The 53,935-nt window shown below is 67.7% G+C and carries 59 protein-coding genes and 1 riboswitch (1 of these 60 cut by a window edge); of the genes, 33 read left to right on the top strand and 26 right to left on the bottom strand.

The features are described from left to right. The 6 genes in view from ODR01_RS06425 to ODR01_RS06400 are tightly spaced (at most 10 nt apart) and all read left to right on the top strand, a layout consistent with a single transcriptional unit that may run on beyond the window. Nucleotides 1–26, top strand: the 3' end of a protein-coding gene (locus ODR01_RS06425) for a type II and III secretion system protein family protein (protein ID WP_316976782.1). The gene continues 1,369 nt to the left of window position 1, outside the view; the window shows 26 of its 1,395 coding nt (coding positions 1,370–1,395); the start codon falls outside the window, past its left edge; it ends in the stop codon at nt 24–26. 10 nt (nt 27–36) lie between these two features. Continuing rightward, on the top strand, nt 37–744 hold the full coding sequence (locus ODR01_RS06420) for a CpaD family pilus assembly lipoprotein (RefSeq protein ID WP_316976781.1): 708 nt from the start codon (nt 37–39) through the stop codon (nt 742–744). Further along, the gene (locus ODR01_RS06415; RefSeq protein ID WP_316976780.1) at nt 741–1,967 is read left to right on the top strand and encodes an AAA family ATPase; all 1,227 of its coding nucleotides are present in this window, start codon (nt 741–743) and stop codon (nt 1,965–1,967) included. Before ODR01_RS06420 ends, ODR01_RS06415 begins: the two co-directional genes overlap by 4 nt. After that, a complete protein-coding gene (locus tag ODR01_RS06410; RefSeq protein ID WP_316976779.1) occupies nt 1,967–3,643 on the top strand; it encodes a CpaF family protein in 1,677 nt (558 codons plus the stop codon). The genes ODR01_RS06415 and ODR01_RS06410 overlap by 1 nt, the downstream gene beginning before the upstream one ends. Continuing rightward, a complete protein-coding gene (locus tag ODR01_RS06405; protein ID WP_316976778.1) occupies nt 3,640–4,635 on the top strand; it encodes a type II secretion system F family protein in 996 nt (331 codons plus the stop codon). The genes ODR01_RS06410 and ODR01_RS06405 overlap by 4 nt, the downstream gene beginning before the upstream one ends. Further along, nucleotides 4,632–5,609, top strand: a complete 978-nt coding sequence (locus ODR01_RS06400; RefSeq protein WP_316976777.1) for a type II secretion system F family protein — start codon at nt 4,632–4,634, stop codon at nt 5,607–5,609. The genes ODR01_RS06405 and ODR01_RS06400 overlap by 4 nt, the downstream gene beginning before the upstream one ends. Nucleotides 5,610–5,740: 131 nt before the next feature. On the opposite strand, the gene ODR01_RS06395 is transcribed toward ODR01_RS06400, so the two are convergent. Continuing rightward, nucleotides 5,741–6,580, bottom strand: coding sequence for a tetratricopeptide repeat protein (locus tag ODR01_RS06395; RefSeq protein ID WP_316976776.1), 840 nt, complete (start codon nt 6,578–6,580; stop codon nt 5,741–5,743). Between the two features lie 173 nt (nt 6,581–6,753). Here ODR01_RS06395 and ODR01_RS06390 point away from each other — a divergent pair, with 173 nt between their 5' ends. Then, the gene (locus ODR01_RS06390; protein ID WP_316976775.1) at nt 6,754–7,215 is read left to right on the top strand and encodes a MarR family winged helix-turn-helix transcriptional regulator; all 462 of its coding nucleotides are present in this window, start codon (nt 6,754–6,756) and stop codon (nt 7,213–7,215) included. 37 nt (nt 7,216–7,252) lie between these two features. On the opposite strand, the gene ODR01_RS06385 is transcribed toward ODR01_RS06390, so the two are convergent. The 3 genes from ODR01_RS06385 to ODR01_RS06375 are packed head-to-tail and all read right to left on the bottom strand — an operon-like array spanning nt 7,253 to nt 9,139. Further along, nucleotides 7,253–7,924 (bottom strand): D-glycero-alpha-D-manno-heptose-1,7-bisphosphate 7-phosphatase, encoded by a 672-nt coding sequence (locus ODR01_RS06385; RefSeq protein WP_316976774.1) that lies wholly within the window; start codon nt 7,922–7,924, stop codon nt 7,253–7,255. Beyond that, nucleotides 7,921–8,769: a mechanosensitive ion channel family protein gene (locus ODR01_RS06380; RefSeq protein WP_316976773.1), complete on the bottom strand. Its 849-nt coding sequence runs from the start codon at nt 8,767–8,769 to the stop codon at nt 7,921–7,923. The genes ODR01_RS06385 and ODR01_RS06380 overlap by 4 nt, the downstream gene beginning before the upstream one ends. Before the next feature lie 37 nt (nt 8,770–8,806). Beyond that, nucleotides 8,807–9,139 (bottom strand): DMT family transporter, encoded by a 333-nt coding sequence (locus tag ODR01_RS06375; protein ID WP_316976772.1) that lies wholly within the window; start codon nt 9,137–9,139, stop codon nt 8,807–8,809. Nucleotides 9,140–9,459: 320 nt separating this feature from the next. Between ODR01_RS06375 and ODR01_RS06370 the strand changes: the two genes are divergently transcribed. The 4 genes from ODR01_RS06370 (at nt 9,460) to ODR01_RS06355 (ending at nt 14,209) form a co-directional block, all read left to right on the top strand. After that, a complete protein-coding gene (locus tag ODR01_RS06370; protein WP_316976771.1) occupies nt 9,460–10,668 on the top strand; it encodes an ABC transporter substrate-binding protein in 1,209 nt (402 codons plus the stop codon). A 237-nt stretch (nt 10,669–10,905) separates the two neighbouring features. Next, a complete protein-coding gene (locus ODR01_RS06365) occupies nt 10,906–12,750 on the top strand; it encodes an ABC transporter permease (RefSeq protein WP_316976770.1) in 1,845 nt (614 codons plus the stop codon). Continuing rightward, entirely contained in the window at nt 12,747–13,514 is a 768-nt protein-coding gene (locus tag ODR01_RS06360) for an ABC transporter ATP-binding protein (protein ID WP_316976769.1), read from the top strand. The genes ODR01_RS06365 and ODR01_RS06360 overlap by 4 nt, the downstream gene beginning before the upstream one ends. Then, a complete protein-coding gene (locus ODR01_RS06355; RefSeq protein ID WP_316976768.1) occupies nt 13,508–14,209 on the top strand; it encodes an ABC transporter ATP-binding protein in 702 nt (233 codons plus the stop codon). Before ODR01_RS06360 ends, ODR01_RS06355 begins: the two co-directional genes overlap by 7 nt. A gap of 641 nt (nt 14,210–14,850) precedes the next feature. Here the strand turns inward: ODR01_RS06355 and ODR01_RS06350 are convergent. Continuing rightward, entirely contained in the window at nt 14,851–15,279 is a 429-nt protein-coding gene (locus ODR01_RS06350) for a VOC family protein (protein WP_316976767.1), read from the bottom strand. Between the two features lie 131 nt (nt 15,280–15,410). Here ODR01_RS06350 and ODR01_RS06345 point away from each other — a divergent pair, with 131 nt between their 5' ends. Together ODR01_RS06345 and ODR01_RS06340 are read left to right on the top strand one after the other, a co-directional pair. Next, complete coding sequence (locus tag ODR01_RS06345) at nt 15,411–15,824, top strand: MarR family winged helix-turn-helix transcriptional regulator (RefSeq protein WP_316976766.1); 414 nt, start codon at nt 15,411–15,413, stop codon at nt 15,822–15,824. Between the two features lie 84 nt (nt 15,825–15,908). Further along, a complete protein-coding gene (locus ODR01_RS06340) occupies nt 15,909–16,625 on the top strand; it encodes a hypothetical protein (RefSeq protein ID WP_316976765.1) in 717 nt (238 codons plus the stop codon). Nucleotides 16,626–16,629: 4 nt separating this feature from the next. On the opposite strand, the gene ODR01_RS06335 is transcribed toward ODR01_RS06340, so the two are convergent. Then, the gene (locus ODR01_RS06335; protein WP_316976764.1) at nt 16,630–17,079 is read right to left on the bottom strand and encodes a DUF2214 family protein; all 450 of its coding nucleotides are present in this window, start codon (nt 17,077–17,079) and stop codon (nt 16,630–16,632) included. Between the two features lie 346 nt (nt 17,080–17,425). Between ODR01_RS06335 and ODR01_RS06330 the strand changes: the two genes are divergently transcribed. The 3 genes from ODR01_RS06330 to ODR01_RS06320 all read left to right on the top strand — a co-directional run bounded on the left by ODR01_RS06330 (nt 17,426) and on the right by ODR01_RS06320 (nt 19,592). Next, a complete protein-coding gene (locus tag ODR01_RS06330; protein WP_316976763.1) occupies nt 17,426–18,046 on the top strand; it encodes an RT0821/Lpp0805 family surface protein in 621 nt (206 codons plus the stop codon). A gap of 241 nt (nt 18,047–18,287) precedes the next feature. Further along, the gene (locus ODR01_RS06325) at nt 18,288–19,082 is read left to right on the top strand and encodes an SDR family oxidoreductase (protein ID WP_316976762.1); all 795 of its coding nucleotides are present in this window, start codon (nt 18,288–18,290) and stop codon (nt 19,080–19,082) included. 177 nt (nt 19,083–19,259) lie between these two features. After that, on the top strand, nt 19,260–19,592 hold the full coding sequence (locus ODR01_RS06320; RefSeq protein WP_316976761.1) for an endonuclease domain-containing protein: 333 nt from the start codon (nt 19,260–19,262) through the stop codon (nt 19,590–19,592). Nucleotides 19,593–19,719: 127 nt separating this feature from the next. On the opposite strand, the gene ODR01_RS06315 is transcribed toward ODR01_RS06320, so the two are convergent. Continuing rightward, on the bottom strand, nt 19,720–20,523 hold the full coding sequence (locus ODR01_RS06315) for an inositol monophosphatase family protein (protein WP_316976760.1): 804 nt from the start codon (nt 20,521–20,523) through the stop codon (nt 19,720–19,722). Nucleotides 20,524–20,697: 174 nt separating this feature from the next. On the opposite strand from ODR01_RS06315, the gene ODR01_RS06310 reads away from it, so the two are divergent. From ODR01_RS06310 to ODR01_RS06290, 5 genes are all read left to right on the top strand, one after another. Then, nucleotides 20,698–21,732, top strand: coding sequence for an ABC transporter substrate-binding protein (locus tag ODR01_RS06310; protein WP_316976759.1), 1,035 nt, complete (start codon nt 20,698–20,700; stop codon nt 21,730–21,732). A gap of 10 nt (nt 21,733–21,742) precedes the next feature. Continuing rightward, complete coding sequence (locus ODR01_RS06305) at nt 21,743–23,968, top strand: ABC transporter permease (RefSeq protein WP_316976758.1); 2,226 nt, start codon at nt 21,743–21,745, stop codon at nt 23,966–23,968. After that, nucleotides 23,965–25,038 carry an ABC transporter ATP-binding protein gene (locus tag ODR01_RS06300; RefSeq protein WP_316976757.1) on the top strand — a complete coding sequence of 358 codons (1,074 nt, stop codon included), beginning with the start codon at nt 23,965–23,967 and terminating at the stop codon, nt 25,036–25,038. The genes ODR01_RS06305 and ODR01_RS06300 overlap by 4 nt, the downstream gene beginning before the upstream one ends. Before the next feature lie 81 nt (nt 25,039–25,119). After that, nucleotides 25,120–26,238 carry an alanine dehydrogenase gene (gene ald, locus ODR01_RS06295; RefSeq protein WP_316976756.1) on the top strand — a complete coding sequence of 373 codons (1,119 nt, stop codon included), beginning with the start codon at nt 25,120–25,122 and terminating at the stop codon, nt 26,236–26,238. A gap of 126 nt (nt 26,239–26,364) precedes the next feature. After that, nucleotides 26,365–27,519, top strand: a complete 1,155-nt coding sequence (locus ODR01_RS06290) for a M20 aminoacylase family protein (RefSeq protein WP_316976755.1) — start codon at nt 26,365–26,367, stop codon at nt 27,517–27,519. A gap of 372 nt (nt 27,520–27,891) precedes the next feature. On the opposite strand, the gene ODR01_RS06285 is transcribed toward ODR01_RS06290, so the two are convergent. Beyond that, complete coding sequence (locus ODR01_RS06285) at nt 27,892–28,641, bottom strand: MBL fold metallo-hydrolase (RefSeq protein WP_316976754.1); 750 nt, start codon at nt 28,639–28,641, stop codon at nt 27,892–27,894. A 61-nt stretch (nt 28,642–28,702) separates the two neighbouring features. Continuing rightward, nucleotides 28,703–29,635, bottom strand: coding sequence for a radical SAM protein (locus tag ODR01_RS06280; RefSeq protein WP_316976753.1), 933 nt, complete (start codon nt 29,633–29,635; stop codon nt 28,703–28,705). Between the two features lie 342 nt (nt 29,636–29,977). On the opposite strand from ODR01_RS06280, the gene ODR01_RS06275 reads away from it, so the two are divergent. Further along, nucleotides 29,978–30,223 carry a YfhL family 4Fe-4S dicluster ferredoxin gene (locus ODR01_RS06275; protein ID WP_316976752.1) on the top strand — a complete coding sequence of 82 codons (246 nt, stop codon included), beginning with the start codon at nt 29,978–29,980 and terminating at the stop codon, nt 30,221–30,223. 72 nt (nt 30,224–30,295) lie between these two features. Here the strand turns inward: ODR01_RS06275 and ODR01_RS06270 are convergent, their stop codons facing one another. Both ODR01_RS06270 and ODR01_RS06265 read right to left on the bottom strand, forming a co-directional pair. Then, the gene (locus ODR01_RS06270; protein ID WP_316976751.1) at nt 30,296–30,643 is read right to left on the bottom strand and encodes a hypothetical protein; all 348 of its coding nucleotides are present in this window, start codon (nt 30,641–30,643) and stop codon (nt 30,296–30,298) included. 208 nt (nt 30,644–30,851) lie between these two features. Then, nucleotides 30,852–32,174 (bottom strand): phenylacetate--CoA ligase family protein, encoded by a 1,323-nt coding sequence (locus tag ODR01_RS06265; protein WP_316976750.1) that lies wholly within the window; start codon nt 32,172–32,174, stop codon nt 30,852–30,854. A 267-nt stretch (nt 32,175–32,441) separates the two neighbouring features. Between ODR01_RS06265 and ODR01_RS06260 the strand changes: the two genes are divergently transcribed. The 7 genes from ODR01_RS06260 to ODR01_RS06230 all read left to right on the top strand — a co-directional run bounded on the left by ODR01_RS06260 (nt 32,442) and on the right by ODR01_RS06230 (nt 38,973). Then, nucleotides 32,442–33,605, top strand: coding sequence for an ABC transporter substrate-binding protein (locus ODR01_RS06260; RefSeq protein ID WP_316976749.1), 1,164 nt, complete (start codon nt 32,442–32,444; stop codon nt 33,603–33,605). A gap of 162 nt (nt 33,606–33,767) precedes the next feature. Beyond that, nucleotides 33,768–34,919, top strand: a complete 1,152-nt coding sequence (locus tag ODR01_RS06255; protein ID WP_316976748.1) for an ABC transporter substrate-binding protein — start codon at nt 33,768–33,770, stop codon at nt 34,917–34,919. A 160-nt stretch (nt 34,920–35,079) separates the two neighbouring features. Then, nucleotides 35,080–35,955 carry a branched-chain amino acid ABC transporter permease gene (locus ODR01_RS06250; protein ID WP_316976747.1) on the top strand — a complete coding sequence of 292 codons (876 nt, stop codon included), beginning with the start codon at nt 35,080–35,082 and terminating at the stop codon, nt 35,953–35,955. Next, nucleotides 35,952–36,923 (top strand): branched-chain amino acid ABC transporter permease, encoded by a 972-nt coding sequence (locus ODR01_RS06245; RefSeq protein WP_316976746.1) that lies wholly within the window; start codon nt 35,952–35,954, stop codon nt 36,921–36,923. Before ODR01_RS06250 ends, ODR01_RS06245 begins: the two co-directional genes overlap by 4 nt. Then, nucleotides 36,920–37,705: an ABC transporter ATP-binding protein gene (locus tag ODR01_RS06240; protein ID WP_316976745.1), complete on the top strand. Its 786-nt coding sequence runs from the start codon at nt 36,920–36,922 to the stop codon at nt 37,703–37,705. The genes ODR01_RS06245 and ODR01_RS06240 overlap by 4 nt, the downstream gene beginning before the upstream one ends. Beyond that, nucleotides 37,692–38,435, top strand: a complete 744-nt coding sequence (locus ODR01_RS06235; RefSeq protein WP_316976744.1) for an ABC transporter ATP-binding protein — start codon at nt 37,692–37,694, stop codon at nt 38,433–38,435. The genes ODR01_RS06240 and ODR01_RS06235 overlap by 14 nt, the downstream gene beginning before the upstream one ends. Nucleotides 38,436–38,454: 19 nt before the next feature. Then, on the top strand, nt 38,455–38,973 hold the full coding sequence (locus tag ODR01_RS06230; protein WP_316976743.1) for a KdsC family phosphatase: 519 nt from the start codon (nt 38,455–38,457) through the stop codon (nt 38,971–38,973). A gap of 10 nt (nt 38,974–38,983) precedes the next feature. Here ODR01_RS06230 and ODR01_RS06225 read toward each other — a convergent pair whose 3' ends face one another. Together ODR01_RS06225 and ODR01_RS06220 are read right to left on the bottom strand one after the other, a co-directional pair. Then, nucleotides 38,984–39,490 carry a DUF305 domain-containing protein gene (locus tag ODR01_RS06225; protein WP_316976742.1) on the bottom strand — a complete coding sequence of 169 codons (507 nt, stop codon included), beginning with the start codon at nt 39,488–39,490 and terminating at the stop codon, nt 38,984–38,986. A gap of 100 nt (nt 39,491–39,590) precedes the next feature. Continuing rightward, nucleotides 39,591–40,106, bottom strand: coding sequence for a GNAT family N-acetyltransferase (locus ODR01_RS06220; protein ID WP_316976741.1), 516 nt, complete (start codon nt 40,104–40,106; stop codon nt 39,591–39,593). A 331-nt stretch (nt 40,107–40,437) separates the two neighbouring features. Between ODR01_RS06220 and ODR01_RS06215 the strand changes: the two genes are divergently transcribed. Then, complete coding sequence (locus ODR01_RS06215; RefSeq protein WP_316976740.1) at nt 40,438–40,797, top strand: hypothetical protein; 360 nt, start codon at nt 40,438–40,440, stop codon at nt 40,795–40,797. Here ODR01_RS06215 and ODR01_RS06210 read toward each other — a convergent pair. Continuing rightward, complete coding sequence (locus tag ODR01_RS06210) at nt 40,709–41,266, bottom strand: DUF5615 family PIN-like protein (RefSeq protein ID WP_316976739.1); 558 nt, start codon at nt 41,264–41,266, stop codon at nt 40,709–40,711. The two genes, ODR01_RS06215 and ODR01_RS06210, sit on opposite strands and share 89 nt — an antisense overlap. Before the next feature lie 71 nt (nt 41,267–41,337). Between ODR01_RS06210 and ODR01_RS06205 the strand changes: the two genes are divergently transcribed. From ODR01_RS06205 to ODR01_RS06195, 3 genes are all read left to right on the top strand, one after another. After that, nucleotides 41,338–42,207 (top strand): alpha/beta hydrolase, encoded by an 870-nt coding sequence (locus tag ODR01_RS06205; protein ID WP_316976738.1) that lies wholly within the window; start codon nt 41,338–41,340, stop codon nt 42,205–42,207. A gap of 142 nt (nt 42,208–42,349) precedes the next feature. Further along, nucleotides 42,350–42,757, top strand: a complete 408-nt coding sequence (locus tag ODR01_RS06200) for a hypothetical protein (protein ID WP_316976737.1) — start codon at nt 42,350–42,352, stop codon at nt 42,755–42,757. Between the two features lie 169 nt (nt 42,758–42,926). Next, a complete protein-coding gene (locus ODR01_RS06195; protein ID WP_316976736.1) occupies nt 42,927–43,475 on the top strand; it encodes a Panacea domain-containing protein in 549 nt (182 codons plus the stop codon). A 177-nt stretch (nt 43,476–43,652) separates the two neighbouring features. Here the strand turns inward: ODR01_RS06195 and ODR01_RS06190 are convergent, their stop codons facing one another. The 12 genes from ODR01_RS06190 to ODR01_RS06135 all read right to left on the bottom strand — a co-directional run bounded on the left by ODR01_RS06190 (nt 43,653) and on the right by ODR01_RS06135 (nt 53,832). Then, complete coding sequence (locus tag ODR01_RS06190) at nt 43,653–45,347, bottom strand: Na(+)/H(+) antiporter subunit D (protein ID WP_316976735.1); 1,695 nt, start codon at nt 45,345–45,347, stop codon at nt 43,653–43,655. Beyond that, a complete protein-coding gene (locus tag ODR01_RS06185; protein ID WP_316976734.1) occupies nt 45,337–45,591 on the bottom strand; it encodes a hypothetical protein in 255 nt (84 codons plus the stop codon). Before ODR01_RS06185 ends, ODR01_RS06190 begins: the two co-directional genes overlap by 11 nt. 10 nt (nt 45,592–45,601) lie before the next feature. Beyond that, nucleotides 45,602–47,068 carry a monovalent cation/H+ antiporter subunit D family protein gene (locus ODR01_RS06180; RefSeq protein WP_316976733.1) on the bottom strand — a complete coding sequence of 489 codons (1,467 nt, stop codon included), beginning with the start codon at nt 47,066–47,068 and terminating at the stop codon, nt 45,602–45,604. Next, complete coding sequence (locus tag ODR01_RS06175) at nt 47,065–48,549, bottom strand: monovalent cation/H+ antiporter subunit D family protein (protein ID WP_316976732.1); 1,485 nt, start codon at nt 48,547–48,549, stop codon at nt 47,065–47,067. The genes ODR01_RS06180 and ODR01_RS06175 overlap by 4 nt, the downstream gene beginning before the upstream one ends. Continuing rightward, the gene (locus ODR01_RS06170) at nt 48,546–48,899 is read right to left on the bottom strand and encodes a cation:proton antiporter subunit C (RefSeq protein WP_316976731.1); all 354 of its coding nucleotides are present in this window, start codon (nt 48,897–48,899) and stop codon (nt 48,546–48,548) included. The genes ODR01_RS06175 and ODR01_RS06170 overlap by 4 nt, the downstream gene beginning before the upstream one ends. A gap of 4 nt (nt 48,900–48,903) precedes the next feature. Continuing rightward, nucleotides 48,904–49,857, bottom strand: coding sequence for a Na(+)/H(+) antiporter subunit B (locus tag ODR01_RS06165; RefSeq protein ID WP_316976847.1), 954 nt, complete (start codon nt 49,855–49,857; stop codon nt 48,904–48,906). Between the two features lie 23 nt (nt 49,858–49,880). Further along, nucleotides 49,881–50,234, bottom strand: coding sequence for a monovalent cation/H(+) antiporter subunit G (mnhG, locus tag ODR01_RS06160; RefSeq protein WP_316976730.1), 354 nt, complete (start codon nt 50,232–50,234; stop codon nt 49,881–49,883). Continuing rightward, nucleotides 50,234–50,521, bottom strand: coding sequence for a monovalent cation/H+ antiporter complex subunit F (locus ODR01_RS06155; RefSeq protein ID WP_316976729.1), 288 nt, complete (start codon nt 50,519–50,521; stop codon nt 50,234–50,236). The genes mnhG and ODR01_RS06155 overlap by 1 nt, the downstream gene beginning before the upstream one ends. Beyond that, nucleotides 50,518–51,042 carry a Na+/H+ antiporter subunit E gene (locus ODR01_RS06150; protein ID WP_316976728.1) on the bottom strand — a complete coding sequence of 175 codons (525 nt, stop codon included), beginning with the start codon at nt 51,040–51,042 and terminating at the stop codon, nt 50,518–50,520. Before ODR01_RS06150 ends, ODR01_RS06155 begins: the two co-directional genes overlap by 4 nt. A 312-nt stretch (nt 51,043–51,354) precedes the next feature. After that, nucleotides 51,355–52,251: an ABC transporter substrate-binding protein gene (locus tag ODR01_RS06145; RefSeq protein WP_316976727.1), complete on the bottom strand. Its 897-nt coding sequence runs from the start codon at nt 52,249–52,251 to the stop codon at nt 51,355–51,357. Nucleotides 52,252–52,315: 64 nt separating this feature from the next. Next, the gene (locus tag ODR01_RS06140) at nt 52,316–53,071 is read right to left on the bottom strand and encodes an ABC transporter permease (RefSeq protein WP_316976726.1); all 756 of its coding nucleotides are present in this window, start codon (nt 53,069–53,071) and stop codon (nt 52,316–52,318) included. Next, nucleotides 53,068–53,832 carry an ABC transporter ATP-binding protein gene (locus ODR01_RS06135; protein ID WP_316976725.1) on the bottom strand — a complete coding sequence of 255 codons (765 nt, stop codon included), beginning with the start codon at nt 53,830–53,832 and terminating at the stop codon, nt 53,068–53,070. Before ODR01_RS06135 ends, ODR01_RS06140 begins: the two co-directional genes overlap by 4 nt. Then, nucleotides 53,826–53,935: riboswitch (TPP riboswitch) on the bottom strand. (Overlaps the previous gene by 7 nt.)

Genomic DNA, 53,935 nt, shown 5'->3' with positions numbered 1-53,935 from the left:
GCCCCGTCGGCTTCCAGTTGGACTGAGGAGGCGACCTTGACCCCCCGGACCCCGCTTTTCCGCCCCCTGCTGACCGCCCTCGGCGTCGCCTCGGCCCTGGCCCTGACCGGCGGCTGCGAGGCCACCTTCTACGAGGACTGGTCCGCCATCCCGGCCGCGAAGGAGGCCAAGGTGGCCCCCGTGCGCTATGCCCACGCCATCCGCTTCGCGCCCGAATCGGCGCGCCTGGAAGGGCTCGAACGCGACCGCCTGGACGAATTCCTGGCCCGCGTGCAGGCCGGCCCGGCCGACACCGTGCTGGTCACCGGGGCCGGCGGCGGTCCGTTGGCCGGCCGCCGGCTAGAGACGGTGTCGGCCTATCTGGTCCATCTGGCAATGCGGCCGCGCACCGCCGGCGAGGGCGCGCAGGCCGCCGGGCCGGACGCGGTGTCGGTCGCCGTCGAGCGCTACACCGTCACCCTGCCGGCCTGCCCGGACTGGAGCGACAGGCCCGGCCGCTCCTGGAACAACACGGTCAGCCGCAACTGGGGATGCGCCACCGCCACCAACCTGGGGCTGATGGTGGCCGAACCCGGCGATCTGGCCACCGGCCGCGATCCCGGCCCGACGGACGGTGCGTTCGCCACGCTGGCCATTCAGCGCTACCGGGCCGGCAAGACGCGGCCGCTGGACTCGGAAGGCGGCGGCTCCAGCGAAACCAGCGGTTCCGGCGGTGGGACGACGGGCGGCGGAGCCGGCCAATGAACGCCATGTCCGCCGCCCAGCCCCACTCCGCCGCCGCCCTGCGTGAGCGCGATCCCTTTGCCGCCTTCGTCGCCGACGAGGTGACCCGCGCCGCCCTGATGCGCATCGCCGCCGAGCGGGGCTGGCCGGATTCCCACGTCCTGCGCGGCGGCGCCCTCGAAGCGGTGGAGATCCTGTCGCGCATGCCGACGCCGCGCCTCATCGTGCTCGATCTTTCCGACTCGGTGGACCCGGTCCTCGACGTCACCCAGATGGCCAACGTCTGCGAGCAGGAAACGCGGCTCGTCGCCCTGGGCCGGACCAACGACATCGGCCTTTTCCGCGACTTGATCGAACTCGGCGTCGACGACTACCTGCTGAAGCCGATCTCGGCCGAACTTCTTGCCGCCGCCGTCGACAAGGTGGCCAAGCCCGCCGCCCAGGCGGACGGCGCGCCGCGTCTCGGCCGCCTGATCTGCGTGACCGGCGCCCGGGGCGGGGCGGGGGCCACCTCGATCGCCGTCAACACGGCCTGGCTGATCGCCAACGAGCAGGACAAGCGGGTGGCCCTGGTCGATTTCGACCTGCACTTCGGCACCGCGGCCCTGACGCTCGATGTCGAGCCGGGCAAGGGCTTCGCCGACGCCTTGGAAAACCCCGAGCGCATCGACGGTCTTTTCATGGAACGCACCATGGTGCGCGCCGGCGACAACCTGTTCGTGCTGGCCGCCGACCATGCGCTGGATCGCGATTGCGCCCTTGGCGCCTCGGCGGTCAACCCGCTGCTGGCCCGCCTGCGGGCCGACTTCGACTGCGTCGTCGTCGACCTGCCGCGCCGCACCGCGCTCGATGTGCCGGAAATCGTCGCCGCCGCCGACGCCGTGGTGATCGCCACCGACCTGACCCTGGCCGGCATGCGCGACGCCCTGCGCCTGGTCGACTTCGTCAAGACGCAGAAGGCCGGCGTCGACGTCCGCGTGGTCGTCAACCGGGTCGGCCAGAGCAAGAAGGCCGAGATGACGGCCGCCGATTTCGAGCGCAGCGTCGAGGCCCGGCTTGCGCTCTCCCTGCCGTTCGATCCGGCCCCGGCCGCCAAGAGCGCCCGCCTGGGACGCCCGCTGGCGGCGGTGGCGCCGAAATGCCGCTTCGTCGCCGGGTTGCGCGGCCTCGCCCGCCAGTTGTCGGGTTATCAGCCGGCCGGCAAGGCGCCGCTGTGGCGCCGCCTGATGAGGCGGAGCGCCTGATGCTCGGACAGCGCCAAGCCCTGGCCCACCTCGCGCCGGCGCCCAAGGCCCGCGGCGGCGGCGCCCTGGCCGATTGGGCGCCCGTCACCCGGCTGGACGCCGCCGCCGGCAACGAGGCGTCCGACAGCCGGACCATCGAACGGATCCTCGACGTCGCGACCCCGCTGGTCGAAGAGCGCATCGAAGACGTCGCCGGCTTCACCATGGAGCGGTCCGAACTGGCCGACACCATGGGCCGCCTCGTCGACGAGGTGGTGCGCGGCGAGGGCCTGTTCCTCGAGGATCACGACCGCCGCGACGCCATCACCGCGCTTCTCAACGGTTTCCTGGAGAAGGCGGCGAAGCGCCACCCGGAACTGCGCTCGATCGCGCCGCGCCGGCGCGGCGCCGCCTCCAACCGCGGCAGCGTGCTCGCCGCCAAGGAAACGGTGCAGCCGATCCTCATGGCGCGCATCGACATGGCCAAGGCCTCGGCCTTGGCGCGCCCCGAACTGGCCCGCCAGATCGGCGACATGGTCGGTGACATCCTGGCCGAGGAACGCACGCAGCTCAACCAGACCGAACAGCGCGACCTGGTGACGACGCTGCTCAACGACATGCTGGGGCTGGGCCCGCTGGAGCCGCTGCTGGCCGACGAGGCGGTCACCGACATCATGGTCAACGGCCCCAAGCAGGTCTACGTCGAGCGCAAGGGCAAGCTGGAGCTTTCCGGCGTCACCTTCGCCGACGACGCCCATGTCATGAACATCGCGACGCGCATCGTCACCCAGATCGGCCGCCGGGTCGACGAATCGACGCCGCTGGTCGACGCCCGCCTGGCCGACGGCTCGCGCGTCAACATCATCATCCCGCCGCTCGCCATCGACGGCCCCACCATCTCGATCCGCAAGTTCTCCAAGAAGAAGATCACGCTCGACGTCATGGAGCGCCAGAAGAACCTGTCGCCGGCCATGGGCACCGTGCTCAAGATCGCCTCGCGCTGCCGCCTCAACATCCTGATTTCGGGCGGCACCGGCTCGGGCAAGACGACGCTGCTCAACGCCATGTCGCGCATGATCGACCACGGCGAGCGCATCGTCACCATCGAGGACGCCGCCGAATTGCAGCTTCAGCAGCCCCACGTGGTACGCCTGGAAACCCGGCCGCCGAACCTGGAAGGCGGCGGCGAGATCACCCAGCGCGAGCTGGTCAAGAACACGCTGCGCATGCGCCCCGACCGCATCATCCTGGGCGAAATCCGCGCCGGCGAGGCGCTGGACATGCTGCAGGCGATGAACACCGGCCACGACGGCTCGATGTGCACCATCCACGCCAACCGCCCGCGCGAGGCCTTGACCCGGCTGGAGAACATGGTCGCCATGGCCGGCGTCAAGCTGCCCAACGAGGCGGTGCGCGCCCAGATTGCCGGCGCCATCAACCTGATCGTCCAGATCGCGCGCATGCGCGACGGCGTCAGGCGCATCACCCAGATCTCCGAAGTGGTCGGCATGGAGGGCGAGATGGTCACCATGCAGGACCTGTTCACCTTCGAGTACGAGGGCGAGGATACCGACGGCAAGCTGTTCGGCACCTTCCGCCCGTCGGGCCTGCGGCCGCATTTCCTGTCGCGCGCCCAGTACTTCGGCCTCGACCGCGCCCTGTTGGAGGCGGTGGCCATGGGCGCGGAGGGCCGATGATGGCGATCGATGGCAGCCTCCTGATCCTGGCGGCCGGCGTGCTGGTGCTGGTGATCTGTCTGGGGATGCTCGTCTCCGGGTCCTCCAGCGCGCCGCGCGGCCCGCTGGCCCGCCGCGCCGAGACCGTGCGCCGCCGGCTCCGGCCCACCGGTACCGGCGAAGCGTCCGCCCCCAACCTGCGCGTCGACGGCATGGACCGCCCGACCTCGGGCTTCGAGCGGCTGGCCCGCCGCCTGCTGCCGCGCCAGGCCGTCCTGCGCCAGCGCCTGGCTCGCACCGGGCGGAAGATCACCATCGGTTCCTACGCGGCAACCGGCGTGGTGCTGGCCGTCGGCACCACGGTGGTCCTTTTCCTGATCGCCCGCCAGCCGCTGGCCCTCGCCGTCGCCCTCGGCCTCCTGGTCGGCATCGGCGGCCCGCACCTCGCCGTCAACCGCATGATTAGGAAGCGGCTCGACCGCTTCATCGCGCTTTTTCCCGACGCCATCGACCTCATCGTGCGCGGGCTCAAATCGGGGTTGCCGGTCATCGAATCGGTCGCCGCGGCGGGCCGCGAGATGGCCGATCCGGTGGGCATCGAATTCCGCCGCATCGCCGATGCCGTCAAGTTCGGCCAGACCCTCGAGGACGCCATGTGGGAGACCGCGGCCCGCCTGGACACCCCGGAATTCAAGTTCTTCGTCATCAGCCTCGCCGTGCAGCGCGAAACCGGCGGCAACCTCGGCGAGACCCTGGGCAATCTGTCCGACGTCCTGCGCCGGCGGCGCCAGATGCGGCTCAAGATCAAGGCGATGTCGTCGGAGGCGCGGGCCAGCGCCATGATCCTGGGCTCGCTGCCGTTCATCATGTTCGGGCTCATCTTCCTCGTGAATCCCGACTACGAAGCCATGATGTTCACGGACCCGCGCGGCCGTATGGCGCTGATCGCCGGTCTCGTCGTCCTGGGGATGGGAGTCGCCGTCATGCGCAAGATGGTGAGGTTCGAGATATGAACCCGCTGGATTTCCTCGACGACCGCCTGTCCCCCGAACTGGCCATCACGCTGCTGGCCGCCGCCGCCGCCCTGGCCGCCGTCGCCGCGGTATGGAGCGCCGCCCTGGCGCGCGATCCGATGCGCGGCCGCGCCCAGGCCCTCAAGCGCCAGCGCGACACCTTGCGGGCCGACCTGATGACGCCGCAACGCAACCGCCATCGCAAGCAGGCCGCCCTCGGCCTGGTCAACCAGGTCATCACCCGCCTCAACCTGATGCGCAGCGAACACGCCGCCAAGACGGCGTTGCGCCTGGCCCGCGCCGGGTGGCGCTCCAAGGAAGCGGTGTCGGTCTTCCTGTTTCTCAAGCTGTGCCTGCCGTTCGCCTTCGGCGGCCTGGCGGCCTTCATGGTCTATGGCGGCGGTGCCTTTCAGTTGCCGCCGATGGGCCAGCTTCTGGTGGCCATGGGCGCCGTCGTCGTCGGCGCCTACATGCCCGAGATCTACGTCAAGAACGCCACCGACAAGCGCCGGGCCGCCCTTCAGAAGGGTCTGCCGGACACCCTCGACCTCCTGGTCATCTGCGCCGAGGCCGGGCTGGCGCTCGATGCGGCATTGAGCCGCGTGGCCGGCGAGATGACCCGCTCGTGCCCCGAGATCGCCGACGAACTCGGCCTGACCTCGATCGAGCTGGGATTCCTGCCGGTCCGCCGCACGGCCCTGGAAAACCTCGCCCGGCGGGTCGACACGCCAGCCATCCGGGGCGTCGTCAACACCCTGTTGCAGACCGAGAAGTACGGAACGCCGCTGGCCCAGTCCCTGCGTGTGCTGGCCATCGAATTCCGCGAGGAACGCATGCTCAAGGCCGAGGAGAAGGCGGCCAAGCTGCCGGCCACCATGACGGTGCCGCTGATCGTCTTCATCCTGCCGACCCTGTTCATCGTCCTGTTGGGACCGGCTGTCCTGCGTACCATTGACGGGCTGGGGGGCCTGTAGATCACTGGTACGTCAATGACACCGGCTCTCAGCCCCGGCCGTCTCACTCGGGGTCGAACGGCGGGGCCGCGCCGGGCGAGGGGGGAAACCCTTTCGCCCGGCACGTCATTTCCGGCCGGATCGCAGGCTGATCAGGGCGCCTTCGCGGGACGGGAATCGCGCAGGCGGAGAAGCTCGGCGGTGCGTTCGCCAGCGGCCAGCCGGCGCAGGCGCTCATAGGCCGCGAGGTTGTTCCTCACCTCCGCCTCGCCCAAGTCCTGTCCCGCCGTTGTCGCCGCTTTTGCCGTATCTCCGGCAAGGCCGTAAGCCAGCGCCAGGTTCTGGCGGTTGCGCGCGGTGGCTTGGGGCAGGCTGGCAATCCGTTCGAAGCCGGCAACGGCACCGGCGACGTCGCCGGCGAGCAGCATCGAGAACGCCAGATTGTTTTCCAGGCCGGGATGGTCGGGAACGGCCTTCAGGCCGTCCCTGTAGGCCTGCTGGGCGGCGGCGTGATCGCCCGCCTGATCCAGCGCGACACCCAGTCCGTTGAAGGCGCGGCCGTCCTTGGGGGCCGCCGCGATCGCCGCACGAAACTGCTCGGCGGCCTCGTGCGGCCGGTTCAGGGCCATCAGCGTCCGGCCGTAGCCATACCGCAGATCGGCGTTGGCCGGTTCGCGCTCGATGGCCAGGGCATAGGCCTGCGCGGCATCGGAAAACGAGCCGAGGGCCGCCAACGTATCGCCCAACGCAATCAGCGGCGCCCCCCGCTCGGGCGCCATGTCGTGGGCGCGGCGATAAAGGCCGGCCGCCGAGACCAGGTCGCCGCCGCGCCGCGTGGTTTCGGCGATGCGCAGGATCTGGGCAACCTGGCTGTCACGATTCTCCTCGGCGATCTCGCCTGCGGTCGGCGGCATGCCGGCACATCCCGCCAGCCCCGCCCATATGCCGGCAACCATTCCCGCCAGCACGATCCGGCGGACTCGCTGGGCCATCCCGGTTCCTCCCGATGTTCGGCCGAATCTGGCATGCGACCCGCCATCACGCCAGTCAAAACGACTCCCCGGGGCCGCTTCTGTGACGATCATCATGGATTTGCACGTAAATATTTGCCAACGTCCGTTGAATCCGGGCAAACTGCGGTCGCTTCCAGTACGGGGAGGAATGGATGACTACGAATAACGAATATCTGGAACTGACTCGCCTGATCGAACGCCTGCACCGGCGCTTTCTCGACGTGATCCGCACCGAACTGACGCGGTTGGGATTCAAGAACATCAATGGCGTCCAGGCGTTGCTGCTGGCCAACATCGGCGATGAGGAAATCGTCATCCGCGACCTCGTCGACCGCGGCTACTACCAGGGCTCCAACGTTTCCTACAACATCAAGAAGCTGGTCGAGATGGGCTATCTCGAACAGGAGCGTTCCGCCCACGACCGCCGCTCGGTCAGCATCCGCCTGACCGCCGAGGCCCGCGAAATCGTCAAGGCCGTCCGCGATCTCGAGGAGCGGCAGGCCGCCGCCCTGGTCAACCACGACCTCGGCCAGGAAGAGGTGGAGGGGGTTTGCCGCTCGCTCCGCCGCCTGGAACGCACGTGGACCGACTACATCCACTACGGCCGGCTCTGATCGCTCCGGCCAGCCTCCCGATCCGTTCAGCGAAAGCTCACGCCCGGTAGAGCGGAAGCACACGCAGGGCCCCGACGATGGAGGTTCCGGTCAGCACCCGGAACCCGTCGTCGGCAAAGGCCAGCGCGCTCTCGCGCTGGCCGTCCTCGCCGCCGTGGCCGCTCAGCACATGCATGCCGCCGGCCAGCCCCGCATTCTTGGCGGCCTCGATGTCGCGGGCGTGGTCGCCGACGATCCACGAGCGGGCGAGGTCGATGGCCAGCCAATCGGCGGCGGCCAGCAGCATGCCCGGATTGGGCTTGCGCGACGGGTGGCTGGGATGGGCGTAGGGCCCGGTGGCCCGCGGGTGATAGGGGCTGGCGAAAACGCCGTCGACATGGGCGCCCTTGGCGGCCAGCAGTTCGAGCAGGCGGTCCTGCACGGCGGCGAATTCGGCCCACCCGAAATAGCCGAGGCCGATGCCCCCCTGGTTGGTGACGACGACGACCGGAAAGCCGAGCCGGTTGGCGCCGGCGATGGCTTCCGCCGCACCCGGCACCAAGCGCACGTCCTCGGTGTGGTGCAGATAGCCGACATCCTCGTTGATCACGCCGTCGCGATCGAGGAAAAGGGCGGGGCGCGGCTTCTGCCCCCGGTCGACCGGACACATGATCTGGGACCACACGCCGTCGGCGCGCACGAACGGTCCGAACGCGGTCGCGAAGTTCACGATGGACGAGCCTCCATATCTGACGATAACGACGGTGCCGTCAGGGCGAGCGGGCCGGCGGGCGACAGCGATATCTCCGCCGTCTTCAAGGCCGCCAGGGCCGCGCCGTTGACGGCGTATCGAACCTGAAAATACTTGCGGCTGGGAATCCATGCCCGAAGGCCGACGACAACGCCGCCGTAGGCGAAGTCCTGGACACCGACCTGCGGGGCCGGGTCCTGGCGCACGTCGGCGAAGCCGCCAAGCACGCCGCGCAGGATGCCGATCGCCGTCTCGGCGTCCTCGGCCTTCACGAACAGCCGGCTTTCCAGCACCCGCGAGACGTCGGAATTGACGATGACCTGGCCGACGATGTCCTTGTTGGGGATGGTGATCCGCTCGCCGTCCTCGCCGATCAGGATGGTCGCCGCCAGCTTGACCTCCTCGACCACGCCGAAGGTGCCCTGCACGGTGATGGTGTTGCCGACGACGAACGGCCGGCTGAGGATAATCGACAGGCCGGCGCCGTAGTTGGAGAGCGGCCCTTGGAGGGCCATGGTCGCCCCGAACGCCGAGGCGCCGGCCAAGGCGATCAGCGGCGCGATGGTGATGCCGAAATTGCCGAGCGTGATGATGACGAGCATCACCACCAGCAGAATTTTGACCGCGCTGCCCAGGAACCGCGCCAGGGTAAGGTCGATCTTGCGGGCCTGGGCCAAGCGGGACACCTGGCCGCCCACCCAGCCGGCGGCGAGGAGGCCGACCGCCAGGAACGCCAGCGCGCCCAGGATCTGGAACCCGTAGGCGACGACGAACGCCATGATGTCGTCGGCCAGTCTGGTTACCGTCTGGATTTCTTTTTCCATGTCCATCCCCCCCGTTTCACCCCGATACCGTCACCGCTCACAGGGCCGTCGACAGGCGGTCGCCCACGTGCAGGCCGACCACGCCGACGACGATCAGAACCAGCGAAGCCACCTTGAGAACGCCGACCGGCTCGCGGAAAAAGGCGATGCCGATGACGGCGACCAGCCCGGTACCGACCGCCGCCCAGATGGCGTAGGCGGTGCTGACCGGAATGGTCTTCAGCGCCAGGGTCAGCAGGGCCAGGCTGGACAGGTAAAGCGGCGCGATGGCCAGCGACGGCCCCAACTGGCTGAAGCCCTCGGAAAGCTTGAGGCAGATGGTGCCGGTGACTTCCAGCAGGATGGCGGCGCCGAGAATGAGCCATTCCATGGCGGTTCTCCCCACGATCAACGTTTCTGCTAGGCCATTGCCAGCGAAAAGACAAGGCCCGCCCGGCCGCATGGACGCCATTGCCGACAATTTTGCCGGGCCGCGAAAAAGCCCTGCCACAAGACTTTTTCCCGATTGCCACACCACGGCCGTCGTCTTTATATGGCTCTTGACCGGCGGTGCCGCGCGGGGAGGGCCCCTTGCGACGACGGCACCATCAACAACAGCAACCGCGTCCACGACCATTGATCTCTGTCCGCCCGGCGGCATGGATGCGCCATCGCGCCCCTGCCCAGGGGCCACTTGAAGGGGAGACCCGGATGATCGACCGCAGGACTTTCGTGACCGCCGTGGCCGCCATGGCCGCCATCGCCGCCGCCGTTCCCGCGCGGGCCGCCGGAGAGCCCATCCGCATCGGCGAAATGAACAGCTATACCCGGCTGCCGGCCTTCACGCTGCCGTACCGTAGCGGCTGGGAACTGGCGCTCGAGGAGATCAACGCGGCGGGCGGCGTGCTCGGCCGCCAAATCGAGGTCATCTCCAAGGACGACGGCGGCGAGCCGGGCACGGCGGTGACCATGGCCAACGACCTGCTGGCCCGCGAGAAGGTGTCGCTGATCTTCGGCGCGCTGCTGTCGAACGTCGGCCTGGCGCTGGCCGACTTCGCCAAGCAGAAGCAGATCCCCTTCATCGCCGCCGAGCCCCTGACCGACACCATCGCCTGGTCGCAGGGCAACGCCTATACCTTCCGCCTGCGCCCCGGCACCTACGTGCAGGCCGCCATGCTGGCCGAGGAGGCCGCGAAGCTGCCGGCCAGGCGCTGGGCCGTGGTCGCGCCCAATTACGAATACGGCAAGTCGGCGGTCGAGGCCTTCAAGGCGCTGCTGTCGGCCCGGCGTCCCGACGTCGAATGGGTGGGCGAGCAGTGGCCGGCGCTCTTCAAGATCGATGCCGGCGCCACCGTGCAGGCCTTGGCCCGCACCAATCCCGAGGCCATCTACAACGTCACCTTCGGGGCCGACCTCATCAAGTTCGTGCGCGAAGGCAAGCTGCGCGGCCTGTTCGAGGGGCGCACCGTGGCCAGCATCCTGGGCGGCGAGCCCGACTGGATCGACCCCCTGAAGGACGAGGCCCCCGAGGGCTGGATCGTCACCGGCTATCCCTGGTACGCGCTGGAAACCCCCGAGCACGTGACGTTCCGCGAGGCCTACCGCAAGCGCTTCAACGACTATCCGCGCCTGGGCTCGGTGGTCGGCTACGCGGCGATGAAGACCATCGCGGCGGCCATCGCCAAGGCCGGCTCGACCGAGCCCAAGGCCATTACCGCCGCGCTGCGTGGCCTGACCCTGGAATCGCCGCTGGGCCCCATCACCTACCGCGCCGCCGACCAGCAGAGCACCATGGGCACCTTCGTCGGCCGGCTGACCGTCAAGGACGGCATGCCGCGCATGGTCGACTGGCGCTACGGCGACGGCGCGAAGTACCTGCCCTCCGAGGTCGAGGCGGCCAAGATGCGGCCGGCCGAGTAGCCGCGTGTTCCCTCTCCGCCCTTTCAGGGGGGAGAGGGAGGGGCCCGCGCCTTGAGGCGCGGGAGGGTGAGGTGGGCCTTGCCGCCGCCGGAGAATCCCCCACCTCTCCCCGACCCTCTCCCCCCCAATGGGGCGGAGAGGGAGGACTAATGAGCGCCGCCCCGCCATTTTCCGGTTCCCCCGGCGGCGGCCATCGGCTACACGGACGGGCATCAGGGAGAGGGCGGCGGCATCACCGTGAGCTTCTATGGGGTGCAGTTTCTGACCGGGCTGGCGAGCGCGTCCTCGCTGTTTCTCGTCGCCTCGGGGCTGTCGATCATCTTCGGGGTCAGCCGGGTGGTCAATTTCGCCCACGGCTCGTTCTACATGCTGGGTGCCTACATCGCCTATTCCCTGACCCTGCGGCTGGGCGGCGGCGCCCTCGGCTTCTGGGCGGGGATCGGGTTGGCCGCCGTCGCCGTCGGGCTGATCGGCGCCGCCATGGAAATGGTCCTGCTGCGCCGCCTCTACCGCTCGCCCGAGCTGTTCCAGCTGGTCGCCACCTTCGGCGTCGTGCTGGTGGTGCAGGACCTGGCGCTGGCCGTGTGGGGGCCGGACGACCTGCTGGGGCCGCGAGCCCCCGGGCTGGCCGGCGCCATTTCCATCCTCGGCCACCGGGTGCCGCAATACGATCTGGCGCTGATCGTCATCGGCCCGGCCGTGCTGGTCATCCTGTGGGGGCTGTTGAACCGCACCCGCTGGGGCATCCTGGTGCGCGCCGCCACCCAGGACCCGGAAATGGCCGGGGCGCTCGGCATCAACCAGAAGTGGCTGCTGACCGGCGTCTTCTTCCTGGGCTCGCTGCTGGCCGGCCTCGGCGGCGCCCTGCAATTGCCGCGGGAACCGGCCAACCTCTTGATGGACATGGGCATCATCGCCGAGGCCTTCGTGGTGGTGGTGATCGGCGGCATGGGCAGCATCGGCGGCGCCTTTCTGGCCGCCGTCGTCATCGGCGAGTTGCAGGCCTTCGGCATCCTGATCTTCCCCGAGATCACGCTGGTGCTGCTGTTCCTGGTCATGGCCGTGGTGCTGGTCGTCCGCCCGTGGGGGCTGCTGGGCCGGCCCGAGGCGCTGGTTCCCAAGGCGGCGGCCCGCGACGTCGGCAGGCCGTTCCGGCCGGTGAAGGCGGCGTGGCGGCGGGCCGGGTGGGGCCTTCTCGCGCTCCTCGTCCTGCTGCCCCTGATCGCCGGCGACTACGCGCTGCAGGTGGCGAGCGAGGTTCTGATCTTCACGCTGTTCGCCGCCAGCCTGCATTTCCTGATGGGCATCGGCGGCATGATCTCCTTCGGCCACGCCGCCTATCTGGGCTTCGGCGCCTATGGCGCCGCCCTGGCGGTGCACCACCTGGGGGCACCGATGGAGGCGGCCCTGATCGCCGCGCCGCTGCTGGGCGGCCTCGGCGCCCTCGTCTTCGGGTGGTTTTGCGTGCGCCTGTCGGGCGTCTACCTCGCCATGCTGACCCTGGCCTTCGCCCAGATCGCCTGGTCGGGGGTCTTCCAGTGGACCGGCTTCACCGGCGGCGACAACGGGCTGATCGGCATCTGGCCGGCCCCCTGGGCGGCCGGCGCCGCCGGCTATTACTACCTGACGCTGGCCCTGGCGGTGGCCGCCCTCGCGGGCCTCAGGCGCGCCGTCTTTGCGCCCTTCGGCTTCGCGCTGCGGGCGGGGCGGGATTCGCGGCTGCGCGCCGAGGCGCTGGGCATCGACGTCAAGCGCGTGCAGTGGCTGGCCTTCGCGCTGGCCGGCGCCGCCGCCGGGCTGGCCGGCGGCCTTTACGCGTTTCTCAAGGGCAGCGTCTTTCCCACCGTCATGGCGATTCCGGTTTCGGTCGACGGCCTGGTCATGGTGCTGCTGGGCGGCGTGCATACCGTACTGGGCCCGCTTATCGGCGCCGTGGCCTTCACCGGGCTCAAGATCGGCATCGCCGCGGAGACGCATTTCTGGCGCATCCTGCTGGGCGGCCTTATCCTGGCCACCGTGCTGGCCTTTCCCAAGGGCATCGCCGGTTTCCTGAAAGACCGCCTGATGAGGCCGGAGCGATGAGCCCGCTGCTTTCCATCCGCAACCTGTCCAAGGCCTTCGGCGGCGTCGAGGCGGTGCGCGGCGTTTCCTTCGCCGTCCATCCCGGCGAGGCGGTGGCCCTGATCGGCCCCAACGGCGCCGGCAAGACCACCTGCTTCAACCTGATCGGCGGCCAGCTTCGCCCCGACGCCGGCGGCGTCGAATTCCGCGGCCGCGACATCGCCGGCTGGCCGCCGCACAGGGTGTGGCGCCTGGGCATCGGGCGCACCTTCCAGGTGGCCGCCATCTTCCCCTCGATGACGGTGGCAGAGAACGTGCAGATGGCGCTGGCCTCGCACGCCGGGAAGGGGCTGGCCCTGCTGGCGCCGCTGGCCCGCCTGGGCGCGCGCCAAGCCGACGCGCTGCTGGCGCGGGTCGGGCTGGCGGCGCAGGCCGGGCGCGCCTGCGGGCTTTTGGCCTATGGCGACCTCAAACGCCTGGAACTGGCCCTGGCCTTGGCCAACGATCCGGCCCTGCTGCTGATGGACGAGCCGATGGCCGGGGTGGCGCGGGGCGAGCGCGCCGAGCTGATGGCCCTCATCGGCCGCGTGGTGGCCGAGGAGGGGGTGAGCGTGCTGTTCACCGAGCACGACATGGAGGTGGTGTTCGGCCACGCCTCGCGCATCGTCGTGCTGCACCGCGGAGAAGTGGTGGCCGACGGCGTCCCCGAGGCGGTGCGGGCCGACGCGCGGGTGCGCGAGGTCTATCTCGGTACCGAAGCGGGGCAGGGGGCGGCGCCATGCTGAAGGTGACGGGCCTCGACGCCTTCTACGGCCGCGCCCAGGTGCTGTTCGGCCTCGACATCGCGGTGGCGCGCGGCGAGGCGGTGGCCCTGATGGGGCGCAACGGCGCCGGCAAGTCGACCGCGCTCAAATGCCTCATCGGCCTGGTGCCGCACGCGGCGGGCGAGATGACGCTCGACGGCACCGACATCTCGCGCCTCGATGCCTTCCGCATCGCCCGCCTGGGATTGGGCTATGTGCCCGAGGAGCGGCGCATCTTCACCGACCTGACGGTGGCCGAGAACCTGGAGGCCGGCCGCCGGCCGCCGCGCGAGGGCTTCCCCGAATGGACGGCCGAGCGGCTGTTCGCCCTTTTCCCCAACCTCGCCGACTCGCGCCGCCGGCGGGCCGCCCACATCTCGGGCGGCGAGCAGCAGATGCTCTCCATCGCCCGCACGCTGATGGGCAACCCGGCGCTGCTGCTCTTGGACGAACCCTCCGAGGGCCTGGCCCCGAAGATCCTCGACCAGATCGCCGCCACCGTGGCGGCGCTCAAGGCCGAGGGGCTGACCATCCTCTTGGCCGAACAAAGCCTGCGCTTCGCCGGGGCGATTGCCGAGCGCGTCGCCGTCATCGAAACCGGCCACATCCGCTGGCAGGGCCCGATGGCGGAGTTCGCCGCCGACACCGAGGCGCAGGCGCGGTACCTGCTGGCGTAGGGGCGGGGACGGAAAGGGGGCCGGTGCCGCGAAATGACGATTATTCGGTTTGGCTGATATGAATTAACGTATTGAAATATCGGATGAATCGGCGGATTCAGGAAAAAAAACATCGTCATTTCTCGTCATTTTGCCATTTCATCTCTTTATTTCAACGCGTTACCCCCCTTCCATGGCAAGAGGAGCAAAGACCGGGCGGTCTGCCGTGCCGACGTTCCGTCGCTCGTTCCCATCGTCATTCCCGCGAACGCGGGAATCCAGGAAAGCCGCCGCGTTCTGGATTCCGGCTCTCCGCTTCGCTCCGGCCGGAATGACGATGTAAGTGCAATGCTGCACCTGCGTGCCCGGCCTTTTGCCCCGGTTACCCTTCGATACACTCCCGATCCCTCTTGCTGCCGGAGAGCCGGCCCCACCCGGAAGGACAACGGATCTTCCGACCCTCCCGTCGCTTGCCATCGATAAGGGATAGGATCATATACCATTTTCTAGGAATTTTCAACTAGAATCGCGAGGCCAGTTCCGCAGCGATGAATCGGCGTACGCGCTGGCGGGCCTTGGCGGCGGAGCGGCGCGACCGCCTTGCGCCACCTGATCAGCGTCAGGGTGGGAACGGCAGAAAAGACAGCGACGGCACCGGCGGGTCACGGCGTCGGCGGGTAACGCTTCCAGAAGCCGGCTGCCGGATCGATCTGTTCGACGACATCGACCCACAGCCCGGAAGGATCGGTGAAGCCGAAGCGGCGCTGGCCGAAGGGTTCGTCCCTGAGGATCAGGCCTACCGGACCGCCCGTACGCTGGAACTCGGCGAAGGCGGCGGCCGCGTCCTCGACCTGCAACTCGAAGCACATGCCGACGCCGGGGAAGATCTCCGGCCCCGGCGGCGCCGACGGATGATCGGGATGCATGAAGGCGATGGTCGCGCTGGCCCCCTCGGCCTGAAGCAGAACAAACCAGCTTGCCTCGAACGCCACGTCGAATCCCAGGTGCCTTTCCCAGAAGTCTCCGCACGCGCCGAGGTGGGGCGTTACGATAATCGGGTAGCGGTCGATAAAGCGCATGCTTTTCGACATGGGAATCCGCAAACGGATTCCAACAGTTCTTCCAAAATATCCTGTCCCAGCCCATGCATCCTGGGGCCTGTCGCGGGAACGGTCGAGGATCGCTCTTTACCGAGGGGTTATGTGCATATACACTTATCATCATGACCACCGACACCCCCCTCGACCTCTCCCTCTGCCTGCAATGCCGCTGCCTGGCGGCGCGGCGGCGGGCGCGGGAATTGACCCGGCTTTACGAGGCCCGGCTGCGGCCGCATGGGTTGCGGGCCACCCAGTTTTCGGTGCTGGTCGCCCTGGCGGCGGCCGGGCCGGCGCCCATCGGCGCCCTGGCCGGGGCGCTGGGGATGGAGCGCACGACGCTGACGCGCGGCGCCACGTTGTTGGAGCGCAACGGCTGGGTCGAGGCCGTGGGCGCCGAGGATGGGCGGGAGCGGCATCTGCGGCTGACGCCGGCCGGCCGCGCCAAGCTGGAGGCCGCCTATCCGGCCTGGAAGGCGGCCCAGGACGCCGCCGAAAGGATGCCGCGCGCCGCGCCGTCCCCCTCGGCCAAACGCTAGACCCCGGCCCCCGGCGCCGGTGCGCGCGGGGTTTTTCGTCGTCCCATAGGTGCATATACACGTATAACCGCATGGAGGCCTGTCATGATCGATCAAATCGGCGCCATCCTTCTCACGGCGGCCGGTGCCGCCCTTGTCGGCGTGCCGGTCGCGCTGGCCCCGGCCGGCCCGCGGGCCAAGGGCCTGGCCCTCGCCGCTGCGGCGGGGTGGGGCGGGCTCGTCCTCGCCGCCGCCGCCACCGGCGGCTTCGCGCCCGGCGTCTTCGGGCCGGTGCCCGGCCCCGGCGTCGCCTTTCTGGGGCTGCTCGCCCTGCTGCTGGCCGGCTGGCGGGTCCTGCCCAGCTTTCGCGAGGCGCTGATGGCGGTGCCGCTGGCGGCGCTGATCGCGCTCAACGCGGCCCGCGTGTTCGGCGCCTTCTTCCTGCTGCTGGCCGCCCAGGGCCGACTGTCGGACCCCTTCGCGGCCAGCGCCGGCTGGGGAGACGTCGCCACCGGCCTGGCGGCCGTGCCGCTGGCCGTCCTGGCCTGGCGCCGCGCCGGACGTCCCGGCGGGCTCATCGCCGCCTGGAACGCCTTCGGGGCGCTGGACCTGTTTGCCGCCATCGCCTTGGGCGTGCTGTCGGCGCCGGGCACGCCGTTCCAGGTCTTCGCCGGCGGGCCCGGCACCGGCCCCATGGGCGAACTGCCGTGGGCCGTCGTGCCGGCGATGCTGGTTCCCCTCTATCTGCTGGTCCACCTGACCATCGCCGCCAAGCTGCGGGCGGCGCCCCGCCCGGCCGGCCGCGTCGCGACGGCGGGCTAGCGCCTCAGAAGGTGCCGTAGCGGGCCATCGCCGCCGCAAAGACCAGCACCGCCGGCACCAGGGCCAGTTCGGCGGCGACGAAGCGCCGCACCCGCAGGCGGGCCTCGGCGGTGGGGGCGAAGGCGGGATCGGCGGCGGCGGCCTTGCGCCATTTGACGAGCGTCAGGGTAGGTACGGCGGAAAGGCCGCCGATGGCGGCAAACGCCGCCATCTTGGCCCAGAACCAGGGGTCCGCAAGGTAATAGTCGGCGCCCCGGGCGCCCCAGGCGAGGCGGGCGATGCCCACTGCGATGAGGGCCGCCGCCGTGGCGCCGTAGGCGGCGTCCAGCCGGGCCAGGCGGGCGAGCTGCGGGCCGGCCAGCGGCGGGCGGACGAGGGCGAACTGGGCGGCCAGGATGGCCACCAGGCCGAAGGCCAGCAGGTGATGGAGGATGGCCAGGAAAAGATCGGTCATGGTCGGCCGGCTCTGTTAAGGGCGGGTTCCGGTTATCTGGGGCGGCGGGTGGCCAGGGGGAAGGGGCGGTATGGGAGGAAGGAAGGGAAACCACAGAGAACACGGAGAACGCAGAGGAGGCACAGAGGAAGACGATGGTGCGGGCTCCGCCCGCGCTTTCGATTCTTCCCTTCGCTGTGACCCTCTGTGAAACCTCTGTGTTCTCTGTGTTTCATTCTTCCCCTGAATCGGCGGGGATTGTGAATCACATTCAGTTACAAAAAACCCGGTTTCCGGACATCGGCCGGTTACAAAAGGGCGGTTAACTCCGCGTCGTGGAATTTTTCGCCCACGAGAGGAGCCCACCATGAACCGCATGTCCCGCAGCCTGATCGCCATCCTCGCCCTGGGGGCCGTCGTCTTCGCCACGGCCGCCCAGGCCGAGCCGCGCGCCGTCGCCCAATCCCATCGCCACGCCGCCATCCAGCGGGTCGACGACCGCCGCGGACCGGGGCCCGACGCCCACGCCGGCCCTGGCTGGCAGGGGCCGGTGCAGCGCGGGGCCGGTCCCGCCGTCGCCGTGCCCGCCCACCGGATGCACCAGTTCCGCAACGTCGTCGTGGTGCGCCCGTACGGCCACTGGTATCCCGGCTACGGCCATTTCGCGGCCGACGACGCCGCCTACAAGTGGCTGTCCTTCACCGCCATCACGCTCAAGGCCCTCGACCTGCTGAACGAGGCCCAGGAGCGGGCGCACGAGGCGGCCCAGGTGCGCGCCACCACCGCCCCCGTCGGCGAGACCATCGTGTGGAACCAGGGCGGCGCCACCGGCAGCGTGACCGCCGTGCGCGAGGGCACCAGCACCGCCGGACGCACCTGCCGCGAGTTCCAGCAGACCGTCACCATCGGCGGCAAGTCCGAGCAGGCCTACGGCACCGCCTGCCTGCAGGCCGACGGCGCCTGGGAAGTGGTCGCCACCAACAACTGACGTTGGGAAGGGAACCACAGAGAACGCAGAGAACACAGAGGGTCACAGAGAAGAGAAGATCGAAAGCGCGGGCGGTGCCCGCGCAACCTTCCTCCTCTGTGGGTCTCTGTGTTCTCGGTGTTCTCCGTGTTTCATCTTCCCTTCTTGCCCTTGACCCCACCCCCGAACGGGTGTGCAGTGAGAAGACGACCGCCGGGGCAACCGGCGGCGCATTCCGGGGAGCAGGGAGAGGAGTGTGGCCATGACGACGGCGACGCGGGCGTTTTTTTCCGAGCGCGCCTATGTGGTGACCGGCGGCACCCAGGGCATCGGCGAGGCCGTCGCGATGGCGCTGGCCCGTGACGGCGCCAAGGGCATCGCGATTTCCGGGCGCAACGCGGAAAACGGCAGGCGGGTGGCGGCGGCGCTGGAAAAGGCCGGGGCGGGGACGGCGCTGTTCGTCGCCGCCGATCTCGAAAAGCCCGAGGACTGCCGCCGCGTGGTCGCCGAGTGCGACAAGCGCTTCGGGCGCGTCGACGGGCTGGTCAACGCGGCCGGCATCACCGATCGCGGCACCATCGCCGACACCACGGTCGAACTGTGGGACCGCATCTTCGCCGTCAACGCGCGGGCGCCGTTCCTGTTGATGCAGGCGGCCATCGCGGCGATGCGCCGCGAGGGGCGGGGCGGGGCCATCGTCAACGTCATCACCATGTCGAGCCACGGCGGCCAGCCGTTCATCACCGCCTATTCGGCCTCCAAGGGGGCGCTGGCGACGCTGACCAAGAACGTCGCCCACGCCGTGCGCTTCGATCGCATCCGGGTCAACGGCATCAACATGGGCTGGGCCGACACGCCGGGCGAGCACCGCATCAAGGCCCTCGAAGGCCAGCCGGCCGACTGGCTCGCCCAGGGCGAGGCGGCGCAGCCCTTCGGCCGCCTGATCAAGCCCGAGGACGTCGCCAACCTGGCCCGCTTCCTGCTGGGCCCCGAATCGGGCGTGATGACCGGCGCCGTCATCGACCACGACCAGAACGTCATGGGCGCCTACGACTGAGGGGGACGGAAAGCGCGGCGACCCCCTCCCTGTCCCTCCCCCGCAAGGGGGGAGGGGACGCCGACACGGTATCCACATGCTCTCCCGCTCCTCTCGCGGGGAGGGGACGCCGACACGGCACCCACGCGCGCTCCCTCCCCCCTTGCGGGGGAGGGTTGGGGTGGGGGATTTTAGCGCATGGCATCGACCCACGCCCGCCGGTTGCGCCGGAACCTCACCGAAGCCGAAGCCCGGCTTTGGTTCCACTTGCGCCGCAAGCAACTCGAAGGCCACCGCTTCCGGCGGCAAGTCCCCATCGGGCCCTATATCATCGACTTCGTCTGTCTGGCCGAGCGTCTCCTTATTGAAGTGGACGGAGGGCAGCACGTCGAGGCGCGGAAGCGGGATCAGCGGCGCACGCAATGGCTCGAATCGCAGGGCTTCCGTGTGCTTCGATTCTGGAATCACGACGTCCTCGGAAATACGGATGGGGTCGTCGAGACGATCCGTCTGGCGCTTCGAAAAGACTGAGGTTCTCGACAGCGGCGGCCCCCACCCTGTCCCTCCCCCGCAAGGGGGGAGGGGACGCCGACACGGTATCCACACGCTCTCCCGCCTCCCTTGCGGGGGAGGGTTGGGGTGGGGGGCCTTCTGCCCTCTAATCCAGCCCCGTCAGGCGGCGCATGGCGTCTTCGAGGCCGGGGGCGGCGGCGGCCAGGGCGTTGCCGGAATGCAGGCCGTCGCCGGCCAGGAAGTCGCTGGTCCAGCCGCCCGCCTCGCGCACCAGGGCGACGCCGGCCAGGCAGTCCCAGGCATTGATGTGGGCCTCGTAGTAGCCGATGTAGCGGCCCGAGGCGACATAGGCGATCATCAGGGCGCCGGAGCCGGTGCGCTGGTACATGCCCTGCGCCGCCAACAGCCCGGCGAAGACCTTGAGCGTCGGCTCGGGCGGCCGGCGCAGCGAATAGCCCATGCCGACGATGCCGTCCCTGAACCCGCCCACCCGGCGGGGTTTCAAGGGAACGCCGTTCAGCGTGGCGCCGATGCCACGCCTGGCCAAGTAGAGCTCGCCGGCCAGCGGATCGCAGATGACGCCGATCTCGACCTCGCGGCCGACCACGAAGGCGATGGAGACGCACCAACCGGCGATGCCGCGCACGAAATTGTCGGTGCCGTCGATGGGATCGACCACCCACACGCCGGCCGCCGGGTCGGCGCCGTCGCCGCGCCCGCTTTCCTCGCCGAAAAAGGCGTCGCCGGGAAACTGGGCGGCGAGGCGGCCGCGCACGAGGGCCTCGATGTCGCGGTCGGCGTTGCTGACGACGTCCTGCACCCCCTTGGCGGTGACGGCCAGGCTGGCGCCGTCGCGGAAATAGCGCAGCCCCAGGGCGGCCGCCTCTTCGGCGATGCGGCAGGCCGCCTTCACGCGGCCCTCGAGATCCTGTGCGGTCGGCATCGCCATTCCTTTCTCTCCCGGGATTGAAAATTAATTTCTAATTTTTGCCAGAATAGAATACATTTTCTGAAAGGCAACGGAGATAATAGCAATTCGCACGCGCGACAAGAGCCGGAACCGGCCGTTCCCCGCGTGACGACGACGAAGCGCATACAGGGTGAGACAACAGGAGGACGGGAGATGAAGGGAAGATTCCATCTTGCAGGAACCGCCGCCTTGATCGCGGCGGCCATGATGCCGACGACGCAAGCCGGCGCCGCCGGCAAGCTGACGCTCTATTGCAGCCCGCAGATCGAATGGTGCCAGCTGGTCATCGAGGAGTTCCAGAAAGCCACCGGCATCGAAGTGGCGATGACCCGCAAGAGTTCGGGCGAGACCTTCGCCCAGGTCAAGGCGGAGAAGGACAATCCGAAGGGCGACGTGTGGTGGGGCGGCACCGGCGATCCGCACCTGCAGGCGGCCGAGGAAGGGCTGACGCTGGAATACAAGTCGCCGATGCTGGAAAAGCTGCACCCGTGGGCCCGCCAGCAGGCCGAGCAGGCCAAGTACCGGACCGTGGGCGTCTACATGGGCGCCCTGGGATTCGGCTATGACCCGGCGTTCCTGGCCAAGAAGAAGCTGTCCGAGCCCAAGTGCTGGGCCGACCTGACCAAGCCGGAATACAAGGGCGAAGTGCAGATCGCCAATCCCCATTCCTCGGGCACGTCCTACACCACGCTGGCCACCCTGGTGCAGATCTGGGGCGAAGCGAAGGCGTTCGACTACTTGAAGGCCCTGCACAAGAACATCAACCAGTACACCAAGTCGGGCTCCGCCCCCATCAAGGCGGCGGCACACGGCGAGACGGCCATCGGCATCACCTTCCTGCACGACGTGGTGACGCAGGCGGTCGAGGGCTTCCCGGTCAAGGCGGTGGCCCCCTGCGAGGGCACCGGCTTCGAGATCGGCTCGATGAGCATCATCAAGGGCGCCCGCAATCTGGAATCGGCCAAGAAGTTCTACGATTGGGCGCTGGGCCCCGAATCGCAGAAGCTGATGACCAAGGCCAAGGCCTATCAGGTGCCGTCGAACGCCAGCGTGACGCCGCCGCCGCAGGCGCCGAAGATGGAGCAGATCAAGCTCATCAACTACGACTTCGCCAAGTACGGCTCGTCGGAGGAGCGCAAGCGGCTGCTCGCCAAGTGGGACGCCGAGGTCAAGGACCTGCCGCGGTAAGGCCCCGATCTTGATCCCAAAGGCCAACAGACCCGTCGTCCTATGGCTTGCCGTGGGCTGGGCCGGCTTCGCCGTGCTGCCCTGGTACGCCATAGACGACGGGTTCTGGAGTTTCGCCTGGCTCGACGGCTACATTTTCGACGTCGGCTACGCCCCGGCGCTGTTCGCCGGCCTGCTGGCCGATCGGCCATGGCTGCTGCCGATCGGCCTTTTCCTGCTGGCGCCCGCCGCCATCCTCACGCGCCGCAAGACCGATCCGCTCTATGCCGCCGTCCTGCTGGCGGCCGGCGGCCTGGGATTGGCCTACGCCCTGATGCAGGGCTTCGCCGTCGGACTCCACGGCTGGAGTTGGAGTTTCATGGAGGCCGGGTTCGGCCCCATCGAGGTGCGCCAGTTCGGCATGGGCTATGGGGCGCTCTTCGTTTCCGCCGCCTTCCTGTTCCTGCTGTCGCAGGGCATCGCCGCCAAGGGCGCCGTCAACGGCGACGTCTTCGTGGTCGGCTCGATCGCGCTGATCGTCGCCCTGGTCGTCGCCTTCATCTTCTTCCCGGTGTCGCGCATCCTGATCAGCGCCGTCCAGGACAACGAGGGCGCCTTCGCCCCGGCGTCGTTCGTCACCAAGCTGCTGTCGCGCGACCTGTGGGGGGTCGGCTGCCTGACCGCCAGCGTCAATTGCGGCATCGCCTGGAACTCGCTGGGGCTGGCCATCATGGTCGGGGTGGGCACCGCCGTCCTCGGGCTGGCCTTCGCGCTGGCGGTGACGCGCACCGGCATCCCGGCCAAGGGGATGCTGCGCATCCTCACCATCCTGCCGATCATCACGCCGCCCTTCGTCATCGGGCTTGCCATCATCCTTCTCTTCGGCCGCGCCGGGGCGCTCAGCGTGTTCATGGAGTGGGCCTTCGGCATCGAGCCCAGCCGCTGGGTCTACGGCCTGGTCGGGGTGTGGGTGGCGCAGATGCTGGCCTTCACGCCGATCGCCTTCCTGGTGCTGATCGGCGTCGTCGAGGGGGTGAGCCCGGCCATGGAAGAGGCGGCCCAGACGCTGCGGGCCAGCCGCTGGCGGACCTTCACCACGGTGACGCTGCCGCTGATCCGCCCCGGGCTGGCCAACGCCTTCCTGCTGGGCTTCATCGAAAGCCTGGCCGACTTCGGCAACCCGATGGTGCTGGGCGGCGATTTCGAAGTGCTGTCGACGTCCACCTTCTACGCCATCGTCGGCGCCCAGAACGACCAGGCCCGGGCCGCCGTGCTGGCCATCGTGCTGCTCGGTTTCACGCTGTCGGCCTTCTACGCGCAACGCCGCTGGCTCGGCCGCAAATCCTATACAACCCTGACCGGCAAGGGCGATTCGGGTGTCCACCCGACGCTGCCGCGCAACCTGACCTGGATGGTCTACGGGACCGTCGTGCCGTGGGCGGCGCTGACCTTCGTCATCTACGCGATGATCATGTTCGGCGGCTTCGTCAAGCTGTGGGGGTTCGATCACAGCTTCACGCTGGATCACTACATCGAGGCCTTCGGCATTGCCTGGGGCCAGCACGGCATCGTGTGGGCCGGGGCCGCCTGGAACTCGTTCTCGACGACGCTCATGGTGTCGGCCGTCTCGACGGTGCCGACCGCCATCATCGGGCTCTTGACCGCGTACCTGCTGGTCCGCCAGCGCTTCCACGGCCAGGACGCCTTCGAGTTCGGGACCATGCTGAGCTTCGCCATTCCCGGCACCGTCATCGGCATTTCCTACATCCTGGCCTTCAACGTGCCGCCCATCGAGCTGACCGGGACCGGGGCGATCCTGGTCATCTGCTTCGTCTTCCGCAACATGCCGGTCGGCGTGCGCGCCGGCATCGCCGCCATGAGCCAGATCGACAAGAGCCTGGACGAGTCGTCCCTCACGCTGGGGGCCAACAGCTTCACCACCCTGCGCCGCGTGGTGCTGCCGCTGCTGCGCCCGGCCATCGTCGCCGCCATCGTGTTCAGCTTCGTGCGCGCCATGACGGCGATCAGCGCCGTCATCTTCCTGGTCAGCGCCCGCTACGACATGGCCACCTCCTACATCATCGGCCGCGTCGAAAACGGCGACTACGGCCTGGCCATCGCCTATTCCTCGGTCCTCATCCTGGTCATGGTGGTGGTGATCGCCGGAATTCAACTGGCGGTCGGCAAGCGCAAGCTCGGCCGCCGCGGCACCATCAAGACCGCGGGTCGTCCGGCCCTGGAGGTTGGCATTCCATGACGATCACCGGAAAGGCTGCGTCCGTCGAGTTCCGCAACGTCACCAAGGCGTTCGGCGCCGTCGTCGCGGTCAAGGATCTGACCTTCACCATCGAGGCCGGGGAACTGATCACCTTCCTCGGCCCCTCGGGCTGCGGCAAGACGACGACGCTGCGCATGATCGCCGGCCTGGAACTGGCGACATCGGGAAAGATCTTCATCGGCGATACCGACGTGACGACGCTGCCGGCCACCGACCGCGACGTCGCCATGGTCTTCCAGTCCTATGCGCTGTTCCCGCACATGACGGTGATCGAAAACGTCGCCTACGGCCTGGAGGTCGGCGGCCTCGGCAAGGCGGCGACGCGGGAGAAGGCGAGGGACGGGCTGCACCTGGTCGGCCTCGACGGGTTCGAGGAGCGCATGCCGAGCGAACTGTCGGGCGGCCAGCAGCAGCGGGTCGCGGTGGCCCGGGCCCTGGTGCTGGAACCCCAGGTGCTGCTGTTCGACGAGCCGCTTTCGAACCTCGACGCCAAGCTGCGACGCCGCATGCGCGAGGAAATCCGCGACCTCCAGCGCAAGCTGGGGCTGACCGCCGTCTACGTGACGCACGACCAGTCGGAGGCGTTGGCGGTATCGGACCGCATCGTCGTCATGAGGAACGCCGCCATCGCCCAGGTCGGCACCCCGCACGACCTTTACGAGCGGCCGGTCGACGCCTTCGTCGCCGACTTCATCGGCGACGCCAACCTGGTCGAGGCCGAAGTCGTGCGCGTCGAGGGCGCCGAGGCGGTGCTCCGGATCGGCGGCGTCGAAACCCGCCGGCCGCACCGCGGCGCCAAACCGGGCCCGGCCCATGTGGCCATCCGGCCGGAGGCCATCCACTTGGTCGAGGGCCCGGCGAATGGTGGGCTGGAGGGCAACGTGCTCAAGGCCGTCTACCTGGGCAGCCACCTGGAATACACGGTGGAATGCGCGCTGGGCGAGCTGTTCGTCATCGACCACGACCTCGATTCCCCGGTCCCCCAGGGCGCCACCGTGGCCATCCGCTTCACCGACCGCGGGCTCAACCTGGTGCGCGACGCCGGCTGATTGCTGCCGTCGACGCTCCCGCACGCATAGGTTTCGTGATAAAGTCTTTCAACTTCACACGAGCGGGAAGGACTTCGAACCATGCGTATCGGCGTTCCCAAGGAGATCAAGGTCCACGAGTACCGGGTCGGCCTGGTGCCGGCCGGCGTGCGCGAGCTCACCGCGCGGGGCCACACGGTGCTGGTCGAGACCGGGGCGGGGGTCGGCATCGGAATCGCCGACGCCGACTATCGGGCGGCCGGCGCCGAGATTGCCACCGACGCCGAAGAGGTGTTCGCGAAGGCCGAGCTGATCGTCAAGGTCAAGGAGCCCCAGGCCGAAGAACGCAAACGGCTGCGCGAGAACCTGGTGCTGTTCACCTACCTGCACCTGGCCCCCGACGCCGAGCAGACCCGCGACCTGGTGGCCGGCGGCGCCACCTGCATCGCCTACGAGACGGTGACGTCGCCCAAGGGCGGCCTGCCGTTGCTGGCGCCGATGAGCGAGGTGGCCGGGCGGATGTCGATCCAGGCCGGGGCCCACTGCCTGGAGAAGGAGAAGGGCGGCCGCGGGGTGTTGCTGGGCGGCGTGCCGGGGGTCGACCCGGCGAAGGTGGTGATCCTGGGCGGCGGCGTGGTCGGCAGCAACGCGGCGCTGGTGGCCCTCGGCATGGGCGCCGAGGTGGTGGTGCTCGACCGCGACATCGACGTGCTCAGAATATTGGTGAACCAGTTCGGGACGCGCCTCAAGACGGCCTTCTCCACCCACGCGGCCATCGAGACGCACATCGTGAACGCGGATGTGGTGGTGGGCGGCGTGCTGGTGCCGGGGGCGGCGGCGCCCAAGCTGGTCACCGAGGCGATGGTGCGCGCCATGGCGCCGGGCTCGGTGGTGGTCGACGTCGCCATCGACCAGGGCGGCTGCTTCGAGACCTCGCGGCCGACCACGCATGCGGAACCCACCTACATCGTCGGGGGCGTGATCCACTATTGCGTCGCCAACATGCCGGGCGCGGTGGCCCGCTCGTCGACGTTCGCGCTGACCAACGCGACGCTGCCCTTCGTGGCGGCGCTGGCCGACAAGGGCGTGAAGCGGGCGCTGGCCGACGATCGGCATCTGGCGTCCGGCCTCAACGTGCATCGCGGCCAGATCACCTGCGCCGGCGTCGCCGAAGCCCTCGACTATCCCTTCGTCGAACCGGAGAAGGCGCTGGCGGCGTAGGGCGCCGCCGACGGGAAGACCGCGAGCCCGGCGGACGGCGTCAAAAAACCGGCGCATTCCTATGGACGTGGCGGCAAAAACGCCTAAGTTTGGTCGATCTTTTGCCCCTTCCTGTCGGAGAACAATATGCCCGTCACCAACCGCATCGCCGATTTCCACGACGACATGATCGCCTGGCGCCGCGACCTGCACGCCCATCCCGAGATCGCCTTCGAGGAAAAGCGCACCTCGGATTTCGTCGCCGCCAAGCTGACCGAGTTCGGCATCGAGGTCCATCGCGGCCTGGGCAGGACCGGGGTCGTCGGCACGCTCAGGAACGGCGACGGTCCGGCCATCGGCCTTCGGGCCGACATGGACGCGCTGCCGATGACGGAGGCCAACGACCTTCCCTACAAATCGACCGTTCCCGGCAAGATGCACGCCTGCGGCCACGACGGCCACACCACCATGCTGCTGGGCGCCGCCCGCTATCTGGCCGAAACCAAGCGCTTCAAGGGCACCGTGCGGTTCATCTTCCAGCCGGCCGAGGAGGGCAAGGGGGGCGGCCGCGAGATGGTCCAGGACGGGCTGTTCGAGAAGCTGCCGGTCGACACCGTCTATGGCATGCACAACTGGCCGGGCATGAAAGTCGGGACCTTCGCCGTCAAGCCGGGGCCGATGATGGGGGCTTCGGACGATTTCGACCTGGTGATCACGGGCCGGGGCGGGCACGGCGCGATGCCGCATCTCTGCGTCGATCCGGTGGCGATCGGCGCCGAGATCGTCGGCGCGTTCCAGAAGATCGCCAGCCGCACCACCCATCCGGTCGACTCGGTGGTCGTTTCCGTCACCAATTTCCATGCCGGGGAAGCCTATGGCGTCATCCCCGAAACCGCCACCCTGCGCGGCACCGTGCGCACCTTCCGCACCGAGGTGCAGGACGCCACCGAGGCGGCCATGCGGCGCATCGCCGACGGCATCTCGGCGGCGCACGGCGCCACCGCCCGGCTTACGTATGTCCGCCGCTATCCGGCGACCCTCAACCACGAGGCGGAGGCGGCGATCGCCGCCCGCGTGGCCGACGCCGTGGTCGGGGAAGCCAATGTCGATCGCAACCCGACGCCGACCATGGGCGCCGAGGATTTCTCGTTCATGCTGAACCGGCGGCCGGGGTGCTACATCTGGGCCGGTTCGGGCGAAAAGACGCCGAACCTGCACAGCGCCAGCTACGACTTCAACGACGACCTGCTGCCGGTCGGCGCCAGCTACTGGGCGCAGTTGGCCGAGACCGTGCTGGCTTGAGTTAGGGCATTTTCCGCTCGGGCGGGATCATTCTTCATCGTCACTCCCGCGCAAGCGCTACGGGATGCACACATCTCGGACGCCGTGCTCATCTCCCTCTCCGCCCCCTGGGGGCGGAGAGGGTCGGTCCAGCGGAGCCGGATCAAGGGAGGTGAGGTGGGATTTCGGGCATCCCCCCCCACGAACACGACAACGGCACCGCCACCTCACCCTCCCCATCGCTGGCGCGATGGGTCCCCTCCCTCTCCCCCGTCGTGCGGCGGAGAGGGCGAATTTAGGAAATTTCGGGGACACCATATTTAATTCCCCTTTATTCACCTGCGGCTTTGGTGAACATGCGTGAATTAAATATGGTGTCCCCGAAATTAACGGTCAGGCCGCCATCCGCAGACGGAAGGTGGTGCCGGCGTCGAAGCCGACCAGGCCGTCGCCCCAGGCGCGGCGGAAGGCGTCGGTGTGCTTGTCGCCGGTGCAGTGGGACGGCCCCATGCGGCGCACGCCCAGCCCCTTGAGGCCGTCGATCACCCGCTCGGCGACGTCGGTTTCGGAATCCTTGAGGTGGAAGCCACCCAGCACCACGTCGATGGCCCCGGGCACGATCTCGCTGGCCCGCCTGACGATGTCGAGGACGTCGGGATGGGCGCAGCCGGTCAGCACCGCGGCGCCGGCCTCGCCCTCGAACACCAGGGCCTGCTCGCGGCGATCGACGGCCAGGTGTTCGCCACCCATCTCGCCGGTGGAGTGAAGGCCCTTGACGATTTCGACCGGCCCGTCGACCACCGTGACCTTGGCCCCCAGCAGGGCGGCGTGCTCGCGAAAGACGGAAGAGACGGCGCGCGGAATGAACGCCTCGACGCCCGGGCGCGCCCGGTGCAGGAAGGCGAACAGGCCGCCCGAATGATCCCAGTGGGCGTGCGAGAGGACCACCACCTCCACCGCCTTCGGGTCCTTGCCCAGGGCGGCCATGTTGTCGAGCAGGATGACGCCGTCGCCGCCGGTATCGAACAGGACGGTCCGGGACAGCCCCTCGATCAGGCAGGACAAACCATGGGCCGCCTTCAGCCTGGGGTCGCGGGTCGTGTTGTTGAACAGCACGGTGATGGTCACGTCGTGGGCCGGCATGCATTCCTCCTCGTGTGGCGTCTTGTTGCGGCGCTGGATCGTCGCCCGGCCGCCGGGAACTTCATAGGTTTTCGCAGTAGAAATAGCGGATTTCCTGGCGGATCTTCGAATGGACCAGCCCGTCGTTGAGCAGGAGCTCGAGGTACTTCAGCGTCTCGTTGCGGTTGACGCCGCTCAGGTGCGCGAGATCGTCCAGCGTCTTCGGGCCGCCCTGCAGAAGATCGAGGACGCGGGCCCGGCCGGCCAGAAACTCGTGCTCCTCCATGGTGCCGGAAAAGCCGCACACCACCTCGGTCTTCGGCCCGAACAGCGGGGCCAGTTCGGCCAGCCGCTGGCGCGACGGCGCCTTGGCGAACACCTCGGCCGGCGGCCGCGACACGGTATTGATCTGCACCTTGTCGGCGCGCACGCGGGCGGCGTGAAAAGCGATCTTGCGCGCCTCGTCCTCGGCCGCCGTCAGGTCGTCGAGCAGGAAGATCTCCAGCCACAGGCGGCCGGGAAAGGCGTGCGAAAAGGTGGCCAGGCCATCGACCATGGCGGTGAAATCGACGGCGGGATGGGGCCGGTTGACGGTGGCGAACATGGCGGCGTCGCCGGCGTCCAGTGACGGAATAACCAGATCGGCGGCCATCAGCTCGTCGCGCACCTGGGGATCGCCCAGCAGGGAGCTGTTGGTCAGCACCGCCACCGGAATATCGGTCAGCGTCTTGATCGTGCGCACGATGTCGCCGCAGTCCGAATGAAGCGTCGGCTCGCCCGAGCCGGAAAGCGTGATGAAATCGACCTTAACGCCCGACGCCAGCCGTTCCTCCACCTCCATCAGGATGTCGGTCATCGGCACGTATTCGCGCCGCTCGACCGTCTTGAAGGTGGTCCGCCCCAACTGGCAATAGATGCAGTCGTAGCTGCAGGCCTTGGTGGGCACCAGATCGACGCCGAGGGACCGCCCCAGCCGCCGCGAGGGGACCGGCCCGAACACGTTGCGGATGCGCATGGACGCTCTCGCCCCTTCTTGTTCTGTCGCAGGACCGCGGCCGGTCCGGTGGCCGCCCTTGGAAGGTAGGGCCGGATCGCCGTCCAGTCAAACGGCTTGCTGGATCTGCGGAATACTTCAAAAAATGTCTATAACCTGCTGGAATCGCGCCGCTTTTCGCAAATGCGAATGCCTCGCTGTCGCCGTTCAGGGCGTTGATCCCGGCATCAAAAGGAGGTATACAACCCGGACTCTAGTACGGATCCGCGGGTCCACGGCCCGGGTGATCGCGTGGGGGCGGCAGGCGTCGCCCTGCAGAGCGGAAGTTCGAGTTGGCTGAACTAAAGACGAGGAGTTCAAGAAATGGCCCTGATGATCAACGACGACTGCACGAACTGCGACGCCTGCGTCGAATCGTGCCCCAATGAAGCAATCAGCGAAGGCGACACCACCTATGTGATCGACCCCGCCAAGTGCACCGAATGCGTCGGCGCCGAGGACGAGCCCCAGTGCGCCCTGGTGTGCCCGGTCGACGCTTGCGTTCCCGATCCGAACCGCCGGGAATCGAAGGACGTGCTGCAGGCCCGTTACGAGAAGCTGCACGCCTGATCGCCAAGAATTTCGAGATCAAGCCCGGCGGGCCCTCCGCCGGGCTTTTTTTATGCGTGCGGCCGAGGCGGGTTAGCGAACGAGGACCGCCCTGATGGGCGAGGGGGTTCCGGCCTCGACCACGGCGGCCGGCGCCGTGGGCTGCGCCGCGGAAGGCTCGGCGCCTTCGGCCATGAACAGCGACTCGGCCGCCAGCAGGGCATCGGCACCCGCCGCCAGTACCGGCTCGCGCAGGAACCAGAAGCCGCCGGCGGCCGCCGCGCCGATGACGCCGATCAACCCCAGCGCCGACAGGGTGGCGCGCAGACGCGCCAGCCGGACGGCCCGCCGGATGACCCGCCGCGGCCGCGGACAATGGCGCCCGCGGGCGCGCCCTACAGGCAAAAAAGAGGGAAGGGGGAATTGGCGGGGGCGCGGCATCGTATCGCTACAGATAAAAATCGAAGACAATAGTATCTCTAATGTAAAAACTATTCTCAATTATTATAAAGGTCAACGTTTTTATTGATTCAAATTTGTCAACAATTAAGTCTAAATTTTCAATAAAATTTTATGCAATTTCCATTTTTCCCAAAAGGAAGGCCGGCACCATGCCGGCGCCGGCCCCCGTCCTGTCCTTCCGCGTTCGTCAGATGGCCTTCGGGCGCAGGTCGCGCACCCGGACCGCCTTGCCCTGCGAGCGCGGCACCTCGCCCGGCGTCAGCACCACGGCCCGGCAGGTGACGCCGACCATCGCCTTGACGTGGTTGGCGACCTTTTTGGCGATGGACGGGTATTGGTCGACCGGCACGCCCAACTTGGCCTCCACCTCGACCGTCATCGTGTCCATGGACCCCTCGCGCTGGATGACCAGCTGATAATGGGGCTCGATGCTCGGCAGGCCGAGCAGGTGGGCCTCGACCTGCGAGGGATAGACGTTGACGCCGCGGATGATCAGCATGTCGTCGTTGCGCCCGGTGACCCTGAGGATGCGCGCGTGGGTGCGGCCGCAGGCGCACGGCTCGTCGGTGAGCCGCGTGATGTCGCGGGTGCGATAGCGGATCATCGGCTGCGCCCATTTGGCGAGCGTGGTGATGACCAGTTCGCCCTGTTCGCCGTGCAGCACCGGATCGCCCGTCTCGGGATCGATCACCTCGAACAGGAAGCAGTCCTCCCAGCCGTGCAGGCCGGCCCGGGCCTCGATGCACTCGGCGGCAACGCCGGGGCCGATGATCTCGGACAGGCCGTAGATGTCGACCGCCTTGATCCCCAGGCGCGCGTCCAGCTCGTGGCGCAGGTTCTCGCTCCACGGCTCGGCGCCGAAGACGCCGACCCGAAGCGGGCCCCCCTTGATGTCGACCCCGGTCTTCTCGGCAACCTCGGCGATATGCAGCGCGTAGGACGGCGTCGAGCACAGGACCTGGGCCTCGAAGTCCTTCATCAGCACGATCTGGCGCTCGGTGTTGCCCCCCGATACCGGGGTCACCGTGCAGCCCAGCCGCTCGGCCCCGTAATGCGCCCCGAGGCCGCCGGTGAACAGGCCGTAGCCATAGGCGTTGTGCACGAAATCGCCGGGCCTGGCGCCCATGCAGGCGAGCGAGCGGGCCATCACCTCCGACCACACGTCGAGGTCTTCGCGGGTATAGCCGACGACGGTGGGCTTGCCGGTGGTGCCGGAGGAGGCATGGACGCGAATGACCTGCTCGCGCGGCACCGCGAACATGCCGAACGGATAGTGGCCCCTGAGGTCGTCCTTGGTGGTGAAGGGAAAGCGCTGGATGTCGTCCAGGGTCTTAAGATCGTCCGGGCTTACCCCGGCGGCGTCGAAGCGCTGCCGGTAATGGGCCACGTTGTCGTAGGCGTGGCGGACGATCTTTTTCAGCTTCTCCAGTTGCAGGGCGGCCAACTGGGGGCGCGCCATGGTCTCGATTTCGGGCGAGAACATGAACGTCTCGGTCGGTTTCGCGGTCATCACGTTTCCTCGGTCAGGCAAAGTCACGCCGGATGTTTCTTCGTCCGGGCAGCGTTGGCGGCTCACGATATTTCAATCGGCGACGGCAGACCATAAGAGTTTTGCGGTTGCTTCATCGAAGACGGTTGATCGAGATCTCCGGGTTCATCAACCGGCGGCGGTATTTCCCGTTTGATTTGTGTGGTTTTTATAGGCAGTCTGGACCCAATCGCGACGTTTGCTCGCCAAGGGTTGCCTAACCTGAAACCCACGAAAGGGGGAAAAACGATGTTTTCAACCGCACGATGGCGGGACCTGGCGGTCGCGGGGACGATTCTGGCGACAGCCGGGCTCTCCGCACCTCCGGGCCTGGCCGCCGAACCCATCCGGATCGGCACCTTCCTGTCGGTCACCGGCCCGGCCTCCTTCCTGGGAGACCCCGAACTCAAGACGCTCCAGATGTACGTCGAGAAGATCAACGCCGGGGGCGGCGTGCTGGGGCGCAAGGTCGAACTGGTCCACTACGACGACGCCGGCGACGCCAAGAAGGCGCAGACCGACGTCAAGCGCCTGATCAGCAGCGACAACGTCGACGTCATCGTCGGCGGCTCGACCACCGGCACCACCATGGCCGTGGTGCCGCTGGTGGAAAAGGCCGAGATCCCGATGATCTCGCTGGCCGGCGCCGCAGCCATCGTCGAACCGGTCAAGAAGTGGGTGTTCAAGACCCCGCACACCGACCGCATGGCCTGCGCCAAGATCTTCGAGGACATGGAGAAACGGGGCCTCAAGAAGATCGGCATGATCTCGGGCACCGACGGCTTCGGCAAGTCCATGCAGGACGAGTGCAAGAGCCTGGTCGCGGCCTATGGCATCCAGGTCCTGGCCGACGAGACCTATGGCCCCAAGGACACCGACATGACGCCCCAGCTCACCAAGATCAAGAACACGGCGGGCGTCCAGGCGGTGCTCAATCCCGGCTTCGGCCAGGGTCCGGCCATCGTGACGCGCAACTTCAAGCAGCTTGGCATCGGCCTGCCGCTTTATCAGTCGCACGGCGTCGCCTCGAAGAAGTTCATCGAACTGGCCGGCGACGCCGCCGAGGGCGTGCGGCTGCCGGCGGCCGGACTGGTGGTCGCCGACAAGCTGGCGGCCGCCGATCCCCAGAAGGCGGTGTGCCTGTCCTACATGCAGGCCTACGAGAAGGCCTTCGGGCAGGCGGTGTCGACCTTCGGCGGCCATGCCTACGACGGCCTGCAGATGGCGCTGGCCGCGATCAGCCGGGCGGGATCGACCGACAAGGCCAAGGTGCGCGCCGAGATCGAGAAGACCAGCGGCTACGTCGGCACCGGCGGCATCGTCAACCTGTCGGCCACCGATCACATGGGCCTCGACCTGTCGGCCTTCCACATGATCGAGATCCGCGGCGGCGACTGGACCATCGTCAACTGAACCGGGCGAAGCGGGACGGCGGCAGCGCCGTTCCGCGCCGCCCCGGCGCGCGCGATTTCGCGTTTGATTCGCCGCCGCGTCCCGTGCACTGTGGGGGCCGCGGCGCGTCGAGCCGCGGCCGCCGGACAGCGCATCGAAAACAGGGAAAGCAAGGGGGAAGACGTGACCTTCCGACACATCCTCGCCGGGTGCCGCTGGGCGGCGGCCGTGCTGATCGTCGCCGGCGGCGCCGCGGCGGCCGAGCCCATCCGCATCGGGACCTTCCTGTCGGTGACCGGACCGGCCTCGTTCCTGGGCGACCCGCAGCTCAAGACGCTGGAAATGTACGTCGAGACGATCAACAAGGCGGGCGGCGTTTTGGGCCGGCCCCTGGCGCTCGTGCACTACGACGTCGGCGAGGACGCCCGCAACGCCCAGACGGCGGTCAAGCGCCTGATCCAGAACGACAAGGTCGACGTCATCGTCGGCGGCTCGACCACCGGCACCACCATGGCCGTGGTGCCGCTGGTGGAGAAGGCCGAAATCCCGTTCATTTCGCTGGCCGCCGCGGTGGTGATCAGCGAGCCGGTCAAGAAATGGGTGTTCAAGATGGCGCACGCCGACAAGATGGCCTGCGCCAAGATCTTCGAGGACATGGAGAAGAAGGGCCTCCGGAAGATCGCCATGATTTCGGGCACCGGCGGTTTCGGCAAGTCCATGCGCGAACAGTGCCTGGGGCTGGTTTCCGCCTACCGCATCGAGGTGCTGGCCGACGAGACCTACGGCCCCAAGGACACCGACATGATGCCCCAGCTCACCAAGATGAAGGGCATCGCCGGCGTCCAGGCGGTACTGGTCGCCGACTTCGGGCAGGGGCCGGCCATCGTGACCCGCAACTACCGGCAGCTCGACGTGCCGCTGCCGCTTTACCAGTCGCACGGCGTGGCCTCGAAGAAGTTCATCGAGCTGGCCGGCGACGCCGCCGAGGGCGCGCGGCTGCCGGCGGCCGGTCTGGTGGTCGCCGACAAGCTGGCCGACGGCGACCCGCAAAAGGCCGTCGCGCTCGCCTACAAGAAAGCCTTCGAAACCCGCACCGGCCAGGCGGTGTCGACCTTCGGCGGCCACGCCTACGACGGCCTGCAGATCGCGCTGGCCGCCATCGTCCGGGCCGGCGGCACCGACAAGGCCAAGGTCAGGGACGAGATCGAGAAGACCAGCGGCTACGTCGGCACCGGCGGCATCGTCAACATGTCGGCGACCGACCACATGGGGCTGGATCTTTCGGCCTTCCACATGCTCGAAATCCGGGGCGGCGACTGGATGATCGTCGACTGAGACCCAAGCGCCCCGTCCTCGTTGCATCGGCCGGCGAGGGACGATATGAAGGGACGCCGCAGGGCGGCCAAGAATGGCGGCGGACGGAAAGCCGGCGCCGGACGCGGAAGGTCGAAGGGCCATCGCCGCGAACGATGAGGGGGGGCGTTTCCGTCGACACATGGCTGCTGAATTCCTCCAGTTCCTGTTTTCGGGAATCACCATCGGCGCGACCTACGCCCTGGTCGGCCTCGGCTTCTCGATCATCTACAACGCCAGCCACGTGATCAATTTCGCCCAGGGCGAATTCGTCATGCTGGGCGGCATGGGAACGGTGTTCTTCCTGGGACTCGGCCTGCCGCTGCCGCTGGCCATCCTGGCCGCCGTCGTCGTTACCGTGATCATCGGCCTGCTGCTCGAGAAGCTGGCCATCGAGCCGGCCCGCGACGGCTCGGTGGTCACGCTGATCATCATCACCATCGGCGCCTCCATCTTCCTTCGCGGCGCCGCCCAGGTGGTGCTGGGCAAGGAGTTCCACTCGCTGCCGCCGTTTTCCGGCGAGGTGCCCATCAATATCGGCGGCGCCGTCATCCTGCCGCAAAGCCTGTGGGTGATCGGCGGCGGCGCCGTCATGGTCTTCCTGATGTGGCTGTTCTTCGAGCGCATGAAGCTCGGCAAGGCGATGCTGGCCATGTCCTATAACCGGCTGGCGGCCCGCCTGGTCGGCATCAACGTGCGCATGGTGCTGATGCTGAGCTTCGTGCTGGCGGCGCTGCTGGGCGCCATCGGCGGCGCCCTGGTGGCGCCCCTTTCGGTGACCTACTACGAAGTCGGCATCATGCTGGGCCTCAAGGGCTTCTGCGCGGCCATCCTGGGCGGGCTGGGCAAGGGCTGGGGGGCGGTCGCCGGCGGCCTCATCCTGGGCGTCGCCGAGGCCATGGGCGCCGGCTATGTGTCGTCGGACTACAAGGACGCCATCGCCTTCGTCCTCATCCTGCTGGTCCTCTTCTTCATGCCGAGCGGCCTGTTCGGCCGCCGCGAAACGGAGCGCGTATGACGTCCCGCCTGATGACGCCCCGCGGCGGCGGACTGCTGGCGCTCGCCATCCTCATCGCGGCGACCCCGCTTATCCTGCCCAACGCCTTCTTCTTCGACGTGGCGGTCCGGGCCGGCATCAACGCCATCGTCTGCGTCGGCCTCAACCTCTTGATCGGCTATGCCGGGCAGATCAGCCTGGGTCACGCCGGCTTCCTCGGCCTCGGCGCCTACGGCTCGGCCGTGCTGACCGCCACCTACGGCTGGCCGCCGCTGCTGGCCATGGTCCTGGCCGCCGCCGCGGTGGGCGTGCTGGCCTTCGCCGTGGCCCGCCCGGTGCTGCGCCTCAAGGGCCACTACCTGGCGATGGCGACGCTGGGCCTCGGCGTCATCATCTCGATCGTCGTCAACAACGAAGCGGCCATCACCGGCGGCCCCGACGGCATGACGGTGCCGCCGCTCGACTTCGCCGGCTGGACCATCGACAGCGAGGGGGTGTGGTACTGGCTGGTCGGCCTCGCCCTGTGGGTCGCCGTCTGGCTGGCGCTCAACATCATCCATTCGCCGGTCGGCCGGGCGCTGCGTTCGGTCCACGGCTCGGAGGTCGCGGCCGAGGTGTCGGGCGTCGACACCACCCGCTACAAGACCCTGGTCTTCGTCATCTCGGCCATCCTGGCCTCGCTGGCCGGCAGCCTCAGCGCCCATTACGGCGGCTTCATCACGCCGTCGGACGTCAGCTTCTTCAAGTCGATCGAACTGGTCACCATGGTGGTGCTGGGCGGCATGGCCTCGACCTTCGGGGCGGTGGTGGGCGCCGTCATCCTGACCATCCTGCCGCAGGTGCTGACGTGGTTCGCCGACTACGAGCACATGATCTTCGGCCTGATCCTGATGCTCACCATGATCTTCATGCCGAAGGGCCTGGTGCCCAGCCTGACCGCGCTGTTTCGCATCCGGCTGGGCGCGCGCGGCGGGAGCGCCCCGCGATGAGCCTGCTTCGGGTCGAAAACCTCAGCAAGGAATTCGGCGGCGTCCACGCCGTCGAGGACCTGAGTTTCGGCATCGAGGCCGGCACCATCCATTCGATCATCGGACCGAACGGCGCCGGCAAGACGACGCTGTTCAACCTGATCAGCGGCCTCTATACGCCAACGGCCGGGCGCATCCTGCTGGCCGGCGAGGATGTCGTCGGCCTGGCGCCCTACGCGCTGGCGGCGCGCGGCCTGTCGCGCACCTTCCAGAACCTGCAGATCTTCTTCAACATGACGGCACTGGAAAACGTCATGGTCGGCCTGCACCTGCACCTCGACCGCCGGTTCTGGCCGACCGTGCTGCGCCTGGGCGCCATCGCCCGCAAGGAGGAGGAGGCCCGCCAGCGGGCGGCCGAGCTGATGCGCTTCGTCGGCCTGGCCTCCTATCTCGACGCCGATGCCTCATCCATGCCCTACGGCGCCCTGAAGCGTCTGGAAATCGCCCGCGCCCTGGCCTCCAGGCCCAAGATCCTGCTGCTCGACGAGCCGGCCGCCGGGCTGAACGCGGCCGAGACCGAGGCCATCGACGCCCTCATCCGCAAGACCGCCGAGACCGGCGTCACCGTAGTCCTGGTCGAGCACGACATGCGCCTGGTTATGGGGGTCTCCGATTACATCCTGGTGCTGGACAACGGCCGCAAGCTGGGCGAAGGGGCGGCCGCCGAGGTGCGCGTCAACCCGGCGGTCATCCAGGCCTATCTGGGCGCCGCGTCGTTGGGAGGCGCCGATGTCGCCCGCTGACCGCACCGCGGAAACCCGCGCCGCGCCGCTGCTCGAGGTCCGCGAGATCGACACCCACTACGGACGCATCCAGGCCCTGCGCAAGGTCAGCCTTCACATCGACGAGGGCGAACTGGTCGCCCTGGTCGGCAACAACGGCGCCGGCAAGTCGACCCTGCTGCACACCATTTGCGGCATCCAGCCCGCGTCCTCGGGCGACATCCTGTTCGAGGGCCGGAGCCTCGCCGGAATGCCGGCCGACCGCCGGGTGCGGCTCGGCATCTCGCAGGTCCCGGAGGCCCGCCAGGTGTTCGGCCCGATGTCGGTCGAGGACAACCTGCTGATGGGCGCTTTCACGCGATCGCGCCGCGACGCGCTCGCCGACCTGGAGCGCATGTACGAGATGTTCCCGGCGCTCGCCGCCAAGCGGCGCCAGCCGGCCGGCACGCTGTCGGGCGGCCAGCAGCAGATGCTGGCGATCGGCCGCGGGCTGATGGCCAAGCCGCGCCTGCTGCTGCTCGACGAACCGAGCATGGGCCTGGCCCCCAAGGTGACGGACGAGACGTTCGCCACCATCCGGGCGCTCAAGGCCGCCGGCACCACCATCTTCCTGGTCGAACAGAACGCCTCCTCGGCGCTGGCCGTGGCCGACCGCGGCTATGTGCTGGAAACCGGGGAAGTGGTCCTCACCGACCGGGGTCCCGCCCTGCTCGACAACGAGAACGTCAAGCGCGCCTATCTCGGGATGTAGGCCGCCAAGGAGACCGCGAATGGCCATCAAGCGTCTGTCCCACCAGGACCTTTGCCGCCGCCTGGGCGGCGTGCGCCTGCTGTCGCTCGACGTCGACGGCATCCTGACCGACGGCGGCCTCTACTTCGCCGACAACGGCCTGACGCTGCGCAAGTTCAACGTCAAGGACGGCCAGGGCATCAAGCACGTGCTGGAGGCCGGCATCGGGATCGCGATCATTTCGGCGGGCACCCAGGAGGCCATCCGGCGGCGCATGGAATCGCTGGGGATTCCCCACATCTTCACCGGCGTGCCGGACAAGCTCGAGGCCCTGACCGCGCTGTGCGACCGGCTGGGCATCGATCTGGCCCAGGTCGTCCACATGGGCGACGACGTCAACGACGTGGCGGTCATGGAAAGGGTGGGCTTTCCGATCACCGTGCCCGACGCGGCGACCGAGGCCCTGGATTGCGCCCTCTACGTCACCACCCGCATGGGCGGCATGGGCGCGGTGCGTGAAATCTGCGACCTGCTGGTCGCCGCCCGCCGTCAGCCGTAAGGCAAGCCTTTCAGCCGCCGGCGGCGCGCTCGTTCTGCCGGGGAGGTAGATCCGGCGCATTCGACTGCGGCGGATGCTCTTTGAGATCGGCGATCAGCTGCTGCATCTCGGCGATTTCCCTGACCTGCGCCTCAATGATTTCGTCCGCCAGCTTTCGGACGCGCGGATCGCGGATGTGGGCCCGCTCGCTGGTCAAGATGGCGATCGAGTGGTGCGGAATCATCGCCTTCATATAGGAAACATCGGAGACGGTATCCTGGCTGCGGACAAGCCACAGCGCGCCCGCGAAGACCATCATGCTTCCAATGATGATCGCGACATTCGCCCGCCCGTTCTCGTACATCCCCATCATGAACAGCATCATGACGACCGCCATGGTCGCGCCCATCACCACCGCCATCCAGGCGCGCGTCTGGCTGAACCACACATGGTCGAGCGCAAAGGTGTTGAGATACATGAGGACGAACATGACGACGGTCGACGTTACGATCATGGCGGCGAAACGGGTATAGCTCATGACACCCCCTCGTCATCGGCGCGACTGCTCGGCCATTCCACGAGGCCGCTCAACTGCGTAGACGACAGGATGTTCCACCGAAGCGGCGTGGATTTCAGCGTCAGGCCGCCATCGTCCGCCGGCCGGCGGCGCGCCATGAGCGGATGTCGCCCGACACCCCGTCCAGCGCCCCCGCCGCCAGCGCCTTGACCATCAGCCGGTCGGGCTGGCCGGGCATGGCGATGCCGGTCCCTTCCGCCGCCTTGAACCCGAACCGCGTGTAGTAGTCGGCGTCACCGACGAGAACGGCGATCCGATGCCCTTCCCGGCAGGCCATGGCCAAGGTCCGGCGGATCAGCGTCACCCCGATGCCGAGGCCGCGCAGCGCCGGCTCGACCGCCACCGGGCCCAGCAGGAGGGCCGGAACCGCGGCCTTCCCGATGGCCACCGGCCAGTAGGCGATGGTGCCGACGAGATGGCCGTCCTGGCGGGCGACGAGGCTGAGCGAGGGCAGGGGGGCGACGCCTTCGCGGAAGCGATAGGACGTCTTTTTATGCCGGTCGGCACCGAAAGCCAGATCGAGAAGGGCCTCGATGGCCGCATGGTCATCAGGATTGGGATGCGCGTATTCGTACATGGTGCGGTTCTCTCGGATCAGGTTGGACAGACGATTTCGGGAGGCAAGTGCGCCCACCTGTCGATCCGAACCGATTGGCCGAGGAGAGAGGGATCCCGGTTGCGGACGGACTCAGACGGCGGCGCGCTTGGGAAGCGCGGCCCGGCGTCGTCGTCGCAATATCCGAACGAGGATCATACGGAAACCTCCGATTGAACAGACGTCGATTTAACTCATTCCGGAAAATTGTCAATGGGCAATTCGACGGGTCCCGGAAAATCGCCCGGCGGCGGCCGGCGCAAGGGCCGCGCCGCGATTGTCCGGCCCGGCGAAAACCGCTATAGAGGAAGCCATGCGATGGCAATGGCTCCTTTTTCTGGCGGCGGCGCTCGCCTTGACGGCGGAGGGATGCGCGTGGCCGGAGCCCTATGTCTACCGACTCCAGGAATTCGACCGCGGCCTGGAGACGTTCGGCAAGGAGCCGGCGAACATCAAGTCGGTCGGCATCTGCTACAACAAGAAGAACGCTACGCCCGAGCGGATCGCCGAGATGGCCAAGGCCGAATGCGCCAAGTCCGGCAAGGTCGCGCGTTACAGCCACCAGAAACGCCTGGAATGCCCGATTACGACACCGATGGAGGCGGTCTATCTTTGCGAGACGCAGTCGACCCTTTCGCAATGGCCTTTATCCCCGTCGCCGCTTCCGCGCTGACGTCGCCGGCCCCGCTTGCGGCAAAACCGGCGAGACGGGCCCGCATGCGCCGCACATGGCCGCCTTCCCAGTAGATCTTGTCGCATCGCGGGCAACGATGGAGCGGCTCCGGCAAATGGGCCATCGCGGGCGGCAGGGCGGCGCGGTCGACAGCGGTGGCCGGCACCAGCGACGCATTGCAGAGCAGACAGCGGCTGAACGGGCGGTACGACCAGTCGACGGGCAGGCGCGCCGCCAATTCGCGGGCGCAGCCGTCGGTGCCCTCGGCGGCCAACAGCACGACGCGGCCGGCCGCCGCCCGGTGCTCCAGCAGATGGCGGTCGCGGCTGACGACGATGCGCTCCTCGGCCGCCGCCTGGCGCAGCAGATCGCGGTCCTGGGCGCCGTCGCCGGCGATGGCCGTGTCGTAGCCGGCGGCGCGCAGCCAGCGTCCCAGTCCTTGCAGCATCTCGTCGCACAGGAATTTCATCGTTCCACCATGGACATCTCCTTCCGATATATGATGGCCGTCCTCCGTCCAGCCAACGATCGTGGAAGCGCGTGAACAAGGTGTTGGCATCGCTGGGCAGTATCGTCGCCGTCGTGGCCATCGCCTATCTGGCGCTGGTCGTCCTGTTGTTCCTTTTCCAGAGAAGCCTGATGTACCATCCGGCCGCCGCGGTGCCGACGCCGGCCGACAGCGGCGTCGGCGACATGCGGGTGGTCGACCTGCACACCGAGGACGGCCTGACGCTCAAGGCCTGGTATGCGCCGCCCCGGGCCGCCGACGGGCCGGTCGTCGTCTATTTTTGCGGCAACGCCGGGCACATCGGCTATCGGGCCTTCAAGGTCCGCCGCCTGCTCGACGCCGGGTTTGGCGCCCTGCTGGTCGGTTACAGGGGGTTCGGCGGCAATCCCGGCCACCCGACCGAGGCCGGGCTTTATGCCGACGGGCGGGCGGCCCTGCGGTTCCTGGCCGGCAACGGGCTGGCCGGCGACCGCATCGCGCTCTATGGCGAATCGCTGGGCTCCGGCGTCGCCGTCCGCATGGCCCGGGAACAGGCCGGGGTGGCCCCCGTCGCCGCCGTCGTCCTCGAAACGCCCTATACCTCGATCGCCGACGTCGCCGCCTGGCACTATCCCTTCGCGCCGGCCCGCTGGCTGGTCCGCGACCGCTTCGACGCGCTTTCCGCGATCGGCGCCATTCGCGCGCCCCTGCTGGTCTTCCACGCCAAGGACGACGGCATCATCCCCATCGATCTCGCCCGCCGCCTGTTCGCCGCCGCCACCGAGCCCAAGGAAGCGCGATGGTTCGATGCCGGCGGCCACGGCGGGCTGTTCGAAGCCGGCGCCGGCGATCTCGTCATCGACTTCATCCGACGCGCCGCCACCGCCGGCCAAACCGGCCGGAATCCGCCCTTGCCCCGCTGACGCCGCCGCGTGTGCCCCGGGATTGGTTGAAAAGCCCCGGGGGAAGGTCTATGCTCAGTAGTGCGGAAAGCCCCCTGTGGGGCAAATGGCATCGGCTTTCGGTGCCCTGGGTTTGGGACATATGGCGCAGATCGGCAAAACCGTGCCGACTTCGTCCACGACTACGGTTGTCGGCGGCCGCTTGGCGGCGGGCGCCAGCAACGTGGCGACGGTGGACCGTGCCCCCATCGAGGCGCTCAATCCCAAGATGGGAACGCTCCTCGACAATGGGGCGTCCCTTTTCCATGCCTATCAGCGCGATGACCCGCCGCCCGAACGCGAAGGCCGGAGCGACGTGCACAGCCCGGGCCTCGTGCGCTCGACCAGTCAGGCCTTCGCCGCTTTCCTCGAATTCGAGGGCGGCGGCGACACCGGCGACGCGACACGCAAGGGCGGCATCCCCATTTTTACCGGCGTGCTGTCCCGGGCGATCACCACGTACGAGACCAATGCCCGCGTCATCAGCGGCACGATGGTGCCGCTCGGCGCCACCCTCAGCCTCAGCCTGTGATTCCCCATTTTCTCGGCGGCATTTCGGCGCGGGCCGCTTTTTTGCGCCCCTCGCGACAGCGGAGGAGTGCATTTTTGCGGTCGTGCCCCTAATATCGGGACAGGGAAGGGAGAGAATGTCGACGGAAAAGGCAACCCCAGCGGAACGCCGCCTTCGCACGGAGCGGGAAATGGCCAAGCCCGCCGCCGTCGAATCGGCGTTCGACGTGGCGTTCTGGTTCAACGACACGGCGCTCAACAACAACGAATACCTGCAGCCGCAGAAGCTGCACCGCCTGCTGTTCCTGGCCCAGGCCTATTACGCGGCGATGCACAAAGGCCGCCGCCTGATGCCGGCGGTGTTCGTCGCCTCCGAGATGGGGCCGATCGAACCCAACGTCTACACCGCCTTCTCGAAGGGCCGGCCGGACATGGAGGTCAACCTGTTCATGGCCGACGGCGTGGAGGAGTTTCTCGACACCGTCTGGCGCCGTTTCGGCCACCATTCGGCCGACCGCCTGACCCAGATGACCAAGGCGACGCTGGCCTACAGGGCGGCCCACAAGCTGGGCGTGCGCGCCGAGATCACGCTGCTGTCGATGTTCGTCGCCTTCAGCCGGGGCGGGGACACGCCGGCCATCGACCAGGTCTTCAGGCCGAAGGTGATGCGCTCGCAGACCGGCCAGCCGGTCGCCGTCAAGGCCTGGGTGCCGGGCAAGCCGGCGAAGCCCGGTTCCTGAAACACAAGGCGAAGGAATCGCACGCCGGCGCCTGGGACCTTCCGTCGCTACCGTCTCTCCTTCCCGTCATTGCCCGGCTGCGCCCGGGCAATCCATGCTCGGCGGACTGGATACCCCGGACTGACGCCGGGGTATGACGGAAGGAGACAATGCGAACCGCCTTCTTCCGGGCCGCCGTCAGCTGACGAAGTAGAGCAGCAGGAAGATCGCCAGCACCGAAACCACGCCCAGCACCATGGCGCCGGAAGGCATGGTCGCCGCCAGCACCCCTTCGGGCCCGTGATGACGGAAGATCCATACGATCACCCGCTGGGTCCCGCGCATGGCCAAGTGGCGCACCGCGTGATCGATGGGGCCGAAGGTGGCGATGAAGGCGCTGACCGCGCGGGGCAGCAGCCGGCGATACGACCACTCGGCATCGACGTTGACCCCCACCATTTCGGGCGGATAGAGGCCCGAAAGCTTGAGGTAGGTGAAGGCCAGCGCCGAGAAGAACAGGAGTTGCGCCTGGGCCAAGACGTGGCCGGCCGTATAGGGGTCGAAGTTCACCTCGAAGGGCAACAGGCTGTACAACGGGGCGGGATAGACGCCGATGGCGATGCACAGGAACGCCGCCACGGCCATCGCGGCCAGCATGTTGAACGGCGCCTCCTTGCAGCGGATGCCCGAATCGTGGGCGAAGAAGGCGAAGAACGGGATCTTGATTCCCGAGTGGTGGAACACGCCCGCCGAGGCGAACAGCAGCACCATCCAGACGATGGGATGGCCTTCCTCGACGGCGGCGGCCAGCACCATGGACTTGGCGACGAATCCCGAGAACAGCGGGAACGCCGAAATCGAGGCGGCGCCGACGATGCAGAAGATCGAGGTCAGCGGCATCGACTTGTAGAGACCGCCCAGATCGGTGCCGTTGATCTTGCCGGTGCGGAACAGCACCGCGCCCATCGACATGAAAAGGAGGGCCTTGTAGATGATGTGCGCGAAGGCGTGGGAAACCGCGCCGTTCAGCGCCAGCGTCGTGCCGATGCCGATGCCGGTGACCATGAACCCGACCTGGTTGATCAGGCTGTAGGACAGCACCTTGCGCAGGTCGTTCTCGATGACCGCGTAGAAGATCGGAAAGGCGGTCATGGTGGCGCCGACGTAGATCAGGATCTCGGTGCCCGGGAAACCGCGGGCCAGCGCATAGACGGCCAGCTTGGTGGTGAAGGCGCTGAGGAAGATGGTTCCCGTCGGGGTCGCCTCGGGGTAGGCGTCGGTCAGCCAGCTGTGCAGCAGCGGGAAAGCGGCCTTGATGCCGAACGCCAGCAGGATCAGGGCGCCGCCGGGGCCGTCGAGGCCGATGAAGGTGAACTCCACCGAGCCCGTCTGCTGGTAGCGCACGAGCACGCCGGCCAGCAGGATGACGCCGGACATCACCTGGATGATCAGGTAGCGCATGGCGGTGGCCTGCGAGCGGGAGCTCTTGCGGGCAAGGATCAGGAAGACCGAGGTGATGGCCGTCATCTCCCAGAAGATGAAGAGGGTGATGAGGTCGCCCGCGAAAACCGCGCCGATGGAACTGCCCGCGTAGAGGATGCCGCTGACGTGCTGCGTCGTGTCCTTCACATGCAGGGCGAACACGATCCCGAGGAAGGCGGCGATGTGGAAGACGATGGAGAACAGGAAGCTCAGCTTGTCGACCCGGAGCAGGATGAGGTCGTAGTCGAACAGCCCGAAGGCGACGAGATCGCCCCGGCCGAGATAGAAGAGGTTGATGCCGCCGACCAGCGGGATGGCCATCAGCAGGACCTGGCGAAGCCGGCCCCGCGTGATCGCCGCCAGCCCGGCGCCGACATAGAAGATCAGGAAGGGGGCGAGGCTACTTGTCATCGTAGTAGGTCTCCCGGCGCCTTACGATCTTGCGCATTTCCTTGGCGGCCAGCACCAGGAACACGCACGCCACGAAGCCGTAGATGCCGTAGAAACCGTACCAGGCCTCCAGCGCGTACTCGGAGTGGCGGTGGATGACGAAATCGAGCCCGACCAGGACCGCACAGACCACGTAAAGGGCGTAGATCAGGACCTTCACGTTCCGCGGGTTGTCGAAGATGTAGCGCTTTTCCTTCGAGTTCATGACGCGATCCCTAGCGAACGAACATGCCGGCGAGCAGGTTGTAGACGGGCTCCGGGAAAAAGAACAACGCGAGACAGCCGATGGCCGAGATGGAGAGCGCCAGGACGCATGGCCACGGCGCCTCGCGCACGCCCGCCCCATGACCCGGGTTGTCGTCCGGTTCGCAGAAGAATCCCCGGATGGGGATGGGCAGCAGGTAGGCGATGTTGAGCAGCGAACTGATCATCAGCACCGCGACCATGACCTGCTTGCCGGCATCCAAGGCCCCCAGGGCCAGATACCACTTGCTCCACATGCCGCCGAACGGCGGCAGGCCGATGATGCTGAGACTGCCGATCAGGAAGGCGAAGGTGGTGATCGGCATGACCCGGCCGATGCCCCGCATCTGGCTGATTTCGGTCTTGTGGGCGGCCACCAGGATGGCCCCGGCGCAGAAGAACAGCGTGATCTTGCCGAAGGCGTGCATGGCGATGTGCATGCCGCCGCCGACGACGCTGATCTCGGTCGCCAGCATCGCGCCCAGCACGATGTAGGAAAGCTGGCTGACCGTCGAATAGGCCAACCGGGCCTTGAGGTTGTCCTTGGTCATGGCGACCAGCGAGGCCAGCACGATGGTGGCGGCGGCGGCGTATTGCAGCCACTGGCTGGCCGCCAGGCTGTGCAGGAAGTCAACGCCGAAGATGTAGACCGCCACCTTGACGACCGAGAAGACGCCCGCCTTGACCACGGCCACCGCATGCAGGAGCGCGCTGACCGGCGTCGGCGCCACCATGGCGGCCGGCAGCCAGCGGTGAAAGGGCATCACCGCCGCCTTGCCGATGCCGAAGACGTAGAGCGCCAGCAATACCCCGGCCACCCCGTCCGAAACCTTGCCGGAAAGGATGCCGCCGTCGGTGAAGTCGAGCGTGCCGGCGGCCAGCCACGTCCACACGATGGCGAACAGGAAAAAGCCGATGGAGGTGGTCAGCAGAATGCCCAGGTAGACGCGTCCGCCGCGCTTGGCCTCGGGCGTCCGGTGGTGGGTGACCAGGGGATAGGTGGAGACGCTGAGGATTTCATAGGCGAGGAACAGCGTCAGCAGGTTGCCGGAAAAGGCCACGAACACCGCGCTGAACAGCGCGACGGCGAAGAAGGCGTAGAACGGCGTCTGATTGAGCTCGTGATGGCCGCGCATATAACCGATGGCGTAGATCGAGGTCACGATCCACAGGAAGCTGGCGATCAGGGCGAAGACCATGCCCAGAGGTTCGAGCTTGAGCGCGATCGGCAGTCCGGGCAGCATTTCGCCGAAGACGACTTCCGGCCGGCCGCCGGCCATGACTTCCGGCACCAGCGAGGCGACCAGCAGGAACATCGCCGCCGCCGTCACCAGGGTCACCGTCTCGCGCAGGTTCGGCCGATGGCCGGTCAGCACGATGAGCGCCGCGCCGAGAAGGGGCGCCGCCAGCGCCAGTTGCATGGTCACCTGCGGCGTCATTTCCCGCCTCCGATCAGCAGGGTGGCGGCGGCTTGCGCCACCTCGAACGTGCGGCTGGCGTCAACGCCGAAATAGACGCTGGCCAGGGCCATGATCCAGGTCGGCACAAGGAGGGAGAGGGGCGCCTCGGCCACCTCGGGCGCCCCTTCCGGCACCGGGCGGAAGTAGGCCACCTCGATGACCCGCCAGATGTAGATGACGGCCAGCAGCGAACTGGCCACGATCAACGCGGCGATCGGCCACCAGCCCTTCTCGAGGGCGGCCAGCACCAGGTACCACTTGCTGACGAACCCGACCGTCCCCGGCACGCCGATCAGGCTGAGGCCGGCCACCACGAAGGCGGCCATGGTCAGCGGCATGCGTTTGGCGAGGCCGGCGAAGTCGGCGATCTTCACCGAATTGAGACGATAGAAGATGCAGCCCATGACCAGGAACAGCGCGCACTTCATCAGGGCGTGATTGAACAGGTGGATCATGCCGCCGGCCAGCCCCGTTACCGTGGCGAAGCTGATGCCGAGCACCATGTAGCCGATCTGGGCGACGCTCGAATAGGCGAGCAGGCGCTTGCAGTTTTCCTGGAAGATGGCGACGAACGAGCCGGCGAACATTCCGGCGATGGCCAACACCATCAGCGTCTCGCGCACCGGGAACAACTCGAAAATCTCGGCCCCGGCAAAGACCGTGAAATACATGCGGATCAGCACGTAGACGGCCACCTTGGTCGCCGTCGAGGCGATGAAGGCCGTCACCGTGGAGGGCGCGAAGGTGTAGGCGTTGGGCAGCCACATGTGCAGCGGGAACATCGCCACCTTGAGGCCGATGCCGACCGTCAGGAAGGCGAGCGCCGCATGGATGGTCCGGGTGTGGGCGACCGCCGGAATGCGGGCCGCCAGATCCATCATGTTCAGCGTGCCCGTCATCATGTAGAGCATGCCGATGGCGATGACGTAGAAGGTGGCGCCCACCGTGCCCATCAGCACGTAGCGATAGGTTGCGGTCAACGCCCGGCGGTCGCGTCCCAGGCTGATCAGGGTGTAACCCGAGAACGCCGAAATCTCGAGGAAGACGAACAGGTTGAAGGCGTCGCCGGTGACCGTGATGCCGAGCAACCCGGCCAGGTTCAGGCAGAACATCGTGTAGAACAGATAGATGCGGCGCGGCGAAACCTCGCGGATCACGCTGGCCCGGGCATAGGGCGTCACGACGGCGCCGATGGCGGCGACGATGACCAGGACGAAGGCGTTCAGCAGGTCGATGCGGTACTCGATGCCCCACGGCGCCGCCCAGTTGCCCAGCAGATAGCTGATGGTGCCGCTATCCAGCACCCGGAGCAGCAGAGAAACCGCCACGTACAGGCAGAACCAGCTGACCGCCGTGGCAATCGCCCACGTGGCGCCCGGAAGGCGGCGGAAGAACATGCAGACGGGCGCCGCGATCAGCGGCACCAGGACCAGGAGGACGGGAAAATGGACCGAGATCACGATTCCGACTCCTGCGCGTTGATCTCATCCTCCTCAATGGTGCCATAGGCATCGTGGATGCGCACGATAAGGGCCAACGCCAGGGCCGTGGTGGCGACACCGACGACAATGGCCGTCAGGATCAGAACCGAGGGGAGAGGATTGCTGTAGACCTCGAAGCCGGATTCGAGAATCGGCGCGGTGCCGCCCTTGATCTTGCCCATCGAGATGTAGAACACGAAGACCGACACCTGAAAGACGTTCAGGCCGACGATCTTCTTGATGAGGTTGCCGTGCGCCATGACCATGTAGAAGCCGGCCATCATCAGCACAATGGCGATCCAATAGTTGAAAAGGCCTGGAAACGGCATGGCGTCAGCGGTCCTGGCCCGCGAAGATGAGGAAAATGGTGATCATCGAGCCGGAAACGGTGATGCCGACACCCAACTCCACGAGGAAGATGCCGATGTGTTGGCCATGCACCGGGTCGTGCAACAGGACTGAGTAGTCGAGATAGTTGCCGCCCAGCAGCAGCGCCGCCACGCCGGTCCCCGCATAGATGAGGACGCCCGAGGCCATCATCGCCCGCCGCACCCAGCCGCGAATGACGACGCGGGTGTTGTCGACGCCGAAGATGAGGGCGTAGAGGATGAACGTAGCGCCGAGAATGACGCCGGCCTGGAAGCCGCCGCCCGGGCCGAAGTCGCCGTGGGCCTGGACATAGAATGCATAGATCAGGATGGCGGGGATCAGCAGCTTGGCCGTCACCCGCAGGATGGGATGCGGCTTCATCGACGAGTAGCCGTGGCTGGGCGCGCCGTCGGGAATGCCGTATTTGATCTTCTTGCGGCCGCGGCCGATCAGGGCCATGACGCTGGCCGCGGCGGTGAAAATCACCGTCGTCTCGCCCAAGGTGTCATAGCCGCGGTAGCTGGCCAGCACCGAGGTGACGACGTTGGGCACGCTGGTCGCCACGATGGAGTCGCGCAGATACAGCGGCGCCACGTGAAGGTGGATGGGGGCCATCGGATCGCCATAGAACGGCATATCCAGCGTGCCGTAGATGAGCACCGCGCCGGCGATCAGGACGACGACCAGCGCGCTCATGTTGCGGTGATCCTTGATCGCCTCTTCCGTCGTCGTGAGGGCCAGGGTGCTCAGCATCAGCACGGTGGCGATGCCGGCCCCGACGGACGCTTCGGTGAAGGCGACGTCGACGGCGTCCAACACCACATACAGTGCGGCCGCCGAAAGGCTGAAAATCCCCGACAACATGACGACGGCGAACAGATTACGCAGACGAATCATGCCGATCGCCGATGCCGCCATCAGGGAAAGCAGCACAGTGTTGATTAGGTCTTCGATGGCTCGTCTTCCTTGGCTTTTTGGTTGTTCGCGCCATCCGCGAGGAGCGGCTTGACCCCGGTGCTCACGGCCGACTGGGCCAGGGCGTGGGTGGACATCGGGCTGGTGTAAAGGACGAAAACGAGGATCAGGGCCAGCTTGACCATGACGAGGGTGAAGCCGGCCTGCAGCATGAGACCGATGAGAATGAGGCCGAGACCGGCCGTATCGATGATGCCTGCGGCGTGCATGCGGGTGAACACGTCGGGCATGCGCAGCATGCCGACGGCGCCAATGACGCAAAACGCGCCGCCGCCGACGATCAGCGCCCAGCTCAGGATATCGACGATGAGCGCCGCCATCACAGGCCTCCCAGGTCTTCGCCCGAGCGGCGTCCGATACGCTTGTATTTGAAGAATTTCATGATGGCGATCGTGGTGATGAAGTTGATCAGCGCGTAGACCAGGCTGATGTCCAGGAAGGCGGGACGGCCGCTCAGGAACCCGACCACGGCGATGAGGATAACGGTCAGTGTGCCGAACGAGTTGACGGCCAGGATGCGGTCATAGATGGTCGGGCCGAGGAGGGCGCGCGCCAAGGCCATCGCCATGCTCACGAGAACAGCCAGAGTACCCGCGGCGAACATCATTCGGCGTCTCCCCTGGCGGCTTTCGCGGCGAGCAGGCGATCCAGGGCGCCAACCCCCTCGATGGCGGTGACCCGCCGGTCCATGTCGCCGGTCAGCAGGCCCTCGGCGGCCTCCTTGGTCAGGGCATGAATCATCATGTCGCCGTTTTCCAGCGTCACGGTGATGGTTCCCGGCGTCAGGGTGATGGAATTGGCGTAGATGACGTGCCCCATCTCGGTGCGCTGGGTTGCCTTGATGGGCACCATGGCCGGATGGATCGGCATCTTGCGCTTGAGAATGACCTTGGAGACGTCAACCGCGGACTTGAAAATTTCCTTGAGCAGCCACGCCCAGTAAAAGCCGATTTTCCAGCTGAGATGGAGGGGTTGCCCCTCGTGGTCGATGACGTCCATGCGCCGCGAGATAAGCACCGTCGCGATGACCGAGGCGACACCCAGGCTGAGTATGAAGGGGACCCAATAGCCCGACATCAGCCACCAAAGAAGGGCGAGGACGAGCCCGAGACTGAGCGCGTGTAGCAACGGTTTCCCCTTCCGCTCCGGCTTATTCGCCGCGTTGTTGCCCGCAGGTTGAAATTTTTTTCATTGGCGCCAAACGAGGGCGCCCGCACTTTCTGGCGTCCGGAATCCATTTCGTCAAGCTTTAGGATGAACCGTAGACCGATTCGGCCCGGAAAATGGATTTCATTTTCGAATGGTGGACGGATGGTCTCCGGCGGGCCGGAGAAGCATCGCTTTCGGCCCGGTTTTGCAGTCGATTCTCAACGAATCGCCCACACGAAAAAGGGCCCCGGCGGGGCCCTTCCGTGCGCGTCGGCGGGGCGTCGGCGGCGGTTAGCGGATTTCCACCGCATAGTCGGCCAGCGCCGGCAGTTTTTTGATGACGCCTTCCGTCTTCAGATAGGCGGCGAAGCGGTCGTAGCGCGTCGAATCGAGGGCGGCCGGCCGCAACGCGAAGCGGGGCAGGGTATCGCGCCAGGCCCGTTTGTTGAGCTCGTCGTCGAGGTCGGGATAGGCCTTGACGAACAGCGTCCAGCTGTCGGCCGGGTGATTGATCAGGTACTGGACGCCCCGCTCCAGGCCGTCGAGGAAGGCCCGCAGGCGCTTGTCGCCCAGCTTGGCCTTGTTGGCGATGAAGATCAGCTCGTCGTAGGGCGGCACCCCTTCGTCTTCGGGGAAGATGGCGCGGCCGGGCTCGCCGGCCAGTTCCAACTGGTTGATCTCGAAATTGCGGAAGGCGCCGATGGTCGCCGCCACCTGGCCGCTCAACAGGGCCTGGGACAGGGCGAAATTGATGGCCACCGTCTCGACGTCGGCCAGCTTGAGGCCGTGGCGGGCCAGCATGGCCGGCAGCAGGGTGTCGCGATAGAAGCCGACCGAATAGCCGATCCGCTTGCCCTTGAGGTCGGCCAGCGTTTTGACCGGCCCGTCGGGGGTCACCATCAGGGCGACCAGCGGTGTCGCCACCAGGGTGCCGACTCGCACCACCGGCAATCCCTCGTCGACCTGCATGTGCAGCTGCGGCTGGTAGGAGACGCCGATGTCGGCCTGACCGGCCGCAACCAGCTTCGGCGGATCGTTGGGATCGGCCGGCGCCACCAGGTCGACGGCCAGCCCGGCCTCGGCGAAGAATCCCTTCTCGCGGGCGACCACCAGCGGCGCGTGGTCGGGGTTGACGAACCATTCCAGGATGACCGTCAACTTGTCGGCGGCTTGCCCATCAATTGGCATTAAAATCAACATACTGAAAACAAGTCCTGACAAACTACATAAAATTCTACGCATGGGATGCCTCTCAGTCGATGGCGGGAGACGTGTCGGGTTGCCAGGGCAGGGCGCGCCGCAGCAGGGTATCGATGGCGAAGTAGAGGCCGACGGCCAGCGCCGCCAGGGTGACCAGGGCGGCGAACATGACATCGACCTGCATGCGGGCGTTGGCGTGCAGCATCATGAAACCAAGCCCGGCGCTCGATCCCACCCACTCGCCGACGACGGCGCCGATCGGCGCCACCGCGGTGGCGACGCGCAGGCCCGAAGCCAGCGCCGGCAAGGCGGCCGGCACCCGGACATGGCGCAGTACCGCCCAGCGCCCGGCGTTCATGGTGCGGGCGAGGTCGAGCCAGCCGGGTTCGGTGCGCCTGAGCCCATCGTGGAAAGCCGCCGTCACCGGGAAATAGATGATGAGGGTGGCCATCGCCACCTTGGAGGCCATGCCGTAACCCAGCCACAGCACCAGCAGGGGCGCCAGCGCGAACACCGGCACGGCCTGGCTGACCACCAGCACCGGCATCAGCCAACGCCGGGCCGGGCGGAAATAGGCCATGGCGAGGGCACTGACCGAGCCCAGCACGGTGCCGGCCAGCAGACCCAACAGGATTTCGGCGGCGGTCAAGGCGGCATGGCGCAGCAGCGTGCCGCTGTGCGACACCCAGGCCCTGGCGACGGCGGCGGGGGCCGGCAGCATCCACGGCTTGGCCTCGGTCAGCCACACCACCGCCTGCCACAGGACGATCAGACCGACCAGAACGACAAGGCCGCGCACCAGCTTCATCGCGCCGCCTCCGTCAGACGGCGCAGAAGCACGGCTTGCGCCTCCAGCACGGCCGGATCGGCGGCGTCACGCGGCGGCCGGCCGGCCGGCTCCAGCGGCTCGTCGAGGCGCGCCGGCCGCCCGGCCATGACGTGGATGCGCTCGCCCAGCCGAATGGCTTCCAGCGGATCGTGGGTGACCAGCAGCACGGTGCGGCCGCTGAGCGTTTCGGCGGCAAGGTTCTGCAGCCGTAGACGGGTGACGACGTCGAGCCCCGAGAACGGCTCGTCCATCAGCACCACGGGGCGATCTTCCATCAGGGTGCGGGCCAGGGCGGCGCGCTGGCGCATGCCGCCCGACAGGGTGTCGGGCATGGCCCCGGCCCAGCCTTCCAGCCCGACGTCGCGCAGCAGGCCGTGGGCGCGCGCCCGGCGGGCGCCGTCATCGCCGGCCTCGCCGCGCAGGCGGCTGCCGAGCAGCACGTTCTCCAGCACGCTGAGCCAGGGAAACAGCAGGTCGCGCTGCGCCATCAGGGCAGCGCGGCCGGCCAGCGGCTTGCCGTCCGAGCAGGTAACGACGGAACCGTTGGTGGTGCCGGTCTCCAGCCCCAGCAGAAGGCGCAGAAGGGTGCTCTTGCCGACGCCGCTGGGACCCAGCAGGCAGGTGGTGTGCCCCCCGGCCAGGGTGAAGTCGAGGTCGGCGAACAGCGTCATGCCGCCGAATTCGACGCTGCCGGCGTCGACCGAGACGGAAAACGGAGAGGTGGAATCGTCGGGTACCATGGCCTCACGCGTCCCTACGCCGGCATTAACCGGATCAGGTTCTAGGGGTCGCTCCTGACGCGGAGACCTCTCAGCCGACGAATCGGCTCCCCCCGGTGACGAG

The organism is Shumkonia mesophila (genome assembly GCF_026163695.1).
Lineage (GTDB): Bacteria > Pseudomonadota > Alphaproteobacteria > Rhodospirillales > Shumkoniaceae > Shumkonia > Shumkonia mesophila.
The sequence above is the reverse complement of the archived record's forward strand: the minus strand, read 5'-3'. Positions and strand labels throughout refer to the sequence as shown.

What these genes read in the sequence shown, in the direction of transcription:
- ODR01_RS06415 (WP_316976780.1), top strand. Translation starts at nt 741, where the DNA reads ATGAACGCCATGTCCGCCGCCCAGCCCCACTCCGCCGCCGCCCTGCGT.
- ODR01_RS06410 (WP_316976779.1), top strand. Translation starts at nt 1,967, where the DNA reads ATGCTCGGACAGCGCCAAGCCCTGGCCCACCTCGCGCCGGCGCCCAAG.
- ODR01_RS06405 (WP_316976778.1), top strand. Translation starts at nt 3,640, where the DNA reads ATGATGGCGATCGATGGCAGCCTCCTGATCCTGGCGGCCGGCGTGCTG.
- ODR01_RS06400 (WP_316976777.1), top strand. Translation starts at nt 4,632, where the DNA reads ATGAACCCGCTGGATTTCCTCGACGACCGCCTGTCCCCCGAACTGGCC.
- ODR01_RS06395 (WP_316976776.1), bottom strand. Translation starts at nt 6,580, where the DNA reads ATGGCCCAGCGAGTCCGCCGGATCGTGCTGGCGGGAATGGTTGCCGGC.
- ODR01_RS06390 (WP_316976775.1), top strand. Translation starts at nt 6,754, where the DNA reads ATGACTACGAATAACGAATATCTGGAACTGACTCGCCTGATCGAACGC.
- ODR01_RS06380 (WP_316976773.1), bottom strand. Translation starts at nt 8,769, where the DNA reads ATGGAAAAAGAAATCCAGACGGTAACCAGACTGGCCGACGACATCATG.
- ODR01_RS06375 (WP_316976772.1), bottom strand. Translation starts at nt 9,139, where the DNA reads ATGGAATGGCTCATTCTCGGCGCCGCCATCCTGCTGGAAGTCACCGGC.
- ODR01_RS06370 (WP_316976771.1), top strand. Translation starts at nt 9,460, where the DNA reads ATGATCGACCGCAGGACTTTCGTGACCGCCGTGGCCGCCATGGCCGCC.
- ODR01_RS06360 (WP_316976769.1), top strand. Translation starts at nt 12,747, where the DNA reads ATGAGCCCGCTGCTTTCCATCCGCAACCTGTCCAAGGCCTTCGGCGGC.
- ODR01_RS06355 (WP_316976768.1), top strand. Translation starts at nt 13,508, where the DNA reads ATGCTGAAGGTGACGGGCCTCGACGCCTTCTACGGCCGCGCCCAGGTG.
- ODR01_RS06350 (WP_316976767.1), bottom strand. Translation starts at nt 15,279, where the DNA reads ATGTCGAAAAGCATGCGCTTTATCGACCGCTACCCGATTATCGTAACG.
- ODR01_RS06345 (WP_316976766.1), top strand. Translation starts at nt 15,411, where the DNA reads ATGACCACCGACACCCCCCTCGACCTCTCCCTCTGCCTGCAATGCCGC.
- ODR01_RS06340 (WP_316976765.1), top strand. Translation starts at nt 15,909, where the DNA reads ATGATCGATCAAATCGGCGCCATCCTTCTCACGGCGGCCGGTGCCGCC.
- ODR01_RS06335 (WP_316976764.1), bottom strand. Translation starts at nt 17,079, where the DNA reads ATGACCGATCTTTTCCTGGCCATCCTCCATCACCTGCTGGCCTTCGGC.
- ODR01_RS06330 (WP_316976763.1), top strand. Translation starts at nt 17,426, where the DNA reads ATGAACCGCATGTCCCGCAGCCTGATCGCCATCCTCGCCCTGGGGGCC.
- ODR01_RS06325 (WP_316976762.1), top strand. Translation starts at nt 18,288, where the DNA reads ATGACGACGGCGACGCGGGCGTTTTTTTCCGAGCGCGCCTATGTGGTG.
- ODR01_RS06320 (WP_316976761.1), top strand. Translation starts at nt 19,260, where the DNA reads ATGGCATCGACCCACGCCCGCCGGTTGCGCCGGAACCTCACCGAAGCC.
- ODR01_RS06315 (WP_316976760.1), bottom strand. Translation starts at nt 20,523, where the DNA reads ATGGCGATGCCGACCGCACAGGATCTCGAGGGCCGCGTGAAGGCGGCC.
- ODR01_RS06310 (WP_316976759.1), top strand. Translation starts at nt 20,698, where the DNA reads ATGAAGGGAAGATTCCATCTTGCAGGAACCGCCGCCTTGATCGCGGCG.
- ODR01_RS06300 (WP_316976757.1), top strand. Translation starts at nt 23,965, where the DNA reads ATGACGATCACCGGAAAGGCTGCGTCCGTCGAGTTCCGCAACGTCACC.
- ald (WP_316976756.1), top strand. Translation starts at nt 25,120, where the DNA reads ATGCGTATCGGCGTTCCCAAGGAGATCAAGGTCCACGAGTACCGGGTC.
- ODR01_RS06290 (WP_316976755.1), top strand. Translation starts at nt 26,365, where the DNA reads ATGCCCGTCACCAACCGCATCGCCGATTTCCACGACGACATGATCGCC.
- ODR01_RS06285 (WP_316976754.1), bottom strand. Translation starts at nt 28,641, where the DNA reads ATGCCGGCCCACGACGTGACCATCACCGTGCTGTTCAACAACACGACC.
- ODR01_RS06280 (WP_316976753.1), bottom strand. Translation starts at nt 29,635, where the DNA reads ATGCGCATCCGCAACGTGTTCGGGCCGGTCCCCTCGCGGCGGCTGGGG.
- ODR01_RS06275 (WP_316976752.1), top strand. Translation starts at nt 29,978, where the DNA reads ATGGCCCTGATGATCAACGACGACTGCACGAACTGCGACGCCTGCGTC.
- ODR01_RS06270 (WP_316976751.1), bottom strand. Translation starts at nt 30,643, where the DNA reads ATGCCGCGCCCCCGCCAATTCCCCCTTCCCTCTTTTTTGCCTGTAGGG.
- ODR01_RS06265 (WP_316976750.1), bottom strand. Translation starts at nt 32,174, where the DNA reads ATGACCGCGAAACCGACCGAGACGTTCATGTTCTCGCCCGAAATCGAG.
- ODR01_RS06260 (WP_316976749.1), top strand. Translation starts at nt 32,442, where the DNA reads ATGTTTTCAACCGCACGATGGCGGGACCTGGCGGTCGCGGGGACGATT.
- ODR01_RS06250 (WP_316976747.1), top strand. Translation starts at nt 35,080, where the DNA reads ATGGCTGCTGAATTCCTCCAGTTCCTGTTTTCGGGAATCACCATCGGC.
- ODR01_RS06245 (WP_316976746.1), top strand. Translation starts at nt 35,952, where the DNA reads ATGACGTCCCGCCTGATGACGCCCCGCGGCGGCGGACTGCTGGCGCTC.
- ODR01_RS06240 (WP_316976745.1), top strand. Translation starts at nt 36,920, where the DNA reads ATGAGCCTGCTTCGGGTCGAAAACCTCAGCAAGGAATTCGGCGGCGTC.
- ODR01_RS06235 (WP_316976744.1), top strand. Translation starts at nt 37,692, where the DNA reads ATGTCGCCCGCTGACCGCACCGCGGAAACCCGCGCCGCGCCGCTGCTC.
- ODR01_RS06230 (WP_316976743.1), top strand. Translation starts at nt 38,455, where the DNA reads ATGGCCATCAAGCGTCTGTCCCACCAGGACCTTTGCCGCCGCCTGGGC.
- ODR01_RS06225 (WP_316976742.1), bottom strand. Translation starts at nt 39,490, where the DNA reads ATGAGCTATACCCGTTTCGCCGCCATGATCGTAACGTCGACCGTCGTC.
- ODR01_RS06220 (WP_316976741.1), bottom strand. Translation starts at nt 40,106, where the DNA reads ATGTACGAATACGCGCATCCCAATCCTGATGACCATGCGGCCATCGAG.
- ODR01_RS06215 (WP_316976740.1), top strand. Translation starts at nt 40,438, where the DNA reads ATGCGATGGCAATGGCTCCTTTTTCTGGCGGCGGCGCTCGCCTTGACG.
- ODR01_RS06210 (WP_316976739.1), bottom strand. Translation starts at nt 41,266, where the DNA reads ATGAAATTCCTGTGCGACGAGATGCTGCAAGGACTGGGACGCTGGCTG.
- ODR01_RS06195 (WP_316976736.1), top strand. Translation starts at nt 42,927, where the DNA reads ATGGCCAAGCCCGCCGCCGTCGAATCGGCGTTCGACGTGGCGTTCTGG.
- ODR01_RS06190 (WP_316976735.1), bottom strand. Translation starts at nt 45,347, where the DNA reads ATGACAAGTAGCCTCGCCCCCTTCCTGATCTTCTATGTCGGCGCCGGG.
- ODR01_RS06185 (WP_316976734.1), bottom strand. Translation starts at nt 45,591, where the DNA reads ATGAACTCGAAGGAAAAGCGCTACATCTTCGACAACCCGCGGAACGTG.
- ODR01_RS06180 (WP_316976733.1), bottom strand. Translation starts at nt 47,068, where the DNA reads ATGACGCCGCAGGTGACCATGCAACTGGCGCTGGCGGCGCCCCTTCTC.
- ODR01_RS06170 (WP_316976731.1), bottom strand. Translation starts at nt 48,899, where the DNA reads ATGCCGTTTCCAGGCCTTTTCAACTATTGGATCGCCATTGTGCTGATG.
- ODR01_RS06165 (WP_316976847.1), bottom strand. Translation starts at nt 49,857, where the DNA reads ATGGCGGCATCGGCGATCGGCATGATTCGTCTGCGTAATCTGTTCGCC.
- mnhG (WP_316976730.1), bottom strand. Translation starts at nt 50,234, where the DNA reads ATGGCGGCGCTCATCGTCGATATCCTGAGCTGGGCGCTGATCGTCGGC.
- ODR01_RS06155 (WP_316976729.1), bottom strand. Translation starts at nt 50,521, where the DNA reads ATGATGTTCGCCGCGGGTACTCTGGCTGTTCTCGTGAGCATGGCGATG.
- ODR01_RS06145 (WP_316976727.1), bottom strand. Translation starts at nt 52,251, where the DNA reads ATGCCAATTGATGGGCAAGCCGCCGACAAGTTGACGGTCATCCTGGAA.
- ODR01_RS06140 (WP_316976726.1), bottom strand. Translation starts at nt 53,071, where the DNA reads ATGAAGCTGGTGCGCGGCCTTGTCGTTCTGGTCGGTCTGATCGTCCTG.
- ODR01_RS06135 (WP_316976725.1), bottom strand. Translation starts at nt 53,832, where the DNA reads ATGGTACCCGACGATTCCACCTCTCCGTTTTCCGTCTCGGTCGACGCC.